57 protein-coding genes (2 of these 57 running past the window's edge) are annotated in these 55,489 nt (G+C 63.6%); 27 read left to right on the forward strand and 30 right to left on the reverse strand.

Going from position 1 to position 55,489, the window contains the following annotated elements; all coding sequences use genetic code 11:
- The 3 genes from dnaK to pmtA all read left to right on the forward strand — a co-directional run.
- Window positions 1-570, forward strand: partial view of a molecular chaperone DnaK gene (dnaK, locus tag NKI37_RS22060; RefSeq protein ID WP_023832243.1) — the end only. 1,347 nt of this gene lie to the left of the window's left edge; only the last 570 of its 1,917 coding nucleotides appear in the window; the start codon falls outside the window, past its left edge; its stop codon occupies window positions 568-570.
- Between the two features lie 219 nt (window positions 571-789).
- Window positions 790-1,920: a molecular chaperone DnaJ gene (dnaJ, locus tag NKI37_RS22065; RefSeq protein WP_023681322.1), complete on the forward strand. Its 1,131-nt coding sequence runs from the start codon at window positions 790-792 to the stop codon at window positions 1,918-1,920.
- A gap of 117 nt (window positions 1,921-2,037) precedes the next feature.
- The gene (pmtA, locus tag NKI37_RS22070) at window positions 2,038-2,643 is read left to right on the forward strand and encodes a phospholipid N-methyltransferase PmtA (protein ID WP_023687484.1); all 606 of its coding nucleotides are present in this window, start codon (window positions 2,038-2,040) and stop codon (window positions 2,641-2,643) included.
- A 95-nt stretch (window positions 2,644-2,738) separates the two neighbouring features.
- Here the strand turns inward: pmtA and NKI37_RS22075 are convergent, their stop codons facing one another.
- Entirely contained in the window at window positions 2,739-3,647 is a 909-nt protein-coding gene (locus NKI37_RS22075) for a LysR family transcriptional regulator (RefSeq protein ID WP_023681320.1), read from the reverse strand.
- 122 nt (window positions 3,648-3,769) lie between these two features.
- Between NKI37_RS22075 and NKI37_RS22080 the strand changes: the two genes are divergently transcribed.
- The 4 genes from NKI37_RS22080 (at window position 3,770) to NKI37_RS22095 (ending at window position 6,109) form a co-directional block, all read left to right on the forward strand.
- On the forward strand, window positions 3,770-4,381 hold the full coding sequence (locus NKI37_RS22080; protein WP_023744887.1) for a LysE family translocator: 612 nt from the start codon (window positions 3,770-3,772) through the stop codon (window positions 4,379-4,381).
- 120 nt (window positions 4,382-4,501) lie between these two features.
- Entirely contained in the window at window positions 4,502-5,098 is a 597-nt protein-coding gene (locus NKI37_RS22085; RefSeq protein ID WP_352789052.1) for an NADPH-dependent FMN reductase, read from the forward strand.
- The gene (gene pyrF, locus NKI37_RS22090) at window positions 5,095-5,808 is read left to right on the forward strand and encodes an orotidine-5'-phosphate decarboxylase (RefSeq protein ID WP_023755354.1); all 714 of its coding nucleotides are present in this window, start codon (window positions 5,095-5,097) and stop codon (window positions 5,806-5,808) included. Before NKI37_RS22085 ends, pyrF begins: the two co-directional genes overlap by 4 nt.
- A gap of 13 nt (window positions 5,809-5,821) precedes the next feature.
- Entirely contained in the window at window positions 5,822-6,109 is a 288-nt protein-coding gene (locus NKI37_RS22095) for a DUF1330 domain-containing protein (protein ID WP_023681317.1), read from the forward strand.
- Between the two features lie 18 nt (window positions 6,110-6,127).
- Here NKI37_RS22095 and NKI37_RS22100 read toward each other — a convergent pair whose 3' ends face one another.
- From NKI37_RS22100 to NKI37_RS22135, 8 genes are all read right to left on the reverse strand, one after another.
- Complete coding sequence (locus NKI37_RS22100; RefSeq protein ID WP_352789055.1) at window positions 6,128-7,381, reverse strand: low temperature requirement protein A; 1,254 nt, start codon at window positions 7,379-7,381, stop codon at window positions 6,128-6,130.
- 90 nt (window positions 7,382-7,471) lie between these two features.
- Window positions 7,472-8,533 (reverse strand): D-alanine--D-alanine ligase family protein, encoded by a 1,062-nt coding sequence (locus tag NKI37_RS22105; RefSeq protein ID WP_352789057.1) that lies wholly within the window; start codon window positions 8,531-8,533, stop codon window positions 7,472-7,474.
- A 95-nt stretch (window positions 8,534-8,628) separates the two neighbouring features.
- Window positions 8,629-9,504: an SMP-30/gluconolactonase/LRE family protein gene (locus NKI37_RS22110; protein WP_352789059.1), complete on the reverse strand. Its 876-nt coding sequence runs from the start codon at window positions 9,502-9,504 to the stop codon at window positions 8,629-8,631.
- Window positions 9,504-10,145, reverse strand: a complete 642-nt coding sequence (locus NKI37_RS22115) for a 2-dehydro-3-deoxy-6-phosphogalactonate aldolase (protein ID WP_352789061.1) — start codon at window positions 10,143-10,145, stop codon at window positions 9,504-9,506. Before NKI37_RS22115 ends, NKI37_RS22110 begins: the two co-directional genes overlap by 1 nt.
- A 22-nt stretch (window positions 10,146-10,167) precedes the next feature.
- Window positions 10,168-11,112: a 2-dehydro-3-deoxygalactonokinase gene (locus NKI37_RS22120; RefSeq protein WP_352789117.1), complete on the reverse strand. Its 945-nt coding sequence runs from the start codon at window positions 11,110-11,112 to the stop codon at window positions 10,168-10,170.
- Window positions 11,113-11,117: 5 nt separating this feature from the next.
- On the reverse strand, window positions 11,118-11,885 hold the full coding sequence (locus NKI37_RS22125; protein ID WP_352789064.1) for an SDR family NAD(P)-dependent oxidoreductase: 768 nt from the start codon (window positions 11,883-11,885) through the stop codon (window positions 11,118-11,120).
- 169 nt (window positions 11,886-12,054) lie between these two features.
- Window positions 12,055-13,404, reverse strand: a complete 1,350-nt coding sequence (locus NKI37_RS22130) for a putative bifunctional diguanylate cyclase/phosphodiesterase (protein WP_023681311.1) — start codon at window positions 13,402-13,404, stop codon at window positions 12,055-12,057.
- Between the two features lie 100 nt (window positions 13,405-13,504).
- A complete protein-coding gene (locus NKI37_RS22135; RefSeq protein ID WP_352794559.1) occupies window positions 13,505-15,304 on the reverse strand; it encodes a GtrA family protein in 1,800 nt (599 codons plus the stop codon).
- A 124-nt stretch (window positions 15,305-15,428) separates the two neighbouring features.
- On the opposite strand from NKI37_RS22135, the gene NKI37_RS22140 reads away from it, so the two are divergent.
- The 3 genes from NKI37_RS22140 (at window position 15,429) to gshB (ending at window position 17,900) form a co-directional block, all read left to right on the forward strand.
- The gene (locus NKI37_RS22140) at window positions 15,429-16,433 is read left to right on the forward strand and encodes a glycosyltransferase (RefSeq protein ID WP_352789070.1); all 1,005 of its coding nucleotides are present in this window, start codon (window positions 15,429-15,431) and stop codon (window positions 16,431-16,433) included.
- A gap of 4 nt (window positions 16,434-16,437) precedes the next feature.
- Window positions 16,438-16,812 (forward strand): GtrA family protein, encoded by a 375-nt coding sequence (locus NKI37_RS22145; protein WP_352789073.1) that lies wholly within the window; start codon window positions 16,438-16,440, stop codon window positions 16,810-16,812.
- A 134-nt stretch (window positions 16,813-16,946) separates the two neighbouring features.
- Window positions 16,947-17,900, forward strand: coding sequence for a glutathione synthase (gshB, locus tag NKI37_RS22150; RefSeq protein WP_023821715.1), 954 nt, complete (start codon window positions 16,947-16,949; stop codon window positions 17,898-17,900).
- Window positions 17,901-17,992: 92 nt separating this feature from the next.
- Here gshB and NKI37_RS22155 read toward each other — a convergent pair whose 3' ends face one another.
- Window positions 17,993-19,066 carry a glycosyltransferase family 2 protein gene (locus NKI37_RS22155; RefSeq protein WP_023714454.1) on the reverse strand — a complete coding sequence of 358 codons (1,074 nt, stop codon included), beginning with the start codon at window positions 19,064-19,066 and terminating at the stop codon, window positions 17,993-17,995.
- A 184-nt stretch (window positions 19,067-19,250) separates the two neighbouring features.
- On the opposite strand from NKI37_RS22155, the gene NKI37_RS22160 reads away from it, so the two are divergent.
- Together NKI37_RS22160 and NKI37_RS22165 are read left to right on the forward strand one after the other, a co-directional pair.
- Entirely contained in the window at window positions 19,251-20,315 is a 1,065-nt protein-coding gene (locus NKI37_RS22160) for a glycosyltransferase (protein WP_155921611.1), read from the forward strand.
- Between the two features lie 250 nt (window positions 20,316-20,565).
- A complete protein-coding gene (locus NKI37_RS22165) occupies window positions 20,566-22,098 on the forward strand; it encodes a YifB family Mg chelatase-like AAA ATPase (protein WP_352595211.1) in 1,533 nt (510 codons plus the stop codon).
- A 205-nt stretch (window positions 22,099-22,303) separates the two neighbouring features.
- Here the strand turns inward: NKI37_RS22165 and NKI37_RS22170 are convergent, their stop codons facing one another.
- Complete coding sequence (locus NKI37_RS22170) at window positions 22,304-24,475, reverse strand: malate synthase G (protein WP_352789076.1); 2,172 nt, start codon at window positions 24,473-24,475, stop codon at window positions 22,304-22,306.
- 133 nt (window positions 24,476-24,608) lie between these two features.
- Window positions 24,609-26,630: a hydantoinase/oxoprolinase N-terminal domain-containing protein gene (locus NKI37_RS22175; protein WP_352789078.1), complete on the reverse strand. Its 2,022-nt coding sequence runs from the start codon at window positions 26,628-26,630 to the stop codon at window positions 24,609-24,611.
- Window positions 26,631-26,827: 197 nt separating this feature from the next.
- Between NKI37_RS22175 and NKI37_RS22180 the strand changes: the two genes are divergently transcribed.
- Genes NKI37_RS22180 through NKI37_RS22190 form a run of 3 tightly spaced genes read left to right on the forward strand, consistent with a single transcriptional unit; the run spans window position 26,828 to window position 28,811 of the window.
- The gene (locus NKI37_RS22180) at window positions 26,828-27,805 is read left to right on the forward strand and encodes a threonine ammonia-lyase (protein ID WP_023673293.1); all 978 of its coding nucleotides are present in this window, start codon (window positions 26,828-26,830) and stop codon (window positions 27,803-27,805) included.
- Between the two features lie 8 nt (window positions 27,806-27,813).
- Window positions 27,814-28,194, forward strand: coding sequence for a nuclear transport factor 2 family protein (locus NKI37_RS22185; protein WP_023681284.1), 381 nt, complete (start codon window positions 27,814-27,816; stop codon window positions 28,192-28,194).
- A gap of 17 nt (window positions 28,195-28,211) precedes the next feature.
- Entirely contained in the window at window positions 28,212-28,811 is a 600-nt protein-coding gene (locus NKI37_RS22190) for a DNA-3-methyladenine glycosylase (RefSeq protein WP_023692979.1), read from the forward strand.
- 4 nt (window positions 28,812-28,815) lie between these two features.
- Here the strand turns inward: NKI37_RS22190 and NKI37_RS22195 are convergent, their stop codons facing one another.
- The 4 genes from NKI37_RS22195 to NKI37_RS22210 are packed head-to-tail and all read right to left on the reverse strand — an operon-like array spanning window position 28,816 to window position 32,520.
- A complete protein-coding gene (locus NKI37_RS22195; protein WP_023681282.1) occupies window positions 28,816-29,952 on the reverse strand; it encodes an ABC transporter permease in 1,137 nt (378 codons plus the stop codon).
- Window positions 29,949-30,869 (reverse strand): ABC transporter ATP-binding protein, encoded by a 921-nt coding sequence (locus tag NKI37_RS22200; protein ID WP_023701945.1) that lies wholly within the window; start codon window positions 30,867-30,869, stop codon window positions 29,949-29,951. The genes NKI37_RS22195 and NKI37_RS22200 overlap by 4 nt, the downstream gene beginning before the upstream one ends.
- On the reverse strand, window positions 30,866-31,819 hold the full coding sequence (locus NKI37_RS22205; protein ID WP_023681280.1) for an HlyD family secretion protein: 954 nt from the start codon (window positions 31,817-31,819) through the stop codon (window positions 30,866-30,868). The genes NKI37_RS22200 and NKI37_RS22205 overlap by 4 nt, the downstream gene beginning before the upstream one ends.
- On the reverse strand, window positions 31,816-32,520 hold the full coding sequence (locus tag NKI37_RS22210; RefSeq protein WP_352789082.1) for a CerR family C-terminal domain-containing protein: 705 nt from the start codon (window positions 32,518-32,520) through the stop codon (window positions 31,816-31,818). Before NKI37_RS22210 ends, NKI37_RS22205 begins: the two co-directional genes overlap by 4 nt.
- Before the next feature lie 92 nt (window positions 32,521-32,612).
- Between NKI37_RS22210 and NKI37_RS22215 the strand changes: the two genes are divergently transcribed.
- From NKI37_RS22215 to NKI37_RS22225, 3 genes are all read left to right on the forward strand, one after another.
- Entirely contained in the window at window positions 32,613-33,110 is a 498-nt protein-coding gene (locus tag NKI37_RS22215; protein WP_023681278.1) for a CYTH domain-containing protein, read from the forward strand.
- Between the two features lie 85 nt (window positions 33,111-33,195).
- Window positions 33,196-34,134 carry a CHAD domain-containing protein gene (locus NKI37_RS22220; RefSeq protein ID WP_023692978.1) on the forward strand — a complete coding sequence of 313 codons (939 nt, stop codon included), beginning with the start codon at window positions 33,196-33,198 and terminating at the stop codon, window positions 34,132-34,134.
- A 41-nt stretch (window positions 34,135-34,175) separates the two neighbouring features.
- Window positions 34,176-34,976: a C40 family peptidase gene (locus tag NKI37_RS22225; RefSeq protein WP_352789085.1), complete on the forward strand. Its 801-nt coding sequence runs from the start codon at window positions 34,176-34,178 to the stop codon at window positions 34,974-34,976.
- A gap of 7 nt (window positions 34,977-34,983) precedes the next feature.
- Here the strand turns inward: NKI37_RS22225 and NKI37_RS22230 are convergent, their stop codons facing one another.
- Entirely contained in the window at window positions 34,984-35,574 is a 591-nt protein-coding gene (locus NKI37_RS22230) for a TetR/AcrR family transcriptional regulator (RefSeq protein WP_023673283.1), read from the reverse strand.
- A 123-nt stretch (window positions 35,575-35,697) separates the two neighbouring features.
- Here NKI37_RS22230 and NKI37_RS22235 point away from each other — a divergent pair, with 123 nt between their 5' ends.
- Together NKI37_RS22235 and NKI37_RS22240 are read left to right on the forward strand one after the other, a co-directional pair.
- Window positions 35,698-36,525: an oxidoreductase gene (locus tag NKI37_RS22235; protein WP_352514316.1), complete on the forward strand. Its 828-nt coding sequence runs from the start codon at window positions 35,698-35,700 to the stop codon at window positions 36,523-36,525.
- A gap of 64 nt (window positions 36,526-36,589) precedes the next feature.
- On the forward strand, window positions 36,590-36,886 hold the full coding sequence (locus NKI37_RS22240; RefSeq protein ID WP_023834575.1) for a YciI family protein: 297 nt from the start codon (window positions 36,590-36,592) through the stop codon (window positions 36,884-36,886).
- A gap of 142 nt (window positions 36,887-37,028) precedes the next feature.
- On the opposite strand, the gene NKI37_RS22245 is transcribed toward NKI37_RS22240, so the two are convergent.
- A complete protein-coding gene (locus tag NKI37_RS22245; protein WP_023744871.1) occupies window positions 37,029-38,405 on the reverse strand; it encodes an adenylate/guanylate cyclase domain-containing protein in 1,377 nt (458 codons plus the stop codon).
- Between the two features lie 174 nt (window positions 38,406-38,579).
- Window positions 38,580-39,380, reverse strand: a complete 801-nt coding sequence (locus tag NKI37_RS22250) for a helix-turn-helix domain-containing protein (RefSeq protein WP_023710374.1) — start codon at window positions 39,378-39,380, stop codon at window positions 38,580-38,582.
- A gap of 116 nt (window positions 39,381-39,496) precedes the next feature.
- Between NKI37_RS22250 and NKI37_RS22255 the strand changes: the two genes are divergently transcribed.
- Window positions 39,497-40,354, forward strand: a complete 858-nt coding sequence (locus tag NKI37_RS22255) for an NHL repeat-containing protein (RefSeq protein ID WP_352789090.1) — start codon at window positions 39,497-39,499, stop codon at window positions 40,352-40,354.
- Between the two features lie 18 nt (window positions 40,355-40,372).
- Here NKI37_RS22255 and NKI37_RS22260 read toward each other — a convergent pair whose 3' ends face one another.
- The 4 genes from NKI37_RS22260 to NKI37_RS22275 form a co-directional block, all read right to left on the reverse strand.
- A complete protein-coding gene (locus NKI37_RS22260) occupies window positions 40,373-42,094 on the reverse strand; it encodes a SulP family inorganic anion transporter (protein ID WP_023710372.1) in 1,722 nt (573 codons plus the stop codon).
- A gap of 79 nt (window positions 42,095-42,173) precedes the next feature.
- Window positions 42,174-42,443, reverse strand: coding sequence for a helix-turn-helix domain-containing protein (locus NKI37_RS22265; protein WP_023673276.1), 270 nt, complete (start codon window positions 42,441-42,443; stop codon window positions 42,174-42,176).
- 288 nt (window positions 42,444-42,731) lie between these two features.
- Entirely contained in the window at window positions 42,732-43,442 is a 711-nt protein-coding gene (locus NKI37_RS22270; protein WP_352595222.1) for a phosphatase PAP2 family protein, read from the reverse strand.
- A 4-nt stretch (window positions 43,443-43,446) separates the two neighbouring features.
- Entirely contained in the window at window positions 43,447-43,788 is a 342-nt protein-coding gene (locus NKI37_RS22275) for a hypothetical protein (RefSeq protein ID WP_023673273.1), read from the reverse strand.
- Between the two features lie 230 nt (window positions 43,789-44,018).
- Here NKI37_RS22275 and NKI37_RS22280 point away from each other — a divergent pair, with 230 nt between their 5' ends.
- Window positions 44,019-44,243: a hypothetical protein gene (locus NKI37_RS22280; RefSeq protein ID WP_023673272.1), complete on the forward strand. Its 225-nt coding sequence runs from the start codon at window positions 44,019-44,021 to the stop codon at window positions 44,241-44,243.
- Between the two features lie 272 nt (window positions 44,244-44,515).
- Here NKI37_RS22280 and NKI37_RS22285 read toward each other — a convergent pair whose 3' ends face one another.
- Together NKI37_RS22285 and NKI37_RS22290 are read right to left on the reverse strand one after the other, a co-directional pair.
- Window positions 44,516-45,001, reverse strand: a complete 486-nt coding sequence (locus NKI37_RS22285) for a MarR family winged helix-turn-helix transcriptional regulator (RefSeq protein WP_023726767.1) — start codon at window positions 44,999-45,001, stop codon at window positions 44,516-44,518.
- A gap of 394 nt (window positions 45,002-45,395) precedes the next feature.
- Window positions 45,396-46,544: a flavin-containing monooxygenase gene (locus NKI37_RS22290; RefSeq protein ID WP_156933273.1), complete on the reverse strand. Its 1,149-nt coding sequence runs from the start codon at window positions 46,542-46,544 to the stop codon at window positions 45,396-45,398.
- A 187-nt stretch (window positions 46,545-46,731) separates the two neighbouring features.
- Between NKI37_RS22290 and NKI37_RS22295 the strand changes: the two genes are divergently transcribed.
- Window positions 46,732-47,763: a phosphatidylglycerol lysyltransferase domain-containing protein gene (locus NKI37_RS22295; RefSeq protein ID WP_023687523.1), complete on the forward strand. Its 1,032-nt coding sequence runs from the start codon at window positions 46,732-46,734 to the stop codon at window positions 47,761-47,763.
- Between the two features lie 33 nt (window positions 47,764-47,796).
- Here NKI37_RS22295 and NKI37_RS22300 read toward each other — a convergent pair whose 3' ends face one another.
- Both NKI37_RS22300 and NKI37_RS22305 read right to left on the reverse strand, forming a co-directional pair.
- Complete coding sequence (locus NKI37_RS22300) at window positions 47,797-48,558, reverse strand: ABC transporter permease (protein WP_023681263.1); 762 nt, start codon at window positions 48,556-48,558, stop codon at window positions 47,797-47,799.
- Complete coding sequence (locus tag NKI37_RS22305) at window positions 48,555-49,481, reverse strand: ABC transporter ATP-binding protein (protein WP_352789119.1); 927 nt, start codon at window positions 49,479-49,481, stop codon at window positions 48,555-48,557. The genes NKI37_RS22300 and NKI37_RS22305 overlap by 4 nt, the downstream gene beginning before the upstream one ends.
- Window positions 49,482-49,751: 270 nt before the next feature.
- On the opposite strand from NKI37_RS22305, the gene NKI37_RS22310 reads away from it, so the two are divergent.
- Together NKI37_RS22310 and NKI37_RS22315 are read left to right on the forward strand one after the other, a co-directional pair.
- Window positions 49,752-51,113 (forward strand): cytochrome ubiquinol oxidase subunit I, encoded by a 1,362-nt coding sequence (locus NKI37_RS22310; RefSeq protein WP_023687525.1) that lies wholly within the window; start codon window positions 49,752-49,754, stop codon window positions 51,111-51,113.
- A gap of 108 nt (window positions 51,114-51,221) precedes the next feature.
- Complete coding sequence (locus tag NKI37_RS22315) at window positions 51,222-52,226, forward strand: cytochrome d ubiquinol oxidase subunit II (RefSeq protein WP_023687526.1); 1,005 nt, start codon at window positions 51,222-51,224, stop codon at window positions 52,224-52,226.
- Window positions 52,227-52,392: 166 nt separating this feature from the next.
- Here the strand turns inward: NKI37_RS22315 and msrA are convergent, their stop codons facing one another.
- From msrA to NKI37_RS22330, 3 genes are all read right to left on the reverse strand, one after another.
- Window positions 52,393-53,118, reverse strand: coding sequence for a peptide-methionine (S)-S-oxide reductase MsrA (gene msrA, locus NKI37_RS22320; RefSeq protein WP_023703867.1), 726 nt, complete (start codon window positions 53,116-53,118; stop codon window positions 52,393-52,395).
- Between the two features lie 111 nt (window positions 53,119-53,229).
- Entirely contained in the window at window positions 53,230-53,514 is a 285-nt protein-coding gene (locus tag NKI37_RS22325; RefSeq protein WP_023703868.1) for a hypothetical protein, read from the reverse strand.
- A 79-nt stretch (window positions 53,515-53,593) separates the two neighbouring features.
- Window positions 53,594-54,295: a DUF1223 domain-containing protein gene (locus NKI37_RS22330; protein ID WP_352789093.1), complete on the reverse strand. Its 702-nt coding sequence runs from the start codon at window positions 54,293-54,295 to the stop codon at window positions 53,594-53,596.
- 79 nt (window positions 54,296-54,374) lie between these two features.
- Between NKI37_RS22330 and NKI37_RS22335 the strand changes: the two genes are divergently transcribed.
- Both NKI37_RS22335 and lepA read left to right on the forward strand, forming a co-directional pair.
- A complete protein-coding gene (locus tag NKI37_RS22335) occupies window positions 54,375-54,722 on the forward strand; it encodes an endonuclease domain-containing protein (protein WP_352789095.1) in 348 nt (115 codons plus the stop codon).
- Between the two features lie 139 nt (window positions 54,723-54,861).
- Window positions 54,862-55,489, forward strand: the 5' end (the start) of a protein-coding gene (gene lepA, locus NKI37_RS22340; protein WP_023687530.1) for a translation elongation factor 4. It continues 1,178 nt past the right edge of the window; only the first 628 of its 1,806 coding nucleotides appear in the window; the start codon lies at window positions 54,862-54,864; its stop codon lies off the right edge, out of view.

Consider the following 55,489-nt stretch of genomic DNA (forward strand, 5'->3'; position numbering starts at 1 on the left):
GGCCAGTTCGACCTGGTCGGCATTCCGCCGGCGCCGCGCGGCGTGCCGCAGATCGAGGTCACTTTCGACATCGACGCCAACGGCATCGTCAACGTTTCGGCCAAGGACAAGGGCACCGGCAAGGAGCACCAGATCCGCATCCAGGCCTCTGGTGGCCTTTCGGACGCCGACATCGAGAAGATGGTCAAGGACGCCGAAGCCAATGCCGAGACCGACAAGCAGCGGCGCGCCTTGGTCGAGGCCCGCAACCAGGCCGAGGCGCTGGTGCACTCCTCCGAGAAGTCGCTGAAAGAATATGGCGACAAGGTTTCGGAAACCGAGCGCACGGCGATATCGGAGGCTATCACGGCGCTGAAGGCTGCTGCCGAAGGCGACGATGCCGCCGACATCGAGGCCAAGTCGCAGACGCTTGCCGAAGCATCCATGAAGCTCGGCCAGGCCATGTACGAAGCTTCGCAGAAGGAAGCGGCGGAAGCCGACGCCAAGGCGGACGCGGCCAAGGATAGCGATGTGGTCGACGCCGATTTCGAGGAAATCGACGAAAACGACGAGAAGAAGAAGTCGGCCTGACCGGTTGACGGCAAATAAAGCGGAAAGCCCGGCGCAAAGCCGGGCTTTTTTGCAACCCTCGCTGAAAAAGTGCGGGCCTTGCCGAAAAAGTCACTGAAAAACACAGGCACAAGCGCGCCGGCCCTAGCATCCGGGCAGCACCGCTCCTAAATCGAGACAACGTGCCGGCAAACGACGCAACATGCATCAAGACGTTGAGCATCCGGACTGCGGGAAAAGATGAAAGCTGATTTCTACGAGACGCTGGGCGTGCAAAAGGGCGCCGACGAGAAGGAGCTCAAGAGCGCTTTCCGCAAGCTGGCCATGCAGTTCCATCCCGACCGCAATCCCGGCGATCACTCATGCGAGCATAAGTTCAAGGAAATCAACGAAGCCTACGAAACGCTGAAGGACCCGCAGAAGCGCGCGGCCTATGACCGTTTCGGTCACGCCGCCTTCGAGCAGGGCGGCATGAATGGCGGCGCGCAAGGTTTTGGCGCCGGCGGCTTCGCCGACATTTTCGAAGATATTTTCGGCGACATGATGGGCGGGCGCCAGCGCCGCTCGTCGGGCGGCCGCGAACGCGGCGCCGATTTGCGCTACAATATGGAAATCACGCTGGAAGAAGCGTTTGCCGGCAAGACCGCGCAAATCCGCGTGCCGGCCTCGATCTCATGCACGGAATGCTCCGGGACCGGCGCCAAGCCCGGCACCCAGCCGGTGACCTGCTCGATGTGCCATGGCCACGGCAAGGTACGGGCGACGCAAGGCTTCTTCTCGATCGAGCGTACCTGCCCGCAATGCCAAGGCCGCGGCCAGACGATCAAGGACCCGTGCCCGAAATGCGCCGGCCAGGGCCGTGTCACCGAGGAACGCTCGCTGTCGGTCAATATCCCGGCCGGCATCGAGGACGGCACCCGCATCCGGCTTGCCAATGAGGGCGAGGCGGGCCTGCGCGGCGGCCCATCGGGCGACCTCTATATTTTTCTGGCGGTGAAGCCGCATGAATTCTTCCAGCGCGACGGCGCCGATCTCTACTGCAAGGTGCCGATATCGATGACGACGGCCGCCCTTGGCGGCTCGTTCGAGGTGACGACGCTGGACGGCAGTCAGACCAAGGTGAAAGTGACCGAAGGCACGCAGAACGGCCGCCAGTTCCGCCTCAAGGGCAAGGGCATGCCGGTGCTGCGCCAGCCCAATGTCGGCGACCTCTATATCCAGACCGCGGTCGAAACGCCGCAAAACCTGTCGCGCCGCCAGCGCGAGCTGCTGGAAGAGTTCGAGCAGCTGTCGTCGAAGGACAATTCGCCCCAGTCGAGCGGCTTTTTCGCCCGCATGAAGGACTTTTTCGAATCCTTCGGCGAGCACTGAACCCAAACCAAGGCCGCCACGCTTCCCGAACGTCATCAACATCTTATGCCAGATCGCGCCTTGCCTTGGACCTGTTAGCTGCTAAGTAGCGTTCGGGGAGTGTTGAGGAGAACTTGCATGGCACGTGGTCCGGGATTGCGGAAGGCGCTGGCGGAAAAGTTCGACGACGAACTCAAATTCTTCAAAGGCTGGATCGACAAGCCGAAGTCGGTCGGTTCGATCGTGCCGACAAGCTCCATCACCGCCCGCAAGATGGCTTCCATCGTCAATCCGAAGTCCGGCCTGCCGGTGCTTGAAGTCGGACCCGGCACAGGCGTCATCACCCGTGCAATCCTCGCCCAGGGCGTTAAGCCCGAAAACCTGTACGCGGTCGAATATTCCACCGATTTCGTGCGCCATCTGCGCCAGCTCTATCCCGGCGTCAACGTCATCGAGGGCGATGCCTTCAATCTCAACGCCACGCTTGGCGAGAAGAGCGGGATGGTTTTCGATTCCGTCGTCTCCGGCGTGCCGCTGCTCAATTTTCCGGTCGCACAGCGGATCGCCTATATCGAAAGCCTGCTAGACCGCATCCCGGTTGGACGGCCGATCGTGCAGCTGACCTATGGGCCGTTGTCGCCGATCCCGCCCGGCCGCGGCAATTACACGGTCAAGCATTTCGACTTCATCTTCCGCAACATCCCGCCGACGCAGCTGTGGATCTACCGGCGCGAAGCGCATTAGCTGGTATTGGGGGCGGGAGAAGTCTCTGGCGCCTTGTAGAGGATCGACGTCTCCCGAAGGAAGCTCGATTGAGGGTCGATCCACATCCTTGACTGTTATCCGCCTCGCAAACTCGTGGCGACCTCTCTGATCGCCGCGCACATGGCCCGCACGGCCGTTGCTTCGGCGCTGCTGGAGAACAGAAGCAGCAGAGGCCGACGCGCACGCGGCTCTAGAGGACGCCTCGCGACGGTTCGCTGCCAATCGGCCGGAAACGCCAGGCCTGGCGCAATCGACAAACCGCGCCCGGCCCCAACCAGAGCAAGCAGCGCCGCCATATCGCTCGCCGACAGGATGACAACTGGCGCAACGCCAAAATCCTGGAACAATTCGGCAAGCATTGGTCCGCAGCCGCCGCTCGACATGATGAATGGCTGGCCGTCGAGAGCGCGGATCGGAAATGACCCGCCTTGGACTGAGTTCTTTTGCGATGACGCTACAAAGAGTTCGTCGTCGACAAGTTCCTCGGCTTGGCAATTGCCGGCGATGTAGGACAGTCCAATATCGGCGGCACCGCGATCGACCCACTCCGCCACCTCGGTATCCGTGCCCAAGAGCAGTTCGACAGCAAGCTCCGGGTGCCGGACGGAAGTAATGTTCAACGCATATGGAGCAATCTTTACCGAGGCGCTGCTGACCAGCGCGAGCCGTACTCTGCCTTTGATGGAGTGTTCCCGTAGGCCGACAAGACGGCCTAAAGCATGCAAAGCGGCGCGCGCCGCGTCCAAAGCCGCCTCGCCGGTTGCGGTGAAAGCGACACCGCGCCGATCACGTATGACGAGGGGCGCGCCAACGATCTCCTCCAGCGCCTTCATTGCATGGCTTATGGCCGATTGAGAAAGACAGAGCCGCTCGGCGGTTTTGGTGAAGCTGCGCGTCTCGCTGAGCGATGTCAGGACGCGCACCATCGTGATGTTGATATTAGCTTTGTTCATGGCTGCCGAAATATCTTTCATTTCGCTCATATTAAAGAGCGCTGTAGGTTTTGTGAAGGTGAGGGAAACGACCCTCGAAATCGGCGAGCGGCTTTCCTGGCCTCTCCGGCATGCAGGCGTGCGGTACGACGAGACTGAAACTGGAGTATCGCATGAGCTACCTTCCGCAATTCCTGACCCTTGCTTCGGTCTTCCTGCTCGGCGCCATGAGCCCAGGACCCGATTTTGTAGCCGTGACTTCCCATGCGCTGATCAGCCGTCGCGCGGGGTTCCATGTGGCGCTTGGCATTGCCGCAGCGATCATGGTGTGGGCGGCTCTCGCGATGTGTGGCCTGGGCCTCGTACTGACGCAGATTGCATGGGCTCACCTTGCCGTCCGGATCGCCGGTGCCGTGTATCTCGGTTACCTGGGAAGCAAGATCCTTTTGTCGGCTTGGCAGGCGCGGCCACCGCTGGCCGTCGGTGGCGCAGAGACTACGGCTCCTTGGCGAAGCGGATTCGTTGTCGGAATTACAAATCCGAAGACGGCCGCGTTCTTCGCGAGCCTGTTCATATCGGTATTGCCGATGCAGGCTCCGATCTGGGTCCAGGCAGTGTCGCTGGCCATAATCGGGATGGTCGCGATGGCGTGGTTTGGGCTTGTCGCGCTAATGTTCTCCACAAGAAGGGTTCGGTCGGTATATGGCAGCGTCCGCAGGCCGATAGATGCCTTGCTCGGAGTTGCACTCATCGCGCTGAGTGCAAGAATTGCGGTCACCCACTAGCAATAGCCCAGCTGCTCGGCACACCTTCGCGCGCTTGCCCCCCGATCGTTTCCGTTTTTTGAGCCAGTGCGTTGATTTGCGCAGCCTCTGGCTGTACCTGTCCGGGAACAAGAGTGGCCAATGGCTGTGATCGCGAAAATCCTCGTCTTCGCCGGCTCGGTGCGCAGCGGCGCCTTCAGCGGCAGGACCGCCGATGTGGCGCAGAAGGAGCTGGCCATGCAAGGCGCCGAGGTGACGCGCATTTCGCTGGCCGACTATCCGCTGCCGATCATCGACGAGGACCTCGAAAAGGAAAAAGGCGTTCCCGACAACGCCGTGAAGCTCGGCCGGCTGATCGCCGCCCATGACGGGCTGCTGATCGCGACGCCCGAATATAATGGCTCGATCCCGCCATTGCTCAAGAACACGATCGACTGGGTGAGCCGGGTGCGCCTGGATGGCGGCCGGCCGGTGAGGCCGCTTGTCGGCAAGGTCGCCGGCCTGTGCTCGTCTTCCAACGGACATTTCGCCGGGATCCGCTGCATCAACCATCTGCGCGCCGTGCTGGTGCGCTGCCAGCTGGAGATGGTGACGCCGGAATGCTCGGTATCCGATGGCGGCAGTGCCTTCGACGGCGACGGCAATTTCAGGGATGAGAGACTGACCAAATCGATGGAGCACCTATGCCGCACGCTGATCGAAACCTCGCGCATGCTGTCGACCCGGACCGGGGCATGATTTCCACAGCCATGCAGGCCCATACCATGAGAGAAAGGCTGATCGTCGGCCTCGACGTGCCGACGGTGAAAGAGGCCGAACAGGCGGTGCAGGAGCTCGACGGCGTCGTCTCCTTCTACAAGATCGGCTATCAGCTGGCCTTCGCCGGCGGGCTCGACTTCGCCAGGGAGTTGGCCAGCGGCGGCACGAAAATCTTCCTCGACATGAAGCTGCTCGACATCGACCACACGGTGGCGAAGGGTGTCGAGAACATCGTGCGCATGGGCATGACCATGCTGACCATCCACGCCTATCCCAAGGCGATGCGAGCCGCGGTGGAGGCCGCCAGGGGCAGCGACCTCTGCCTGCTGGCGGTCAGCGTGCTGACCTCGATGGACGAGCAGGACGTGATCGACGCCGGCTATGAATACGACCCTCACACGCTGGTGCTGAGACGCGCCGAACAGGCGCTGCATGCCGGCATGGGCGGCGTCGTCTGCTCGGCCGAGGAGGCGGAAGCGGTGCGCCGCATCGTCGGACCCGACCTGGCGGTGGTGACGCCGGGGATACGGCCCAAGGGCAGCGACCATGGCGACCAGAAACGCGTGGTGACGCCCGGCCAGGCGATCCGCAACGGCTCCAGCCATCTCGTGGTCGGCAGGCCGATCGTGGCGGCAAGCGACAGGCGCGCGGCGGCGGAAGCCATACTGGAAGAGATGCGCGCCGCGTAACGAGGAGAAGAAAATGCCCAAGGGATACTGGATAGCCCGCGTCGATGTGCGCGACGCCGAAGGCTACAAGGACTATGTCGCTGCCGCCAAGCTCGCTTTCGACCGTTTCGACGTGAAGTTCCTTGCCCGTGGCGGTGAGCATGAAAAGGCCGAGGGGCCTGGCCGCGCCCGCAATGTCATTATCGAGTTCGAATCGCTCAGCGCGGCGCACGATTGCTACCACTCGCCGGAGTACCAGCGCGCCGTCGCCATCCGTCAGAAAGTGGCCGATGGCGAGATCGTGCTGGTCGAGGGTATCTGACGCGCGAAGCTGCTCTGCTCAGTGCGGCGCTTCCTCCTGCGCCAGCACCTCCAGTTGATGGCGGTGCCCCGACAGCTCATAGCCGACAACGGTGACGGCCGGCGCTAGCGTGAGTAAGATGAGGCAGACCGCCATGTCGACGCCGGCAAGGGCGGCGATGATGCCAAGTGCGACGACCGCAGCCGTTCCCGCCAGCAGCCAGACGTGGAGGGGATCGAAGCGCTGGACGAGATAATAATACAGCGCGTAGATCGCCCCCAGGAACACGCCTAGCGGAATGGCGACCGAGAGCAGGGTCGCTACCGGGCCGATATGGGCCTTGTGCTCGATGAAATAGGCCGCGACATGCAGCCCGGCGCCGGTGGCGACGATGGCCGCCACGATCAGCATCTGGCCATAGCCCCAGACAAAAGAGCGATTGCGGTGCTGGTGCAGCACCGTCCCCGAGGGCAGCATGTAGTAGACCCACCACATGCCGAAGGTGAGACCCATTCCGGCAATGCCGATCAAGGCGGCATCGAGGTTCCAGCCCTGCTCCTCGACCGCGGCCGACAGCGTCGCCAGCGTGCCGACCACCCCTTCGCCCAGCGCGATGATGGCGAAGAGGCTGTAGCGCTCGGCGACGTGATGCGCGTGCCAGGGCGTGCCGCCATCCCGGCGTTCGGCGATGACCGGTCCGGCAAGCTCGATGAGAAGCAGGACCGCGCCGAAAGCCAGGCTCGTCGCCAGCGAGAAATCGACGAGGATCTGCACCACCCAGCCGATCTGGGCGATCGCGATGGCGATGGCATAGGTGAGACAGGCACGCCGCCGCCCAAGGTCCTGCCGCGCCGCGCGCAGCCATTGGAAGATCATGGCGACGCGCATGATGACGTAGCCCAGCACCATGACCGAATTGTTGAGGTGTTCGCCATGCTCGATCGAGGCGAACATGCGCGGCAGGCCGATGGCCAGCACCAGCACGCCGATCATCTGCACCATGGTGACGAGGCGGAAGATCCAATCGTCGGTGTCATAGGCGGAGGAAAACCAGGAGAAATTGATCCACGCCCAGCAGATGGCGAAGCTGGCAAAGCCGAAGCCGATCAGCGCCGCCGCGTAGTTGCCCTCGGCAAGGGCGTGCGCCAGTTGCGCGGCGGCAAGGCTGAAGGCGGTGACGAAGGTCAGATCGAACAGCAGCTCGAGCGGCGTGGCGACGCGATGCGCCTCGTGCGGATCGCGCCCGGCCATGCGCCTGATGTGATGGTGGAGGGAGCTTGCTGGTGTGCTCATCGCGCGGCCTTGCCTGAGGACTGTCCCGCGACACTAAAGGTGGAGCAAAAGCCGTCAAGGCGCGGTAGGTCGCGCTGGTCCCTCGACCGTTCAGATCGCCTGTCGGTTCAGTCGGTTCGCCGCCGTCTCGGCAACCGCATCGGCAAGCGTCATGCCCCATTGCATCAGGCAATAGGCGCGGAAATCGAAGCAGGGCAGGCCTGGACAGACCTCGAACTCGATGAGGTGGACATGGTCGTTAGCCTCGACCCTGAAATCGATGGAAAACACGTCGCGCAGGCCGAGCCCGCTGACCAGCCGCTCGGCGATGCGGCGGATGGTTGCCGCGGCTGCCGGCTGGGTGTCGGCAACCGCCTCCAGCACCGGCTCGCTGTATAGTCCAGCCGCCTTGGCGGCCTCGCCGGTGTCGCCGTAAAGCGCCATCGAGTCCGCCATGGTCTGGAAATCGCCGCCGGAGTCGACGAACGCAATGCCGAGCGCTTCCGCCCCGGCATCCGTTTGCAGCCCAAGGAAGCTGGCGCGGACATTGCGACCGCCGACATAGGGCTGGACGACGACATCGTCGCGATAAGCGGCATAGACCCGCCGGCTAAGCTCCAGCGCATGGGCCAGGTCGTTGCAGCGTGAATCCGGCCAGATGCCTACCTTGGAGCCGAGCCGGTTCGGCTTGACGAACCAGCCGGCTTCCGAAGCTGGCGGGTCGGCCAGCCAGCGGCCGTCGCGGGCCAGGCCTGCCTGCGGCGCCGGCAGGCCGAGCGCGCAAAGCACGGCGCCGGAACGGAACTTGTCCTGGCAAAGCGCGAACAGCGCATCGTCGGCTCCGATGGTTCTAAGCCCATTCAGCCTGGCAAGTGCGGGCGCTGCAGCACCGCGGAAATAGGCAATGCCGTCGGTCAGCGTCCAGACCAGCGTGGTTGCGGGATCGGCCTTCGCCAGCGCGCTTGCCGCATCGTCGAGTGCAACCGGCATGAAGGCGAGGCCGCGCCGCCCGCAAGCGGCGGTGATTTCATCGAATTCGGGCGCGAGATCGGTCGATTGCGCCAGATAGGACGAGATTTCCAAGGCACGCTCGGCAGGAAAACCATCGGCGACCAGCCTGTCGAAACAGGCCTTTTCAGGCTCGTAGACGAGGATCAAGGTCGGGCGCGGCATGGGTCAGGACCTTCGGTGGTGTTGTCCCACCATGGCATGGCCCCTGCTTCAGACTTGCGCGAAACCGACCGAGGCGGACGCCTGCGCGACAGCGCTCAGGCGATGACCACGCGCGGCTCGAAGCGGCCGTTGACGGGGATGTCGAGCAGGAAGGTCATGCCGGCCTGTGGGTCGAGCTTGCGCTGCTTGTCGTCCTTGCCTTTCCAGGCCGAGGTCACCGCCAGCCGATCGGCCTTGGCGCCGACAAAGGCCGGGCACGAGGACTGCCCCGCCGGCACGGCAATTTCGCGCAACAATGTGCCGTCCGGCGAATAGGCCTTGACCGCCTTGCCGCCCCAGACGGCATTCCACAGCACGCCGTCGCGATCAACGACCGAGCCGTCGACAAAGCCCTTGGACGAGCGATGGTCGACGAACACTTTAGACTCGCCGACCGGCAGGCCAGTCGCCGGATCGCAGGCGACCCGCATCAACAGGCCGGTCGAGGTGTCGGTGTAATAGGCAATCGAGCCGTCTTCGGAAAAACAGATCGAATTCGATACTGTGATGCCGGTGTAAAGCGTGCGCAATTCGCCCTTGAAGAACCAGTAGATGGCGCCGGCGCCCTTCTCCTCACCCTTGCCCATCGTGCCGACCCAGAAGGCGCCGCACGGATGGACGCGCGAATCGTTGGAGCGGGTCAGCGCATTGTCGGCCTCGATGGGCGTATGCAGCGTCAGCTTGCCGGTCGAGACGTCGCGGACATGCAGGCCGGTCTCAGTGGCGATGAGCTGGCGATTGTCATCGACAATGGCGATGGCGCTGGCCATCTGACCGAGCTCATGGACTTTCCGCGCGCCGGACGTGACACCCTGCTCCAGCAGCAGGCCGTTGACAATGTCGAACCAGAACAGCGTATCGGTGGCGGGATCGTAGCTCGGCCCCTCGCCGAGCTCGCAGACATGGTCCGAGAAAACCGAAACGTTTTCCATCATGCCGCTCCGCCGAACGCCGCATCCCAGGCCGTCACCGCCGCCTGCGCGCGCGAGGCCACCTCGTCGACGCTCATGCCGGGTTTGAACAGGCTGGAGCCAAGACCAAAAGCAGTCACCCCAGCGGCTTTGTAGCCGGCAAAGTCTTTGTCGGAAACGCCGCCGACGGCGCCGACCACGGTATCGGCCGGCAGCACGGCGCGCATCGCCGAAATGCCGCTAGGCCCGAGCACGCTTGCCGGGAAGAATTTGAGCGCCGAAGCCCCAAGCCTAATCGCCTGAAAAGCTTCGGTGGGGGTGAACACGCCTGGCATCGTCACCATGCCATGGTGCATGGCGCGGGCCATGACGTCGGCATCGATGTTGGGGCTGACCAGCAGCCGCCCGCCGGCCTTGGCCAAGGTGTCGACATCGGCTGAAGTCAGCACCGTGCCGGCGCCGACCAGCGTTGTCTTGGGCAAAGCGGTGACAATGCTGGCGATCGATGAAAACGGTTCCGGCGAATTGAGCGGCACCTCGATGGCTTCGATGCCAGCGTCAAACAGCGCCTGGCCGATGGCCACCGCCTCGGACGGCTTCAGCCCGCGCAGGATGGCAACGAGGCCGCGCTTCAGCTTCGGGAAAGGTGCGGTCTGGGTCACGCTGTCACTCCACTCTGGTGAGTCATTTGGCGATCATGCCATTTTCTCGCGCCGCTTCGATAAGCCCGGCACGCACCGCCTCGTCGGCGTCGACCGTCCTGACGGCAAGCCCGGCAAGGTCGAGCGCCTGCCGGTAGAGGGCTGCTAGCGAGCCGGACGCAACCAGCACGATTGCGGTGGTGCTTTCGCCATAGCGGCCGCCCGCCGAGGCGATCTCGCCGCCGATCAGCAGGCCGGACAGGCAAGCGGCGGCATCGTCGGCCTTGAGGTTCTGCAGCAGGCCGGCGGCGCGGATCGAGAACAGCCGCGAGGTGACATCGCCGCCCTCCGCCAAAGCCTTGCGGCACCATTCCTGGAAGAACGGATTGTCCGGAGTGACCGGCTTCGGGCTCTCGCCCAGCGAATGGCGCAGGATCGAGTGAGTGGCCAGCACCGAAAACAGCTCGCCGGTCGGCCAGGTGCAGAAGCCGTCGACCGCGCCGTCTTCGACCAGAACCCATTTCGAATGGGTGCCGGGCATGCAGACGAGATGGCGACCTTTTGCCGGCAAACCGGCGCCGGCAAGCTGGGTTTCCTCGCCGCGCATTACGTCCGGCGCATCTTCCAGGCGCTGCGCCAGGCCAGGCACGATGCGGATGTCGCGGCTCTGGCCGGGAATGCGGGCGGCCCCCGCGAGGATGGCACTGAGCGGCGCCGGCACGGTGACGTAAGGCGCTTCCAGCCAACCCTGGCGCGAGCCGGCCATGCCGCAGATGATGACCGGCAGTGTGTCAGGCGCGCCGAGCGCCGCGAGATGGCCTTCGAGGATGGTCGAAAAGCCTTTTTGCTGCGCGGTGATCAGCCCATCATCGCCGCGACGCTCGGCAAGCACCCCGCCCGCCTCGTCGACCAGCCAGACCCGCATGCGGGTCGTGCCCCAGTCGACGGCGGCGACTGCCGGCGTGCCTTTTGCCGGATTTTGATTCACCGGGCTCACAGGAAACCCCCGTCGACGATCAACATCTGCGCCGTCAGCATACGCGAGGCGTCGGAGGCCAGGAACAGCACCGTGCCGACGATGTCGTCGGGCTGCATGACCTGCTTGATGCATTGCTTGGCGACATGGGCGGCGAGCCTCTCCTCGGTGACCCAGAGTTCCCTTTGCCGGTCGGTGATCACCCAGCCCGGCGCAATCGCATTGACGCGGATGCCGTCGACCCCAAGCTTGCCGGCCAGCCCCTTGGTGAGGCCCAGAATGCCGGCCTTGGCGGCGGTGTAGGCCGGCATATCAGGATGGTTGATCAGATAGGAGGTCGAGGTGAAGTTGATGATCGACCCGCCGCCGGCCCGCTTCATGCCCGGCGCCACCGCCTGTGCGGTGAAGAAATGCGGGCGCAGATTGACGGCGAGATTGTTGTCCCAGAACTCGACGGTAACGTCGGCGACGTCGTGGCGTTCGTCCCATGCGGCATTGTTGACCAGCACGGTGACGTCGCCATGCGCCTCAGCCGCTTTGGCGGCCGAAGCGCGCAACGCCTCGACGTCACGCAAATCGGTCTTAAGGTAGAGCGGTCGCCGGCCAAGTTCTTTTTCGACGCGGTCGGCAAGCAGCGTGCTTGGGCCATCGGCGATGTCGATGAAGGCGACATGGGCGCCTTGGCGAACGAAGCCCTCGGTCAGTGCCGCACCGATTCCGGAACCGCCGCCGGTGATCAGCACCGAGGCTCCCCTGAGGTCGGCAAAATCGGCCGATGGCATCATATCTTCATCTCCCGGTCCGGTCGGCGCGCATCCTATCCAGCCAAGTCCGGGGAGCAAGGGCGAAAACGGCGATTTGATTGGCTTATGTCAGACAAAAGGCCGCAAGATGGCGGCCACAGTCGATCTTGGCTCGCGCCGCTGACTTGCTCGACGCAGGCCAGACCGCCGGTCAGACTGCCTTGGCGTAGAGGGCGCCGCGATAGGAATCGCGGAGGTAGCCGAGCGTGGCGTCGGCATCGACCGGTTTGCCGAAGAGATAGCCCTGGCCGCCGGCGCAGCCGAACTGGACGAGGCGGTCGGCCTGCGCCTCCTCCTCGATGCCTTCGGCGACGACATCCATGCCGAGCCCTTCACACATGGCCAGAATGGCGCGGATGATGTGTTCCGACGGGCGGTCGTCGAGGATCGAGGAGACGAAGGCGCGGTCGATCTTGAGCTTGTCGAAATGGAATTCGCGCAAGCGGCCGAGCGAGGACTGGCCGGTGCCGAAATCGTCGAGCGAGACTCGGATGCCGACGCGACGCAGGTCCTCGACGATCTTCTCGGCCGAGGCCGGATCGTTCATCAGGCCGGTTTCGGTGATCTCGATCTCCAGCCGTCGCGGATCGAAGCCGGTGCGGTCGAGGATCGACAATATGTGCAGGCCGGTGTTCTGGTCGACGAGCTGCGAGGGCGACAGGTTGAAGGACAGGAACAGGTCCTTCGGCCAGCTGCGCGCCGCTTCGGTCGCCTTGCGCAGCACCAGCTGCGATAGCGGGCCGATGATGCCGCGCTCTTCGGCGATCGGGATGAACACGGTCGGCGGCACCACGCCGAGGTCGCGATCGGTCCAGCGCGCCAGCGTCTCGAAGCCGATGGTGCGGCGGGTGGTCAAATCGACGATGGGCTGGAAATGCGGTTCGACCTCACCGGCCGAGACGGCACGGCGCAGCGCCTGTTCGATGCGGGTGACGCGCTTGGCCGCCTCTTCCATTTCGCGGGTGTAGACGACGACGCGGCCACGGCCCGAACGCTTGGCGTGGTAGAGCGCCGTTTCGGCCTTGTTGACGAGGATTTCCGTGGTTTCGTCGCCGGAATAAAACAGCGAGCAGCCGACCGAGGCCGAAAGCCTGGCGGTGCGTTCGCCGACATCGTAGGGCGCCGACAGGATCTCGATCATCATGCGCGACTTCTCGGCCGCCGCTTCCTCCGAGAACACCATCGGATACAGGAAGGCGAATTCGTCGGCGCCGATGCGGCAAACGGTGGAGTGGCTGTCCATCGAAGCACGCAGCCGCATCGCCACCTGGATCAATATGTCGTCGCCGGCCTTGTGGCCGAACAAATCGTTGATCGGCTTGAACCCATCGAGGTCGAGAATGCCGACCGTGAACGGCGCGGGATCGTCTGCACGGTCGCTGATCAGGCGATCGACCTTGTCGAAGAAGCGGCGATGGTTGCCAAGCCCGGTCAGCGCATCGGTGAACGCCAGATCCGAGTTTTCCCTGCTTGCCTGCCCGGTGCCAAACGTCGTTTGCATCGGTATCCCTGTTTGTGACGCCCGAAATTTAGGCTGAGACTGGCAGCAAAGCGTTTAGGAAGCGTATCGCGAAATCGATTTTTCGCTGGCGAATGATGCTTTAGCGGACGCGGTAGAGTTCGACCGGGGTTCCGCGCGTTTCGGCCACCGGTTCGAGCCAATCGGGGACGCTTCCCTGCATCAGCCTGGCCAGGAAGCCTTGCGGCGCCTTGGCGGCAAGCATCTTGCTTTCGGCGCTGCCGCGGCAGAGCGCCATCAGGCCGACGTGGTGAGCCGCCGCGATCATCCTCGCCTGGTCCGCCGATCCGAGGAAGGCATCGAGCGCAAGCAGGTCGCCGGCGATGTTGCGATGATAGGGGCCGGCAAAGACGCGGTGCCCGGAATAGGCAAGGATGGGCGAGCCGAGATTGGAAATGGCAAGCACCGTGGTGTCCGGCAGCCGGGCCAACGCCGCGAAGGAGGCCTTGCGCTCGCAGGACGGATCGCTGTCGGTGTCCTGTGCCTCGACCGAGACCTTGCTGGCCTCGAATACGCTCGACGTCGCGGCGGCAGCGCCGGCCCAGACGGCATTCGCCGACACCAGCCAGACCGCCGCCATGCGCAGCGATACGCTGCGCGCAGGGCTGATCCTCGCCCGTTCGCGCCAGCTTGCGATCCAGGCCGACAGCGGGATGACGGCAAAGGCGATCGAGAATGTCGAGCCGCGGACCTGCCAGGCGCTGACGATGAAGGCGCCGACCAGCAAGGCGCCGACGAGGCTGTCCTGGCGGCGCCATGGTCCGCGCAGGCGAAGCGCCATCAGCGCGATCGCCACCAGCGGCGTGACATAGCGCGCCGCCAGCGACGCCGGCTCGCTGGCGGCAATACTGAACAGCGACTGCGCCTCGTCAATGTGATCGAGCCACAATTCCTTGAGGCGCGGATCGAGGTTTGCGTAGGGAGCCGCAAGGCATTGCGGAAACAGCGCCACGATGACGGCGCCCAGCACAAGCGCGAGCAGGCTAAGCGAGATCAGGCGGCGGCTGGCCGTGCCATTGGACACCGTGAGCGACGTCACGGCGGCAAGCGCCAGTCCGGCGATTGCCGCCACCACGAACTGCACAGCCGAGAAGGCATCGCACTGCGGCTGGCCCATGGCCGATGGCGGGATGGTGGTGACGAAGACGAGGGCTGAAACCCCGGCAAAGCCGAGACCGAAATCCCTGGCGATCCGGCGTTCGCCGCCGGGATCGACGACGAACAGCAAGGCGATGCAGGCGCCGATGGTGGCGACATAGGGCGCGGTTTCCATGCCGACGGCCAGCGTCAGGGCCGCACACAGCCCGGAAATCAGCGCCGCCCAGCGACGCGCCGGCGCCTCGAGCAGCAGGCTGAGGCTGGCCATGGTCAGCGTCAGCTGGACATTGTGATGATCGAGCGCACCCGGCAAGAAAATGCCGATGAAATGCAGCGCTGCAGCGCCGATGACGATAGCGGGCAGCACGGCGCCGACGCCGGCGAAGCTTCGTGCCGCACGGGCTGTAAAAAACACCGCCAGGCAGAACAGCAGCGACGGCCACAGCACCTGTGCGATCGCTTCGGCCATGGCCATGCTGCCGGTCAGCGCTGAGGCGGCGAGGATGATGGCGGCGAGCGGTGCGTCGACCAGCCGCGACCAGTGCATGACGAAACCGCCTTCCGGCCCCATCCTGTACTGATGCAGGTCGAACCAGCCCTGGCCGGCCAGCATGTCGCGAACCTCGACCAGCCGCAGCAGGCTGTCATTGTCGCCGCCGGCATTGCTCAATTCGCGAAAGCCCGTGGCGGCATTGACGGCCAGCACCACCAGCATGGCAAGCAGCGCCAGCGTCATATCGGACTTCCAGGAGGAAGCACCCGCCTTGGCTGCGTTCATCATCATGACCTTCGTCGGAAAGACTGCGGCCTTAAACCTAGCCTTAACAGCTTCAATAAATAGTAAAGTCGCCTGAGCGAGGCCGCATATGAGCGCGGCCGGAGGCTCCGCCGGGCGTCGGGAGACGGAAATGCCGCACGAAGTCCGCCATGAGCCGGCCATTGCCGTGCTCCTGCCTTGCTACAATGAGGAACTGACCATCGCCGAGGTGGTGCGGCGCTTTCGCGAGACGCTGCCATCGGCCGACATCTATGTCTATGACAACAATTCCAGGGATTTGACCGCGCTCAAGGCGCGCGCAGCGGGCGCCATCGTCGTCCGCGAGCCGCGCCAGGGCAAGGGCAATGTCGTGCGGCGCATGTTCGCCGACATCGATGCGGACATCTATCTGATGGCCGATGGCGACGGCACCTATGCGCCGGAAGATGCCTCGCTGCTGATCAACATCCTGCAGACCGAGCGCTGCGACATGGTGGTTGGCACCAGGCGCGGCGTCACCGACGATGCCGGCCGTTCCGGCCATGCCTTCGGCAACCGCATCTTCAACAGCCTCTACAAGCGGCTGTTCGGCGCCGACTTCACCGACATCTTCTCCGGCTACCGCGTCTTCTCGAGGCGTTTCGTCAAGAGCTTTCCCGCGGTTTCCGGCGGCTTCGAGATCGAGACCGAAATGTCGGTGCATGCCTCGCAGCTCAAACTGCCGGTGAGCGAGATCGCGCTCGATTATGGCCGCCGGCCTGAGGGATCGTCGTCGAAGCTGTCGACCTGTCGCGACGGCGCCAGGATCCTGTGGATGTTCGCCATGCTGATGAAGGAAACGCAGCCGCTGCGCTTCTTCGGCGCCTTCGCGATTTTCTTCCTGGCGTCGAGCCTTGCCCTGATGACGCCGGTGCTGATCGAATTCGCCCAGACCGGCCTCGTGCCGCGCATGCCGACCTGGGTGCTGTCGGTCGGCCTGCTGCTGCTCTCGATGCTTGCGATGGTGACCGGATTGATCCTCGATTCGGTATCGCGCGGACGCGCCGAGCAGAAGCGCATTTTTTATCTCTCGGTGCCGTCAGGCCGGGTCGAACGGCGCGAACGCACTGGTGAAATCCCGAAGGCCGAACCGGGCAAGACGCCCCGGGCCGCCTGAGGCCGTGAGCCGGCTCGTCCGCTTCGTCCTGGCCGGCGGCGTTGGTTTCGTCGCCGATGCCGCGGCGCTCTGGCTGCTCTTGGCGGTGACGCCGCTCGGTCCCTTCGTCGCCCGTGTCCTGTCGATCGGCTTTGCGCTGTGCGTCACCTGGCAGATCAACCGGCACCTGACCTTTTCGCCGTCGAGCCGCGGCGTGGCGCAGGAGGGCGCGCGCTATGGCGGCGTCGGCATCGCCACCAGCATCGTCAACTATCTCGTCTACTGCGCCATCCTGTTTGCGCTGCCGGCGCTGCCGCCGCTGGCGGCACTTGCCGTCGCCTCGCTGGTCGCCATGGCGCTGTCCTTCCTCGGTTACTCCCGGCTGGTCTTCGACCGGTAAAGGTCTGGGCCAAGCAAGCGCGATTGGCAGAAGCCGCCAAGTTCCGTATATCGGCGACTTGCCTTGCCGCAATTCCGGACGGAAAACCGCTACGCACTTTTCCTGGACTTGCTCGACCCGCTGGAGACCAAAAGATGACCCTGAAGATCGCCGTCCAGATGGACCATGTCTCCACCGTCTCGATCGCCGGCGACACGTCGTTTGCGCTGTCGCTGGAGGCGCAGCGGCGCGGGCACCAGCTGTTCCACTACACGCCGGACCGGCTGTCGATGCTGGGCGGCAAGGTGTTTGCCCGCATCGAGGAGATGAAGCTCCGCGACGAGAAGGGCAATCATTTTTCGCTGGGCGACAAGGTGCGCACCGACCTGTCGGAGATGGATGTGATCCTGCTGCGCCAGGATCCGCCCTTCGACATGAATTACATCACCACCACGCATATTCTGGAGCGCATTCACCCGAAGACACTGGTCGTCAACGACCCGGCCTGGGTGCGCAACAGCCCGGAAAAGATCTTCGTCACCGAATTCCCCGATCTGATGCCCGAAACGCTGATCACCAAGGATCCCCAGGAGGTCGCGGCCTTCCGCAAGGAATTCGGCGACATCATCGTCAAGCCGCTCTATGGCAATGGCGGCGCCGGCATCTTCCATCTCAAGGGAGACGATCGCAACCTCGCCTCACTGCTCGAAATGTTCGCCCAGCTGTCACGCGAGCCGTATATCGTCCAGCGCTATCTGAAGGATGTGCGCAAGGGCGACAAGCGCATCATCCTGATCGACGGCGAGGCGGTCGGCGCCATCAACCGCGTGCCGGCCGACCACGATTCCCGCTCCAACATGCATGTCGGCGGCCGCGCCGAAAAGACCGAGCTGACGGAGCGCGAACGCGAGATTTGCGCCCGCATCGGCCCGTCGCTGAAAGAGCGCGGCTTCATCCTGGTCGGCATCGACGTGATCGGCGACTACATGACCGAGATCAACGTGACCTCGCCAACCGGCGTGCGCGAAGTGCAACGCTTTGGTGGCGCGGATATCGCCAGCCTGTTCTGGGACGCGGTAGAGGCGAAGCGGCGGAATTTGGCCGCGTAGTGTGCGTTGCTACGGAGGACTTTGGTGGGTCCAGAGAAGCATCGAAAGATGCTCTTTATCGGGTAAGACTGCCGAGCAAGCGGCTCATCAAATCAAACTATGTCCCGGAAGCGCCGAGGCCTCAGTTTCGGAGGAAGGAGACCGATAAGTCTGGTCTGCAATTTTCGCTGTGGTGTTGCCCAGTCTTTCAGCAGAAAACCCGCATCGGAGTTCTTTTCCAGCAATGCAAAAGCCGCAGACAGTCCGATCAGGTCGACCAAGGTCCTGCGCATTGAGTGGCGGGAGATTAAATGCGCCAGTCCCGGCGCCACTTCGCACCAACGATTGGCCAGTGCCCGCCGTATCGCTATTTCAGTATCAGGCGACATCCTGCCGAGGCCAACTCCGGTACCCAGGATGCGCCCGTCCGCCCAGCCATTGCCGCCGTGAAGCCGATAACTGCCAAGAGCCCGCCCAATCCTCACGGTTCCGCCGATCATATGGGCGGCACGAGCCATATAACCATCGGCACATATCCTTATTTCGTCCGGATCGGATGGACGCATGATTTCAAGCGGAGCTCGACGAAACATCATCCCCGATGTGGTTGACCAAAACCAACCCACGGTACCCCGATCAATAAATAATAATGTCGGGTCAGCTTCGGTGTCGACATGCAGGTAGCCGCTCATTTTCGGCATCGATCGCGGGTCGTTCAGGTGGAATACGGGATGACCGCCCGCAAGCAGGTTGCCGGCCGTATCTATCACCACCTCATCGGAGCTCGACATTGCCGCGATACGGGTTTGGCTGAGATGCGCTCTCACATGGCATTCTATGAAGTCAGGATGCCAAGCATCGTCACCGTCAAGAAAGGAGATCAGGGGCCCGGCTGTCGCGTCAAGCCCGGTCATCATTGCTGTCAACTGCCCGCCATTTTGCAGTCGGGGCAGAAAGCGGAAACGACTGTCGCCAAGCTGGGACAGACACTCTTCAATCCTTCGGCGGGAACCGTCGGTCGAAAAATCATCGACCACCACGCATTCGAACGCAGTGTATGTCTGCGCCGCTACGGATCGGATCGCAGTGTCGATGAATGCCTCTTGATTGAAACAGCCTACGCAAACGGATACGGTTGGTAGCGCGATGTGAGAACCAGCTCCGCTTGGGACGATGTTTTCTTTCAAGAGGCGCTTCTCCGTACACCAGATTTGATCGCCTGAGATATTCCGTCGATCAAATGGCGGTGTTTCTTTGCCAAATTTCTCTCTATCGAAGCGAGTTTTTCTCCGCACTCAAGATCGCAATTGCCGCATGTTGACCCTACAGCACGGGTATCGCCCTCCTACCAAATTCGAGATTGTCAGAGCCATGCTGCGTCATGGCCACAACCTCAGAAAAGGGCACCCTTCCGCGAAGTCGCAACCTGCTCTTCAGGCCAGTTTGCTGTCGGACGATCCGTTCATATCCTATTCGGGAATGTCCGGTACGCCGCTCGGATTAGCAAGTCATATGCCTTTCCTTCCACGCGGCCACCGCGCCTGGTTTCTCATCTCGCCAACCTGGTCCATCGAAAACAGTGCTAGCGTCAAAACCATCCGGACCTATGCCGTTCTGCATAGACTCAAGAACCCCCGTCACTCGCTAATCTTCCTATCCAACACTCAGGCCGAGGCTGATCTGTTGAATCAGTCCGGCGAGGCCGCCGTCCTGCACAACAAGACGTCAACAACCTCCGAACACATATTCAGGCCTCTCGATGACGTCCCTGTAGAATTTGATGCAATCTACAATGCGCAGCTGGCTCCGTGGAAGCGCCATGACTTGTCGCTTGGCATCCAGCGTTGCGCATTTGTCTTCTATCGAGATTCAAGCGGATCCTCCACGACGGAGTCGGAAAGAGCGCGAATAAATCGGCATAGGGAGCTCGCGCCGCATCACGTCTTTATCAACGAGTTTGACGGCACCGGCAAGCCTGTCCGATTGGCACCGGCTCAGGTGAACACGCATCTAAATCGTGCAGCCGTGGGAATCTGTCTCTCTCACCTGGAAGGACCAATGTTCGCCAGCACGGAATATCTTCTCGCGGGCCTTCCAGTGGTCACGACGCCGAACCATGGCGGCCGAGACCTTTATCTGGATGACGACTATTCGCTCACAGTTCCACCCGATCCTCGATCCATCGCGGAGGCTGTCTTAGCGCTGAAGGAGCGACGAATTCCCCGGGATTACATTCGTTCGCAAACTTTGAAACGAATCGAACGAGACCGCGGGCGGTTCATAGACCTTGTAAACGAGATTTTTCTGGAGAGCGGCTCTTCGCGCCGGATCGCCCTGCCTTGGCCTTTCAGATATCCTGTCATGGAGTGGCTTCCACCGCAGGTCGCGATCGATCGATCGCTTTCAGGTTCGGTCGATGCCTTCATCACCGCTTAGAAGCAACACCCTCAGATCGCCGAAGGGCCTAGTCGCCCTTGTTAAACGCGGTCGAGGAGGCGGAGCAGCCGTTCCATTTTGCTTGACCATCTTCCTTTTTTGCAACCGGCACAGCGCGCTGCAGCCACCACGAATGCATGTTCCTGTAATGTTCTTGCCTTGGCCTGAAATCTATGGTTGTCTTGTCCTGACGTCGCTCGCGGTCTGAACCACAAGGCCGAGGCGAGCCGATATCCGGGGGCAGAGCAAGATGGTGGCGCGGGTTCGCACGGTTGCTTTCCAGGGCATCGAGGCCGTACCGGTCGATGTCCAGGTGATGATCGCGCCGGGCAAGGTCGGCATGCAGATCGTCGGGCTGGCCGACAAGGCGGTGGCCGAAAGCCGCGAGCGCGTGCAGGCGGCACTGCATGCGTCGGGGCTGTCGATGCCGTCGAAGAAGGTGACGGTCAACCTGGCGCCTGCCGATCTTCCTAAGGAAGGGAGCCATTACGACCTGCCGATCGCGCTCGGCCTGATGGCTGCACTCGGCGCCATTCCGGGCGACATGCTGGCCTCCTATGTCGTGCTCGGAGAATTGTCGCTCGACGGCACCATTGCCACGGTCGCCGGCGCGCTGCCGGCGGCGATCGGCGCCAATGCCGAGGGAAAGGGCCTGATCTGCCCGTTCGGCTGCGGGCCGGAAGCGGCCTGGGCGGGCAAGGATTTCGACATATTGGCGCCGCGCAGCCTGATTGCCATCGCCAATCATTTTCGCGGCACGCAGGTGCTGTCGCGGCCCGAGCCCGGCATCCATGTCTCGGCCCGCGACCTGCCCGACCTTTCAGACATCAAGGGCCAGGAAAGCGCCAAGCGGGCGCTGGAAGTGGCGGCGGCCGGCGGCCACAATCTGTTGATGGTCGGGCCTCCCGGCTCGGGAAAATCGATGCTGGCGCAGAGGCTGCCTTCAATTCTGCCGCCACTGGCGCCCAAGGAACTTCTTGAAGTCTCGATGATCGCCTCGGTGGCCGGCGAGCTCGGCGAAGGCAAGCTCACCGACCGGCGGCCGTTCCGCGCCCCGCACCATTCGGCTTCGATGGCGGCAATGGTCGGCGGCGGCATCAGGGCGCGGCCGGGCGAAGTATCGCTTGCCCATAACGGCGTGCTGTTCCTCGACGAGTTTCCCGAATTCACGCCGCAGACCTTGGATGCGCTGCGCCAGCCACTGGAGACCGGCGACTGCATGATCGCGCGCGCCAACCACCGCGTCACCTATCCAGCGCGCATCCAGCTGGTGGCGGCGATGAACCCGTGCCGTTGCGGCATGGCCGGCGAGCCCGGCTATCGCTGCCTGCGCGGTGAGCGCTGCCGCACCGACTACCAGGCGCGCATTTCCGGCCCGCTGCTCGACCGCATCGATCTCAGGATCGAGGTGCCTGCGGTTTCGGCCGCCGATCTGATCCGGCCGGATCGGGCGGAGAAAAGTGCCGCCGTTGCGCAGCGCGTCGCGCGCGCCCGCACCATCCAGCGCGAACGGTTCGAGCGGCTCGGCGTGACCAGCGCGACCACCAACGCGCATTGCTCGCCTTCTGTTATCGAGGACATCGCGATGCCGGATGCCGCCGGCCTGTCTCTGTTGAAGGACGCCAGCGAAAAGCTCGGCTTTTCCGCGCGCGCCTATCATCGGGTGCTGAAAGTGGCGCGCACGCTGGCCGATCTCGAAGCGAGAGAAACCGTCGGCCGCATTCACCTGGCCGAGGCGATTTCCTACCGCATGATGTCGGAGCGGGTGGCGCAGGCGGCGTAACGCTCCTCCTTGAGGGGAAGGTGGCCCCGAAGCGGCAGGGTGGGGGTCGCCGAAGAATGGTCGATCTTTTTGGAGCCGAGCCGAGAAAGGGCCTCTGCAATGACATTGCTTGTAGTGTCGTCCGAAGGGAGTCGCCGCACTTCACGCAGGACCCCACCCGGCCCTTCGGGCCACCCTCCCCTCAAGGGGGAGGGAAATGCAGGCGCTAATTCGCCCGCTCTTTCGCCTTCAGCTCCAGCCGCCGTGCGTGCAGCACCGGTTCCGTATAGCCATTCGGCTGTTCGCGGCCTCTAAACACCAGGTCGCAGGCGGCGTGGAAGGCGATGGAATTGTCGAAATCGGTGGCCATCGGGCGGTAGAGCGGGTCGCCGACATTTTGGAGGTCGACGATCGCTGCCATGCGCCGCAGCGAATCCATCACCTGGATCTGCGAGCACACCTTGTGGTGCAGCCAGTTGGCGATGTGCTGCGAGGAGATGCGCAGCGTGGCGCGGTCTTCCATCAGGCCGACATCGTTGATGTCGGGCACTTTCGAGCAGCCGACGCCCTGGTCGATCCAGCGCACGACATAGCCAAGAATACCTTGCGCATTGTTGTCGAGTTCGCGCTGGATCTCGTCGGGGGTCCAGTTCGGCCGCACCGCCACCGGCACCGACAATATATCATCGAGCTTCGCCTTCGGCCGGCTCTTGAGCGCCGCCTGGACGGCATGGACATCGACCTTGTGATAGTGCGTGGCGTGCAACGTCGCCGCCGTCGGCGACGGCACCCAGGCGGTGCTGGCGCCGGCCTTGGGATGCGCGATCTTCTGTTCCAGCATCGCCGCCATCAGATCGGGCATCGCCCACATGCCCTTGCCGATCTGGGCATGACCGGCGAGCCCGCATTCGAGCCCGATATCGACATTCCACGCCTCATAGGCGGAGATCCAGGCGGCCTGCTTCATGTCGCCCTTGCGGATCATCGGGCCGGCTTCCATCGAGGTGTGGATCTCGTCGCCGGTGCGGTCGAGGAAGCCGGTGTTGATGAACACGACGCGTTCCCTGGCGGCGCGGATCGCCTCCTTGAGGTTGACGGTGGTGCGCCGCTCCTCGTCCATGATGCCCATCTTGATGGTGTTTGCCGCCATACCGAGCAGCGCTTCGACGCGGTCGAAAATCTCGACTGCGAAGGCGACTTCCTCCGGCCCATGCATCTTCGGCTTCACCACATACATCGAGCCCGCGCGGGAATTCATCCGACGCCCGTTGGCGCCGACATCGTGCAGCGCGATCAGCGCCGTCATCGCCGCATCCAAGATGCCTTCCGGCACCTCGTTGCCATCGCGGTCGAGGATGGCCGGATTGGTCATGAGGTGACCGACGTCTCGCACCAGCATCAGCGAGCGGCCAGGCAAGCTCAGCGCGCCACCACTGGGCGCGGTCCAGGCGCGGTCCGGATTGAGCTTGCGCGTGAAGGTTTTGCCGCCCTTGCTGATTTCCTCCGCCAGATCGCCCTTCATCAGGCCGAGCCAGTTGCGGTAGACGATGACCTTGTCCTCGGCATCCACCGCCGCGACCGAATCCTCGCAGTCCTGAATGGTGGTCAGCGCCGATTCCAGGATCACGTCGGCAATGCCGGCCGGGTCGGTGCGGCCGATCTGGTTGGTGCGGTCGATGAGGATCTCGATGTGCAGGCCGTTCTGGACCAGCAGGATGGCTTCCGGGTTGGCGCCGTCGCCGCGGTAGCCGGCAAATTGTTTCGGGTTGGCCAGTGTGGTGCCGCCGGCGCCGGCGCCGAGCCGCAAGGTGCCACCCGAAACCGTCAGCCCGTTCACGCCGGCCCATTTGCCCGAGGTGAGCGGCACGGACTCGTCCAGAAAACTCTTCGCCCAGGCAACCACCTTGGCGCCGCGCACGGGGTTGAAGCTTTTTCCCTTCTCGGCGCCACCGGTCTCGGCAATGGCGTCGGTGCCGTAGAGCGCATCGTAGAGCGAGCCCCAGCGGGCATTGGCGGCGTTGATCGCATAACGCGCATTCATCACCGGCACCACCAGCTGCGGCCCGGCAACGGTGGCGATCTCGGGGTCGACATTGTCGGTCGACACGGAAAAGGCCGGCCCTTCGGGCACGAGATAGCCGATCTCACGCAAGAAGCTTTTGTAGGTCTCCATATCGATGGGCGCGCCATTGGCGCGGTGCCAGGCGTCGATCTGTTCCTGCATGGCGTCGCGTTTGGCCAACAGCGCCCGGTTCTTCGGCGCGAGATCATGGACGATGGACGAAAAGCCGTTCCAGAAGGCGTCGGCGGCAATACCGGTACCCGGCAGCGCTTCGCCGACAAAGTCATGCAGTTCGCGGGCAATCCGCAATCCGGCGATCTCGACGCGATCGGTCATCAGGGCTTCTCCAGATGAAAGGCTTTGCGGCCTTTGGCATGTCAGGGGTGAAGGGTCAATTCAGCTTAGGGTGAAGGCGGGGATTTTGAAGCTGCTGATCTCCCCCCAAGGGGACCCCAAGGGGGGAGATTACCTAAACCGCAATCCTCGGCCGACCCGATGCAACCGCCACCACATGCGCTTCGATAAACATCCGTTGGGCCTCAACGGTAGACACCTTGAACTCGGTCGAAACGTCGATCTCGGCATTATCCGTGCCGGCATCCTTCGCCCGCTCGGCTACGATCGCCCGCACATCAGCCTCCGCTGCCGCGATCGCCTTGGCCTCGTCCGTGAAGTCGCGCACCGTTTGCCCCGACGCGACCCGGAACAAACCTTCCTTGGGCTGGCTGACGCGGGCTTCGGCCGAGACGCGGACCTGGCCGACGACGGCGCCGAGTGCGTTGGCGACGTCGGTATCCTCCGGCACCACGCACTCATTACCGACCAGCTCGGCCAAGCCGGCATAGTGCAGCGGCGCCGAGGCGCCGAGGCCGATGACCGGACGATCGAGCGCGACGCTGAGCCTTGCGATGCCGGGATGGGAATCGACGGCGCGCTGCACCAGCGCATGTGCGACGGTGGCGGCGCCATCCAGCCCGTCTTCGGCAAAGGCTGTCTCCAGAATGTATTCGGCCGACCAGCGCGTGAGCGTCAGCAGCACGCGTTCGGAAATCACCTCCGGAGACGGCGCGATGTACTGGCCTCGCCCATCACGCTTGCGGGCAAACAGTTCGGCGCCGAGCCGGGCCGCAAGCGGGTCCCAGTTGGCCTGCTTGCCGAGCACATGGGCGGCGTCCGAGGGGGTGAAGCCCGAGATATGCACAAGACCGCGCGAGACCAGCCGGTTCAGCGTGGCGTTCTGGGCGTTCGAGGTGAGCAGCCTGTCGATGGCGAGCGGCACGGCACCAATCATTTCATACAGTTTCGCCTCGGGCGCGGTCAGGCCGGCGGCGAGCCTGTCCGGCACGCCGGTGCGCAGCGCGAAGCGGCCATCCATGCGGCCGGGGTTTGGCGCCCGCAGCTGCCGCTCGAGTTCCGAGGTCACGGCCTCGCGATGCATAAGGCCGGCCAGCGCCAGCGGCACCAGGCGACGCGGCCCGAGCAGGATCTTCGGGTTGAGCGCGCCATCTTCCAGCGCCACTTCGGAATCGCCGCCGAGGCCGAAGGTGCGCATGGCGACCGCCTCGACCATGGTGCGGAAGCCGCCGACAGTGGCGCCTTCGGGATCGAGCCGAGGACGGCCGCCGTCGAGCACGGCGACATCGGTGGTGGTGCCGCCAATGTCGGACACCATGGCGTTGTCCAGGCCCGTCATGTGGCGGGCGCCGACCAGGCTGGCGGCCGGGCCGGAGAGGATGGTCTCGATTGGCCGCTGGCGGGCAAACGCCGCCGAAACCAGCGCGCCATCGCCGCGCACCACCATCAGGGGGGCTACGATGTTGCGGGCTTCCAAAAATCCTTCGGTTGCCGCCACCAGCCGGTCGATCATCGAGATCAGCCTGGCGTTGAGCAAGGTGGTGAGTGCGCGGCGCGGACCGCCGAGCTTGGCCGACAATTCATGGCTGGCGGTCACCGGCAGGCCGGTCTTTTCGCGGATGAGGTCGCGCGCGGCGAGTTCATGCGCCGGGTTGCGGGTGGCGAAATAGGCGCACACGGCAAAGCCCGACACCGAGGCGCCGAGTTCAGGGATCGCCGCTTCCAGACCCGACAGATCGAGCTTGGCCGCATTGCCGTGCACGTCGTGGCCGCCCGGACAAAACACCACCGGATCGGTGCCGAGCGCCGTCTTCAGCCCGTCGCGGGCAAGGTCGCCTTCGGAAAAGCCGATCATGATGAGCGCCACACGCCCACCCTGGCCCTCGACCAGCGCATTGGTGGCGAGCGTCGTCGACATCGACACGAGTTTGATGGCGGCCGGATCAGTGGCCGATTTTTCCAGCACCGCATCGACCGCGCCGGAAATGCCTACGGCAAGATCGTGCCGCGTCGTCAGCGCCTTGGCCTTGGCCAGCACCTTGCCTTTTGGCCCGCCTTGTTCCGACCACAGCACGGCATCGGTATAGGTGCCACCGGTGTCGATACCGAGAAACAGGGGTTTTGGCTTGGCGGTCATTTCTGGCGGTCCGGAATTCTGCTTCCCCCCGCCCTTAGCCGATACGGCCCGGCGGATAAAGGCGGGAGGGGTGGGCCAGTTTGACCCTCGTCGCCGCTCATGCCCCCCAAACTTTGTAACGGTCACATTTTTTCATTGGTGCGTGGCCTGCCTTTGCGTGCACCATGCGCCGATCTCATCCCTTTCAGGACTTCGCCATGACCACGCTTCCCGGCATCGCCGACATCCATGCCGCCGCCGCGCGGCTCTCCGGCCTGATCGCCGAAACGACCCTGATCGAATCGCTGGAACTCAACAAACGCTTCGGCGGCCGCATCCTGTTCAAGCCGGAGACGCTGCAGCGCACCGGCTCGTTCAAATTCCGCGGCGCCTACAACAAACTGTCTTCGCTGAGCGAAGAAGAGCGCAGCCGCGGCGTCGTCGCCTTCTCCTCAGGCAACCATGCTCAGGGCGTCGCCGCGGCGGCTGCCATGTTCGGCGTCAAGGCGGTCATTGCCATGCCGGCCGACGCGCCGGCGATGAAGATCGCCAATGTTCGCAAGATGGGCGCAGAAGTGGTGCCGTTCGACCGCTTTCGCGACGACCGCATGACGGTGGTGCGACCCTACATGGACAAGGGCATGGTGCTGGTGCCTCCTTTCGACGATCCGGCCATCATCGCCGGCCAGGGCACGATCGGTCTCGAACTGATGCGCCAGGCAAAAGCGCTCGGCGTCAGCCTCGATGCGGTCGTCATTCCCTGTGGAGGCGGCGGCCTGACGAGCGGCATTTCGATCGCCGTCAAGGATGCCTCGCCGGCCACAGCAGTCTGGGCCGTTGAGCCCGAGCATTTCGACGACACCCGCCGCTCGCTGATCGAAGGAAAAAGGGTTTCCAACGAGCCCGGCCACAGTTCGATCTGCGATGCCATCCTCACCGCAGAGCCCGGTGCCATCACCTTCGAGATCAACCGCAAGAACCTCGCCGGCGCCATCGCCGTCTCCGACAAGGCGGCCGCACAGGCGGTGCGCGACGCCATGGCCCATCTCAAGCTGGTGGTCGAACCCGGCGGCTGCGTGGCGCTGGCGGCGCTCTCGTCAGGCGAGATCGAACTGTCGGGCAAATGCGTCGCCGTCGTGCTGTCAGGCGGCAATGTCGATTTCACCACCTATGCCGAGATCATGGCCGCGGCCTGAGAACCGATATGGCAGACGCTGAGATAAGGGCGGCTCTCGATCGCCATTGGGCTGCCTCCGATGCCAATGATCTCGAGACGGAGCATCAGATCTATCGCGAGGACGCGGTGCTCGATTATCCGCAATCAGGCGAGCGCATCAGCGGACGGCACAACATCCAGTCGTCGCGCGCCACGCAGCCCAACCGGAAGCGCTTTGCCGTGCGGCGGATCACCGGGTCAGGCGACCTCTGGATCACCGAATATGTCCTGACCTATGACGGGATTCCGTCCTATACGGTGAGCATCATGGAGTTCGTCGATGGCAAAGTGGTTCGCGAGACCCAGTATTTCGGCGATCCGTTCGAGCCGGGGCAGTCGCGCGCGCAATGGGTCGAACGGATACCTTGAAACACGGCGGCGGTAGCATGACCGGCCACCATCCGCTCGATCGTGCCGAACTGCCTGATGATACGGCCGATCTCGCCCGCTATCTCATCGGCAAGCTCGTGGTGCGGGAGCTGCCGGAAGGCATCGTCGGCGGCCGTATCGTCGAGACCGAGGCCTATGTCACCGGCGACGCCGCCGGTCACGGCTATCGCGGGATGACGCCGCGCAACCGTTCGATGTTTCTTGAGGCCGGGCACGCCTATGTCTATCTCGCCTATGGCGTCTCCTGGATGCTCAATGTTTCGAGCGAGGGGCCAGGCACCGGCACCGGTGTGCTGATCCGGGCGCTGGAGCCGCTCGAAGGCATTGCCATCATGCGGCAGAACCGGGGCGTCGAACGCCTGCGCGACGTGGCGCGCGGGCCGGGACGGCTCGCCCAGGCATTGCGGATCGACCGTTCGCTGGACGGCCTCGATCTGTGCCGCCAAGGCCCGCTATGGCTGGCAGCCGACGAGCACGAGCCCGGCGACATCGGCCAAGGCATCCGCATCGGCATCACGAAGGATGCGGATCGCCCGCTGCGGTTCTATGTCAGGGGCAGTCCGTTCGTCAGCGGTCCGCGATCGCTCAATTCCTGAACGCTCAGTCGAGCGTGCGCCTGAACCGCACCAATGCGACGCCGGCAAACAAGGCCACGAACCCGACCAGCCAGGCGATCTCGCCCGCAACCGCCGGCAGTTCGGCGCCCTTCAGCATCACCGCGCGGGTGATGCGCAGAAAATGCGTCAGCGGAAAAATCTCGCCGAAGGTCTGCGCCCAGCCCGGCATGCCGCGATAGGGGAACATGAAGCCGGACAGCAGGATCGACGGCAGGAAAAAGAAGAAGGTCAGCTGCAGCGCCTGCATCTGCGTGCGGGCGATGGTCGAGATGGTGTAGCCAAGCAGCACCAGCGCCAGCACGAACACCAATACGGCTGTAAGCAGCAGCGACATGGAACCGGTGAAGGGGATGGCGAACAAGAGCTTCGACGCCGCCAGCACCACCACCACCTGGACGCCACCGACCACAAGATAGGGCAGCACCTTGCCCAGCATGATCTCGAACGGGCTGGACGGCATGGCGAGCAGGTTTTCCATCGTGCCGCGCTCGGTCTCGCGGGTCAGCGCGATCGAGGTCATCATCACCAGGGTCATCTGCAGGATGACGCCGAGCAGGCCGGGCACGATGTTGTATTGCGAGATGCCTTCCGGATTGTAGCGCTGGTGCACCACCACATCGAGCTGGCCCCTGGCGGCCTCACTCGCCGCCTCCTGCATGCCTTGCGCCCGAAGCAGCGCCTGGCTGGCCACTTTGCTTAGCGTCGAGATGGCGCCGCTGGCGGCGGCCGGGTCGGTGGCGTCGGCCTCGATGAGTATCTGCGGATTGTCGCCGCGCTCCACCCGGCGGCCGAAATCGGCCGGGATGGTGACGACGAAGGCGACATCGCCGCGCGCCATCAGGAATTCGGCAGCCTCGGCACTTTGCGCAACATGGTCGAAGCGGTAGTAGCCGGTCGTCTGCAGGGCCGCGACAATGGCGCGGGTGTAGGGGTCATTGCTGGTCGCCACCAGTGCGGCAGGCAGGCTTTTGGGATCGTTGTTGATGGCGTAGCCGAACAGCACCAGCTGCAAAAGCGGCACGCCCAGCATCATGGCGAAGGTGATGCGGTCGCGCCGCATCTGGATGAATTCCTTGATCAGCAGCGCACCGAGCCTGGCGAAGGAGAAGACGCTGTTCATGCCATATTGTCCTTCGAGCCGGACATGAACTGAATGAAGACGTCCTCGAGGCTGGTCTCGCCGGGTTTTACGCTGACGCCCTTGTGCTCCTTCTCGACATCGGCGAGCGCCTTTTCGAGCTTTGCCTTGTCGGAGCCGACGACATGCAGCGTCGCGCCGAACGGCGCCACCTGGTCGACGCCGGGCCGGTCCCTGAGTGCATCGGCGACCTGGTCGAGGCGCGGTCCCTGCAGCACGAAGGTGGTCAGACCGGCATTCGTCACCACCTCGTCCACCGTGCCGGTGGCCAGCATCTTGCCGTAGGAGATGTAGCTGATGCGGTGGCAGCGCTCGGCTTCGTCCATGTAGTGGGTGGACACCAGCACGGTCAGACCGCCGCTCGCCAGCCGGTGGATCTCGTCCCAGAATTCGCGCCGCGCCTTCGGATCGACGCCGGCGGTCGGCTCGTCGAGCAGCAGCAGCTTCGGCTTGTGCATGATGCAGGCGGCCAGTGCCAGCCGCTGCTTCCAGCCGCCCGACAGCGTGCCGGCGAGCTGGTTGCGGCGGCTCGTCAGGCCAAGCTCTTCCAGCGTTTTCGACACATGCTCCTCGACCGGTTTCAGCCGGTAGAGCCGCGCCACGAATTCGAGATTCTCGCCGATCGTCAAATCCTCGTAGAACGAGAATTTCTGCGTCATGTAGCCGACTTCGCGCTTGATGCGGAGCGACTCGGTGCGGATGTTGAAACCCAGCACCCTACCTTCGCCCTCGTCGGGCGTCAGCAGGCCGCACATGATGCGGATGGTCGTCGTCTTGCCGGACCCGTTGGGCCCGAGAAAGCCGACGATCTCGCCCTCGGCCACCGTCATCGTCACATGGTCGACGACAGTCTTGTCGCCGAAACGCTTGACCAGGCCATGAACGTCGATGGCGTTCATTTTGCGGAGGCCGCCAGCTCGACATCGACGATCTGTCCCGGCTGCAGCGCTTGCGCCTTGCCCTCAGGCCGCGCCTCGACGAGGTAGACCAGCTTCTGCCGGTTCTCGAGCGAGTAGATCACCGGCGGGGTGAATTCCGGGTCGGGCGAGACATAGCTGACGCGCGCCTTCACCTCCGGCCCGCAGCCGTCGCAATGGACGACAAGCAGCGTGCCGACCTTGATCGACGAGAACGCACTTTCCGGGACATAGACGCTGAGCTTCACCGCACCGTCCGGCAACATCGAAATGACAGGCGCGGTCGGACCGGCGGTGTCGCCGGAATTGCGGATGACGTCATTGATGCGGCCGGGCGAAGGTGCCGCCAGCACGCGCTTCGACAACCGCCACTCAGCCTGTTCCAACGCCGACTGCGCCTGTTTGACCTGATTGTCTGCCGCCTTGATCGTTTCGGGACGCGCAGGCAGACCGCCGACGGCGAGGTTGGCCTGCGCCTGGCCGACCTGCGCATTGGCGGTCTCCAGCGTCGCGGCGGCCGTGTCGTAGTCGGCCTGCGTGCCGGCACCGCGCTTGAACAGGTCGGCGGCGCGGTCGTATTTGCGCTTGGCATCCGTGGCCTGGGCCTTGGCCATGTCGACCTCGGCCTTCAGCACCGCGATCTCCTCCGGCCGCTTGCCGATCTGCAGGTCGGCAAGCTGCGCCTGCGCCTGGGCGAGCGCGGCCTCTGCCTGGGCGACGGCGATTTTTGCGTCGGCGCTTTCGAGAGTCACCACCGGCGTGCCTGATACAACACGGTCGCCGCGCTTGACCGCGACGGTCTCGACCTGCGCCACTTCGATCGGCGCCAGCAAGACATAGTCGCCCTCGACATAGCCGACGGCAAGCGGCGCTGCCGGCGCGCAGGCGCCGAACAGCTGGGCCGCGAGCGGCAGGGAACAGAGAAAACTCATCGCTTGCCCTCCTTGCGGGCGACCGGATTTCGGGCCGCCAGTATGGCGCCAAGATTGCTTGTGACCGCCGCCACCACCTTGGCGGCTTCGGCGTTACCGATCTCGCGCCAGCCCATACGACGCATCACTGCTTCGCGGCCGATGCGGAAATAGATGACCTGGCCGATCAGCGTGAAGACCACGAGCTTGGTGGCCTCGCTTTCGGCCGGCTCGCCCGTCGCCTGTTCCCAGATCTGGCAGAGGCGGCGATGCGTCGGTTCGAACACCCCGTCATAGATGCGGTCGAGGGCGGCCGTCGGATGCGACAACTCTCTAAGTACGAATTGTACGATATCGCCCGCCTCCGGCCGGGCGACGATAAATCCTACCATCCGCTCCAATGCGGTCGAGAGCTGCGCCCGCGCCGTCTCTGAACTGGCTTGACCTTGCAGCTGCATGCCGCCGAGCGCCTGGCCAGCAACCGCCTGGATGGTCTCGACGATGTGGTCGGCGGCGGCCGCGCGCAACCCTTCCTTGCCGCCGAAATGATAGGCGATGGAGCCGATGTTGGCCTTCGCCTCCGCCGCGATCTCGCGCGTCGAGGTGCCGTCGAAGCCCTGCCGCCCGAACAGTTTGAGCGCGGCCAGCACCAGTGCGGCGCGCGTCTGCTCGGCGGGCGATGTCTCCTGGCGGGGCATTTTGTCGGGCGCGGATTTGATCATGTCGGCCTCTTTAATCAATCGATTGATTAAAGTCAAATTGATTATCTACGGCCGCTTGCCATGTCGAGCCGCAGACGCTTTAGTGCGCGGCCATGGGCAAGGAAGTCGAACGCAAGTTCCTGGTCTCCAGCGCCGAATGGCTGGAAATGGCCGAGGCGAATATACGCATTCGCCAGTTCTACCTTGCCGCAGCACCTGGCCGCACCGTGCGCGTACGCATCAGCGACGGCAGTTCGGCGAAGCTGACGCTTAAATTCGGCAGCAAGATCCGCGAGCGCGACGAATACGAATATGAAATTCCTCTGACTGATGCCGAGGAGATGCTGGCCTTCGCCATCGGACATGTCATCGAGAAGACACGCCACCATGTTAGGCATCGCGGCTATCTCTACGAAGTCGATGTTTTCGGCGGGATCCTAGCCGGCCTTGTGGTGGCCGAACTGGAGACGCCGGAGGATGTACCTGACGAAATGCTGCCTGATTGGCTCGGCCGCGAAGTGACCGGCGAGCAGAGATTTTACAACGCGTCGCTCGCCCTAGAGCCGGATGATTTTAGGTCGGGTCGACCTAAAATCGGAATCCGGCTCTAAATCAAAAGAGATGGAGCATGATGTCGTCCGAAAACCGCTTCACCTTTTCGGCATCATGCTCTAGGGGGATTCCGGAGATCGCCGCATGAGCTTTCGCATCGATCCGCGCCTGCCGCTGACCGGCGAGGTCAGGCGTATCCTTGGCGAGGAGATCGGCAAGGCGCTTGCCCATCTGGCCGTCGCGCGCGACCAGCCGGAGCAGGCATTGCACAAATGCCGCAAGCGGCTGAAGAGCGCGCGCGCCTTGCTGCGGCTGGTCCGTTCCGGAAATGAAACATTCTGTCGGACTGAGAACCAATGCTACCGTCAGGTGGCGGCGCTGCTTGCCGGGCCGCGCGAGGCGACCGCGCTGGTCGAGACCGTCGACCGGCTGGCAGCCGCCTTTCCCGAGCAGGTTGCCGGCGGCGGCCTCGACAGCGTGCGCGACCGGCTTATCGCTCGCCAGCATGAAATGCATGCCGGGGCTGGTCTCGACGCCGCCATAGGCGCGGCCACGGCCGCCTGCGAGGAAGGCCTGATCCGGATCGAGCGGCTGCTGCTCCCCGATCTGCCTGAGCATGCAGCCGATGTGCTTGCGGAAGGCGCTCGCAAGACCTTGCGCCGGGCCAGGAAGGCGCTGGACCGGGCGGGATCGCGCGGCGAAGCAGAGGATTTCCACGATCTGCGCAAGGCTGCCAAGACCCACTCGATGCATTTGTCGCTGCTCGGCCGGCTGTGGCCGACGCCGATCAAGGTGCGGTGCAAGGCAGTTGATGAACTTGGCGAAAAACTCGGCGAACTGCACGACGTCTTCGTCATGCGCGTGTTGCTCGAGGCCGACGGTGAGCCGCTCGGCGATGCGCAGGACACAAGGCTTCTTGGCAAGCTTTTGAAGCGCTCGGAAAAAAGCCTGAAGAAGAGCTGCCTTGCCGGAGCGGCCGAGCTGTTCGGCGACAGCCCCAAGCGCTCGACGAAGAAACTCGCGCGCAATGCGCGCGACGACCTCGCCGGCCCGGCATCGTCGGAAGAGGTCCCGGTCGGTTGATCATGGCCGAGGACGTCACCTCGTGCTAGTCACACTTTGCCATGACCGCGCCGCGCGACACGCTTCTCGACCGCCTTGGCCGCTGGCTTGCCGGCCGGCTGCAGGACGAATCCTCCGGCTATGAGCCCTACACGCCGTCCGACGCCGAGACGTTGCGGCGCACGCTCGAGCCCGGCGACATCCTGCTCATCGAAGGCAACCAGAAGATCTCGGCGGCAATCAAATACCTGACACAGTCGACCTGGTCGCATGCGGCTTTCTATACCGGCGATGCCTTGTCCGAGCCGGAGGACGGATCGGAACGGCGTCGGCTGATCGAAGTCACGCTCGGCGAAGGCTGTGTCGCCGTGCCGCTGTCGCGCTACTGCACCTACAATACCCGTATCTGCCGGGCGAGCGGGCTGACCCCGGAAGACCGCGACCATGTCGTCGCCTTCATGATCGGCAAGCTCGGCCTGAAATACGATCTCAAGAACATTTTCGACATGCTGCGCTTTTTCCTGCCGACGCCACCGGTGCCGGTGCGCTGGCGCCGCCGCATGCTGGCTTTCGGTTCCGGCGATCCGACCCGCGCCATCTGCTCGACGCTGATCGCCGAAGCCTATGGCGAGATCCGCTACCCGATCCTGCCCGAGATCACCCGCGCGCCCGGCCGCGCCTCGGCGCAGTCGAACTATTCGCGCCGCGAAATCCTGCACATCCGCCACCACTCGCTCTACACGCCGCGCGACTTCGACCTGTCACCATTCTTCCGCATCGTCAAACCGACGCTGGAATATGGTTTCGACTACCGGGCGGTGACCTGGGAAGATAGGGCCGCTGAGGCGAAGGCCGCCGAATAGCAACCATTCAAACCGGCGCCGATGGCGAGTGGCGCCCTATGAGATCATTCGAGACAGTGTCGATGATCTCAGCGGAAAGCGTCGGATCGGGCACGACGCGGGAGAGGATCACCGATCCGACCATTTCCGCTAGGAATGCGATCGCGGCACTCCGCTTCGCGGCCGGGTCGCTTCCCGGCAGGAGTGAAATGATCAACGCGACATAATTGCTGACGATGCTTCCGAAGAACGATCGAAGCGCTGGATCGTCGTGCCGGGCGGCATCGGCCGCCAGTGCGGTGAGGCTGCATCCGTGCCCCGGATTGTCGCGATGATGGTCCGAGATGTAGTGGCGCACCAGCGTCTCAAACGGAGTATCGGTCGAAGCGAGCCGGGCGGATAGATCGGCGCTCATGTCACTGAAGGCCCGCTGCATGGCCTGAACGATGAGGTCGTCCTTCGACTTGAATTGTCGGTAGAAGCCTCCGTGGGTAAGCCCGGCCGCGCTCATCAGATCGGCAATGCCGATCCCGTCGATCCCTTGTTCGCGGAAGAGCTTTGCGGCGGTATCGATGACCCGCTCTCGATTTAACTCGACCATCTCCTTGCTCACCTTCACGACCGCATCCTCTTCTATTGATGATGATCGACATATAAGACGTGGCGGAGGCGCTTGACAATGATTATGGCGGTCATTATCACCCAATGATTACGATCATAATCATTAGGCAGGAAAGTTGAGATGACACAAGTTCAGTCGCGCGCCGAGAAGATCGCGCTGATCACCGGCGCTTCGGGTGGCATCGGGCATGCGGCCGGACTTGCGCTCATCCGGGCGGGGTATCGCGTGTTCGGCACCAGCCGCCGAGCTGCGCCCAACGAAGTGCGTCAGGGCATTCACATGGTCCCTTGCGACGTCACCGATGATGGGTCCGTCAGAGACGCCATCAAGCAAGTTGTCGCCCTCGCCGACCGGATCGACGTACTGGTAAACAATGCGGGCCGCAGCCTGATCGGCGGCGCCGAGGAATCATCGGTCGCTCAAGCCCAAAGCCTGTTCGACATAAATGTCTTCGGCATCGTTCGCATGACCAATGAAGTGCTGCCCATCATGCGCAGACAGGGCGAGGGCCGGATCATCAACATCAGTTCGGTGTCCGGTTTCCTGCCGGGGCCATTCACCGCCCTCTACACCGCCACCAAACACGCAGTCGAAGGATATTCCGAGTCGCTCGATCACGAACTTCGAACGTTCGGCATCAGGGTTTCCCTTGTCGAGCCCGCCTTCACCCGCACCGGACTGGAAGAGAACGCCGAACAGCCTGACCGGATTTCCGGCGTCTACGAACAGGGGCGCTCAGCCATGAATTCGACCTGGCGCAACAGAATCGCGAGCGGCGATCCGGTGGAAGCGGTGGCCGACAAAGTGGTACAGGCAGCCACCGAAAAGACGCCGAGCATGCGCTATACGCCTGGCAAAACGGCAGGCCGTCTTCGCTTCATGCGGCGCTTCGTGCCCGAAAACATGTTCGACAAGAGCTTCCGCAAGCAGATGGGCGTGGCCGATTGATCTAAAATCAAGGCATGGCCAGGCCAGTCCGGCAGGCGAGCCTCCTTTCGCCGAGGAGCGACGAATGAAGTCCTATTTGTGCAAATATATTCCGCCGCGTTCCGACTTTCTGGCAACGATGACCACCGATGAGGAAGAGTGGATGAAGCAGCACCGAGCATTCCTGGATGACCTGCTTGAAAAGAGGCTTATCGTCGCGCACGGCCCCGTGATGGACCCGGCTGGCGGTTATGGGGTGTCGCTCTATCGGATTGCCGATGATCTGGACATAGAGGCGATCACCTCGGAGGACCCGATCGTGAAGAATGGCGCCGGGCACTACGAACACCATCCGATGCTGCATTTGAAAACGCACGGCTAACCATTTCGACCAAACCGCATCGATGCGGCAGCGAAAGTCGCTCTCGAAGGGGCCAGCTTTGCGCACGCTGGCGGGCGCGATCCAGTCGAGGTTTCTGGCGTCCATCCTGCCGAGGTGCAGGCGTCTCACATGGCGGCCGGCATCACGCCGAAACCGCAATGGCGCCCTGGTTTTCGGCTCTGTGTTCGACCCAGATATGGACCGGTTCGTCCCGGCCGCGGATGCTCACCGGCCCATGATCGCGCGCATTCAACCGTGTCGTTGGCGATTCCGCCTTCGCGGCCTCGATCAGTCGTGACCCAAAGCAAATATTCGCCTGAAGCTCACGGCAGAGCGCCTGCAAACGGCTGGCGACGTTGACGGTGTCGCCCACCACCGCGAAGGACAGGTTGCGCTCGCTGCCGACCGCGCCGAGGACGACGGCGCCATATTGTGCACCGATCCGAACGTCCAGCGGCGGATATCCTCTGGACACACGCTGGACATTCCAGTCTTCGATAGCGGCGATCATCGCTTCAGCGCACCGGATGGCCCGGGTTGCGTCGTCATGGCTGGCTTGCGGAACCCCGAAGGTCGCCATGATGCAATCGCCGATATAGTTGTCGACGGTGCCATGGTGGTCGAAAACGACCTGCTCCATGCGACGGTGGAACTGACGCAGTAGTTCGAACACTGCTTCGGCCGGATGATCCTCGGAATAGTGTGTGAAGCCGACGATGTCGGCGAACAGCACCGCGATATCCTGCCGGCGGACCGGGCCGAAGGGCTCGTCATCCGTGGCGAGCTGGTCGACGACATTGGGCGAAAAATGCCGGGCGAGATTGGCGCGGGCGCGCTCCGCCTTGACATAGTCTTCCGACAGATGTCGGGAACGAGAGACGACCAGCGCCATGATCGCGCCGATAATCAGCACAACCAACACATTGGTCGCCTGCGCGAACGTATCGACGAAATTGGGGTTGAGATAGAGATTCAGTCGCTCTGTCAGCGGCAGCGAATAGAGGTTCGTTGCCGGAATGACGGTTCCCGCATGAAAAACCACCCATCCCACCCCGATCGTCCACGTCAAGGCCGCGAGCGCGCCGAGATAGAGCGCCAATCGTGTCGAAAGGGTCAGCGCGCCAAGGCATACGAAAATCAGCAGGAATTTGAAGCTGCCCTCGCGCAGTTGCATCGCGGCCGGCGCGACCTCGAGGGAAAACGGGTTGGGCGTTACCAGCAGAACGGTCAACAGAATGATGTCCAGCGTACCGACGAGGTAACCGATCCACCATGGCGCGTTGCGACGGCGCGCAAAGCGAAACTGGATCAGGCCGACGAGTTGGAACAGCGCGAGGCCCGCCAGCACGAAGAGCAGCGAGGCATCCCAGCGGCTGATCAAGGAAAAGAAGCAGGAGATCACGGCGAGCGATGCCGTGCGCGCCCAGAACTGCAATGCAGCACCCTGGCGTTCTGCCCGCTCCCGCAAATTTTTCAGGCGCGAATAGCGGCGAAGTTCAAGTGTTGGCGCGGTCGGCATAGGATCACTTCGATTTTGCGGGGACGGTCACGCATTCGGCAAACCCGCCCCGTACAGTCTGGCAAATCAGCGCGCGAACTCTATCATGAATGTGGCTTCATTTTTGAAGCACCTCCGGACTGGAGCGCGACAAGCTCAGCCGCCAGATGCAATCCTGCTCGGATGATGGCCCAGTCAGGCCGGCAACGGGCGGCGTCCCTTTGCCGGAGCGGTGGGCCGGTCGGACGCACCGGCATCCCTGGGGTGCGGGCCGATCGGCATGATCGCCGGAAACGGGGTTGCGCCAAAAGCAAACGTCCATTTGTAGCCGGTCAGCCCGTCTTCCGGCGTCGTGTGCTGGTCGTGATGGGCGAGCAGTTTGGCGCGCTCGGCCAGTTCCTCCGCCTCGCGCTTCACCATCTCCGCCGTCTCCGGCCGCATCCGCCTGGAGAAAGAGACGAAGGTCGCTTCCCGCTCCAGATGGGTGATCGCCCAGCCGATGAAATTCTTGTTTGTCATCTCGAACAGCGGCCTGAGCGGCCCTTCGAAATTCCACTGGATCGGTGTGTCGACCAGCAGCCGTGCCGACAGCCCGCCGCCCAATGCGATCAGGCCGAGCGCTTCGAGATCGCGCAGATAAAGGAACATCGAGGCTTCGCTCAAGCCTTGCGAGCGCATGACGCCTTCGGGCGTGAACTTCTCCGACAGCATGACGAAGATGAACAGCAGCGCCGGCCGTCCCGCGAGCTTGCGCTCGATCTCCGGCGCGATGCGATTGACCGGTCCCGGCCCCCGGTTCATCGACCCCAGCACGTTTTCCAGCTCGACGCCGGCGGCAGCGCAGATCCCGATGAGACGGTCGAGCTTGCAGTTGCGCTCGTGGAAGATGCGCTTCACCGTCGGCTCGGAAACGCCCATCCGCCCGGCAAGCTCACGATAGGTGACGCCTTTGGCCTTCAGCGTCCGCTTCAGCGCCTCGAAGATCAGGCCGTTCATGGAATGCACCTCTTTTCTCGCGATTTGGTATCGCGTTTCGATACTAGCGGCAATCGCCCTTCCGGAAAAGTATCGGAACTCCTAGCTCTCCGCCATCCACCACAGGAGACCTGGCCATGAAAACCCTCATCCCCTTTATTTGTCTCGCCGCCTTCGGTATCGCGCTCGTGCCTGCGGCCGAGGCCGCCGAACTCTGGCGCGCCTCGGGCTTCGAGCAACCCGAATCGGCGCTGTTCGATGCCGCCAACAATCGCATTATCGTCTCCAACATCGTCGGCAATCCCGGGGAGGCCGACGGCAACGGCTATCTCTCGGTGCTGTCGCTGGACGGCAAGGTCGTTAGCCGGCACTGGACCGCCGGCATGGATGCACCGAAGGGCTCGGCGATCTCTGGCGGCAAGCTCTACGTCGCCGACATCACCAAGGTGCGCATCGTCGATGTCGCCAGCGGCAAGCTCATCTCGACGATCGATGTGCCCGGCGCCGTTTTCCTCAACGACGTGACATCGGACAGTTCGGGCAAGGTTTATGTCACCGACATGCTGGCCGATGCGATCTACCGCATTGACGGCGACAAGCCGGAACTGTTCGTGAAGGATGCGAAGCTCGCCGCACCCAACGGCATCTTTGCCGATCGCGATCGGCTGATCGTGGCGTCCTGGGGCAAGGGCATCAAGCCGGACTTCAGCACTGCCGCGCCCGGGGGCCTGCTGTCGGTCGATCTCGCGACGAAAGCCGTGACGCCGCTGCCTGGCGCACAAAACTTTGCCGACCTCGACGGCGTCGTCGCCATCGGCGACAGCATCTACGCCACCGCCTTCATGACCGGCACGCTCTATCGGTACAAAGTCGGCGAGGCGCCGGAGGCTGTAGAGCAGTTCAAGCCGGGCAGCGCCGATATCGGCACAGACGGCACGCGGATTTTCGTGCCGCTGATGAACGAGGGCGAGATCGCGGTGCTGAGCCTGGACTGACGGCGCACATTTGCCGGCTCAGCCAACGGGCACGGCTTTGAGTTGCGCCCGCGCATCCTTGATCGAAGCGGCAAAGGTCACCAGCGGCCGCTTGACGCCGTGGTTGATCAGCATGCGCCGTGTCTGCGGCGAGGCGCCGGCGATGATGAAACGCACGCCGGCGCGTTTCGCCTTGTGCGCCGCGCCCTCGATGACATTGGCCGCGGTGGAATCGAAGAAGGGCACCGCCGAACAATCGAGGATGAAGTTCTTGCGCTGGTCGGCGATGCGGTCGAGCACCGTGCCGACAGTAGAGGCGGCGCCGAAGAAGAAGGCGCCGGAGATGCGATAGACGACGGTGTCGGCGTCGCTTGCCTCGCTTGCATCGTAGGCGCGGCCGCTGCTGTCGGCGACATCGTCCTGCACCAGCGGCAAATCCGCCTCCACGGCGATCGACTTGGCCATGCGGTCGATGAACAGGATCGAGCCTAGCGCGAAGCCGACGACGATGCCTTCGGTGAGGTCGCGGAAGACGACGATCAGGAAGGTTGCCATCAGCACCAGGGCATCGCCGCGCGAAGCGCGCAGCAACGTGGCGAAGGCCTGCTTCTCGAACATGTTCCAGCAGACAACCGCCAGCACCCCGGCAAGGGCGGCAAGCGGGATGTAGCTGGCCAGCGGTGCGGCCACCAGCATGAAGACCAGCAGAAAAAGCGAATGCAGCATGCCGGAAACCGGCCCATGCGCGCCGGCCCGCACATTGGTGGCGGTGCGGGCGATGGTGCCGGTGGTGCAGATGCCGCCGAACAGGGCAGACGCGATGTTGGCAAAGCCTTGCGCCACCAGTTCGCAATTGGAACGGTGACGCCGCCCGGTCATGCCATCGGCGACCACGGCCGAGAGCAGCGATTCGATGGCGCCGAGCAGCGCAAAAGCCACCGCATCCGGCAGCACCGCAATCGCCTTGTCGAGGTTGAGTCCCGGCAGTGCCGGCAACGGCAGGCTGCGCGGAATGCCGCCATAGCGGGTGCCGATCGTTTCCGCCGGCAGCGAAAGCAGCGCCACGACAAGGGAGGCCAGTCCGACGGCGATCAGCATGCCCGGCCAGCCGGGCCGCCAGCGCTTCACCCCGACGATGGTGGCGATGGTCAGCGCCGCCACCAGCGTTGCCGAGATATTGAGCGTGCCGGCCGCGTGGCCGATCGCCATCAGCTTCGGCAGCAGCGGCCCGGGCTCCGGCCCGGCAAGCCTCAGCCCGAACAGTTCCACGATCTGGCCGGAGAAGATGATGATCGAGATGCCGGCGGTGAAGCCGACCGTCACCGGGTAAGGGATGAATTTGATATAGGTTCCGAGCCGGAGATAGCCGATGGCGAGCAGGAAGATGCCGGCCATCATCGTCGCCAGCAGCAGTCCGTCGACGCCTTCGCGCTGCACCGTCGCCGCCACCAGCACGATGAAGGCGCCGGCCGGGCCGCCGATCTGGAAGCGGCTGCCGCCGAGCGCCGAGACGATGAAGCCGCCGACAATGGCGGTGAACAGGCCGCGCTCCGGCGTCACGCCCGAAGCAATCGCAATCGCCATCGACAGCGGCAACGCGACAATAGCGACGGTCAGCCCGGCCATGAAGTCGGCCTTGAACTGCGGCAGGCGGTAACCTTCGCGCCAGACCGTCACCAGCTTGGGCGTGAACAGCTCTGAAAATGTCGGCTTTGCCGACTTCTGGGCCGGTTGATGCACTGCCCGCCGGATCTGATCCATGGACTGCCTTCCGCTTGCGTGAAGGCGGCGGGATCGTCGGCAGGACTGTCGGCGGTCGCCGTCGCGACTATATGCCGGCTCAGCCTTGCGGGTTCGGCGGCGCGACCGGCTTGAGGCGCACGCCCCGGCCGCCGCGCTCGCTGGTCTGGTTCTCGCCGATGAGCTCCACCCCGGCCTCGTCGAGAGCCTGGATAACCTTCATCAGCGTATCGACCACACCCCTGACCACGCCGTCACTCGCTTCCATGCGCTGGATTGTCGGAAGCGAAACGCCGGCACGCTCGGCGAGTGTCTTCTGATCGATGCCGGCCAGCGCCCTCGCGGCGCGCATCTGGGCGGCAGTGATCATCGGTCGGAACCCCCGTCTGAGTCTGCGGAGACGACGTGTAATACAATCATAGTGATGTTTCAACCATCATAAAGCATACATGAAACATGATCTCCTCACAAAGCCGGATGCCGGGATACGGGATGAGCATGCTACGTTAACCGCCTTGGCTCTTATTGGCGGGGAAATATCAGTTGAAGATTTTCAGGACCTTGACGACGTCGGCAGCCTTGCTGTCGGCGGTTTTTCTGCTGGCAGGCTGCGGACACGGGCTGATCAACCGGCTGATTTGAATGTCGCTCCGGATCGTCAGTCTTCGGGCTCGTTGCCACCGGCCACCGCCTTGTTCCGCTGCAGCATTCGCGCCGCCAGCCAGCACAGCGTCGCCCAGGTGAAGCCGGCGCACCATCCCGCCAGCACGTCGGAAGGCCAGTGGACGCCGAGATAGACGCGGCTGACGCCGACCAGCAGCGTTACCAGCACCGCCAGGCTGAGGACATAGATTTTCGTCGTTCGTCCCGGCAGGAAGCGCGCTGCCAGCGAGCCCAGCGTGAGATAGGTCACCGCCGACAGCATGGCGTGGCCGCTGGGAAACGACAGCGACGTCTCGTTGGCCAGGTGCGAGACAAGATCGGGGCGCGGCCGGTCGATGCCGGCCTTGAGCAAGGTCGACAGCAGCTGCCCGCCAGCCACCGCGACAAAGATCAGCAGCGCCGTCCTCGGCCTACGGATCAGCAGGAGGTAGACGATCACCGCCGTTACGATCAGCACCAGCACGCTGGAGCTGCCGAGGCTGGTGATGTCGCGCATCGCGCCTTCCAGCCATGCCGGGCCGACGGGAACATCCGGCTGACCCACTTTTCGGAAAGCAAGCAGGATCTCAGTATCGAAAGCGTGCGGCGTGGTGGCCCGCGCCACCTCCATCAGTTCCTCGAAGCCCCACAGCCCGGCGGCTATCACCAGCCCGGCCAGCAGCACCGGAAATTCAAGCCAGTTGGTGAACGCACGCGGGTTGTTCATCGGATTACAGTCGCCCCTGCAGGTAAGGCCCGAGCGAGATCAGCACCACCGCCGCGATGGCCAGCACGATGCCGGTCGCCTGCAAGGCATTGACGCGTTCGCCGAAGAACACCAGCGCCACCACATTGACCGCCACCAGCTGGATCACCGCCGACAGGCTGAACGACACCGACATGCCGAACTCACGAACCAGCCGCAGCATCATCAGATTGCCCGCCGTATAGAGCGCCAGTGTCAGCACGATCTTGCCAAGGCTTGGCGCCAGCCCCCATTGCTTGGCCGCGATGGCCGCCAGCAGGAAGATCACCGTCGAAACGACGAGCTGCGCCAGTCCCCAGAAACTCACTTTTGTGCCTCGCTGTCCTTTGTGGCAGCTCTTGTTTCGCAAGCGTGGCGGCACGTCAAGCAGACTGCGGCGGAACAGGCCACGGCCGAGGTGCTGAATGAATGGCAGCGCGATCGCGGTCTGACTGCCACGCTCGGTCGGATTCGTGCAAACCCAGGCAGCTGCGCTCAAGCATTGGAAAAGAATGGACTTTTAAACATGGCGTCCTACGTCTTCTGGAGGAGAGTGCCATGCCAAAGTCCGTCTATGACCGTGGCCTGCTGAAACCCGACGACATCGCCAGGCTGCAACGCGTGTTCGACGAAGCCTGCCGCAGGCGCGACGTGCATCCCGATTCGGCGGAGGCGCGGGAGATCGCGCTGAACCTGCTTGCGCTGCACAATGCCGGCATGGTCGAGGAAGATATGCTTATGGAAACCGTGGGTTTCCGCCGGTTGGAGCCGAAATCAGCCTGAGGACCGCAAGGCGGCCTGGAGCAATTCCAGGAAAAGTGTGAAGCGGTTTTCCGTCCGGAATTGCGTAAAAATAAAGGCCTAGGAGCGGTTCGCCGTTTCCGTGAAACGGTGAAACGCTTTAGCCGGCGCGCTGCACGACGGCCACATTCATCTCTGCCCTCAGCCTGAAGCCGATGGACTCGTACAACCGGACCGCGCCGACCTGTCGCCATACGCAAAGATCCGATGCCGCGTGTCGAGCGCGCTCCAGACCGGACGATCGAGGACATGGCTCATGGCGCGACATCCTGTTTCACACGACGGTCGAGTGGGGCCGCCGCCAGGCCGTCCTCTATTGCCGAGAGTTGTTCGAGAAGCGGCCCTGCAAGGTCTTTGCACAAGTCGGCAACGGCGTTCTCGATGCGCGGCCAAACGTCCCGCTTCGCCACATCGACCAGGCGCTGGCCGTTCGCGGTCAGCGAGATCATCCTGCGGCGCTGGTCGTCGTTCGATGGCGCGGCCTCGACCAGCCCCAACTCGGCCAGCAGCGCCACGCTGCGCGTCACCCCCGGCTGGGTGATCCCCATTGACTGCGCCAGTTCGCCGACAGGCAGCGGCCCAAGCCGGTCGAGCGCGGCCAGCAGAGGATACTGGCTGGACTGCACCGGCACCTCCAGCCCATTGAGCATGCGCTGCGTATCGGCCTGCAACTGCTCGCCGATGCGCTTCAGCCTGCTGCCGAGGGTGAGATAGCCAAGGGATCGAATGATGTCTTCCATGGGTGGTCCGTCTCCTGGATAAGTATAACATGTTATATAATGATGCAATGAACGAGTTCAAGCGCCTGCTTTGGAGGTTGGCCGCAAGCATCTCAACTTCGTCGTCCTTGGGCGAAGCAGGAGCGAAGCTCCGTCGCGGAGACCCAGGGATCATGCCTTGGCCGTGGAAGCAGCGGAGCAGAACCTGCAACGCAGCGTAGTTCAGAAGTCACGGCATGGATCCTCGGGTCTGCGCCGTCGCTACGCTCCTTGCTTCGCCCGTGGATGACGACGGGATCGGCGTTTCAGCCAATCGCCAGGATATTCGATCCGTCTTGCAGATGCGTTGAACCACTAGTCCGCGCCATAGCAGCAGCCCGAAGTGCGCGGTGTTTCTCCGTCCAGAAGCGCTCGTCTACAACCCCTTGGCGATCTGACGGGCAATCGCTTCGGCCTGCAGGCCGGCGCTGTGAAAATAGCTGGTCAGACTTGGCCGCATGCCGATGAACCACAGGCCGGGCTGGCCGCTCGGGGTGCCGCCATTGGCCTTCGGCACGCCCTTGGCGTCGAGCACGCCGAGATCGCCCAGCATGGCCTCCAGGCCGGTGCGATAGCCGGTTGCCGCGATCACTACATCCGGCTCGAGCACCGTGCCGTCGTTCAGCCGCACGCCGGCGCCTTCGAAAGCCGCCACCGGCGCCACCACCGAAATCCGTCCGGCCTTCAGCGCTGCGACGGCGCCGTCGTCAATGGCAATAGCGATCTGCTCGACGCCGAGCCGGCTGGCGCCGCCCTTCGGCGCCGGCGGCAGGCCGAAGCGGGTGAGGTCGCCGAACACCAGCCGCTGCGTCGCGGCAATCGCGGCATCGGCAATCCACGTCGGCAGCATCGCCATGAAACCGCCGAAGCGCGCCACGGCGACCTTGCCGATCCGTTTCGGCATCAGCGACGGACCCTGCCTGGCTGACAAGCAGATGGCCTTTGTGTCGGCACGGGCGAGGTGGTTGAGCACGTCGAAGCCGGAATTTCCGGCCCCGACCACCAGCACGCTTTTGCCCACATAGTCCTGCGCTGTGCCGAAATCGGCGGCGTGGACAAGTTTGCCGGTGAAAGTCGCCTTGCCTTGCCAGTCCGGCGTCCATGGCAAGCGGTCGCGGCCGGTGGCGACGATGACATTGCGGGCGCTCAGCGTTTCCCGGCCCGTATGGACGAGCCAGCCATTGCCTCTGCGTCCGATCCGCTCGGCGGCGGTGCCGAATTCGACCCTTACGCCGCGCGCGCGGGCAAAATCCTCGAGATAACCGACGATGGCATCCTTGTTCGGAAAGGCGGCGGTGCGTGGCGGATAGGCAAGGCCGGGCAGGGCCGACAGCGCGCGATGCGTGTTGAGGGTCAGCTTCTCGTGCCGCCCTCGCCACGGTTCGGCGATCCGCGGCTCCTTTTCAAGCACGACGACCCGCACGCCGCGCCGGCCAAGCGCGTCGGCGGCCGCCAGCCCCGCCGCTCCGGCGCCGATGACGATAACCGTATAGTCGAGTCCTTTCGGCCCCGGGACGATAGGCATCGTTTCGCTTGTCGTAGCCGCCATTCGGTCGAGATTTCCTTTCAGGTGCGCCATGGGGACCCGTCCAATATGGCACGTCCCATATGGCACAGGGGCGATATGATCGATAATGAGGTCGCGTCAATGCGACTGATTCGAGGCCTTGGGGGCAAGCCTCTGTTTATCATCGGCACGCGGAAGCTCGACCATGCCCTCCTTGCGCATCTTTCTCGACAGACTGCTGGAGGGCGCCGCAGCCAAGGTGCCGCGCCAGGATTTTTCGCATGTCGAGCGGCTGGCGCTTGTCCGCCAGCACGGCGACTTCTCGCTGGCCTATTCGACCGCCGTGCAGCAAAAACTGTCCTATTTCGGCGACGCCGACGGCTACATCGCCTTCGGCACCAAGATGAAGCACCATTTCGCGCTAGGTGACCCGGTGGCCCATCCGGCCGATCGGTCCGACTATATCAGGCGCTTTGTCGAAGCCGCCGACAGCCCGTGGTTCGTGCAGATCGGCGAACCGACGGCGCGCGTGCTGTCCGGGCTCGGCTACCAGGTCAACCGTCTCGGCGTCGACACGCGGCTGGAACTGCCGGCTCACGATTTTTCCGGCAAGCGCAACGAAACCGTGCGCTATTCCGAACGCTGGCTCTTGAAGAAGGGGTTTTCCTTTGGCGAAGGAGCGGTCTATCTCGACGAGGTCCAGCGCCTGTCGCAGAACTGGCGGGCAGACCGCATCGTCAAGCGCTGGGAGATGGCGTTCCTCAACAGGCCCTTTGCCGATCATCTCGGCATCGATATGCGCCGTTTCGTGCTCTACAGCCCGGAAGGCGAGCTCGTCGCCCTGCTCGATTTCGATCCGATGTTCAGTGGCGGCAAGGTGATCGGCTACACCACCTCGTTCAAGCGCAAGCACATCGATGCCTCGCCGCATGCCGAAATCGGGCTGACCAAATTCGCCGTCGACCGGTTTCGCAATGAGGGCATTTCTGTCGTCACGCTCGGCCTGTCGCCGATGCTCGACGTCGGAGCCAACGGCTTTGCCGAATCGAGCTTCTGGCGCAACGCCTTCGAGCGGGCCTATGAGTCGCCCTGGGTCAACCGCAGCAAGTTCAACCTCAAGGGCCAGGCGGCGTTCAAGCGCCGCTTCCACGGCGTCGAGGAACCCACCTACATCGCCTTCCGCCAAGGCAGGCTGATCGAGATGCTGGGGTTGCTGCGCCTCATCAAGGCGATCTAGCAAGAAAACGCGACGCGCTTTAGAGCGGCAGGGTCAGTTGCGCAGCCGGTAGCCGGTGCGGAAGATCCAGGCGACGATGGCGATGCAGATGGCGAGGAACACCATCGTCATGCCCAGGCTGACGGCGACCGAGACATCGGACTTGCCGTAAAAGCTCCAGCGGAAACCGCTGATCAGGTAGACGACCGGGTTGAACAGCGTCACCGTGCGCCAGGTCTCGGGCAGCATGTTGATCGAATAGAAGCTGCCGCCGAGGAAGGTCAGCGGCGTGATGATCAACAGCGGCACCAGCTGCAATTGCTCGAAGCTTTTCGCCCATATGCCGATGATGAAGCCGAACAGGCTGAAGGTCACCGCCGTCAAGACAAGGAAGGCCAGCATCCAGAACGGATGCTGGATGGTGAGCGGCACGAACAGCGAGGCCGTCGCCAGGATGATCAAGCCGAGGATGATCGACTTGGTCGCGGCGCCGCCGACATAGGCGATGACGATCTCCAGATACGACACCGGCGCCGACAAGAGCTCGTAGATGGAGCCGACGAATTTCGGGAAATAGATGGCAAAGGAAGCGTTGGAGATCGACTGCGTCAACAGCGACAGCATGATCAGGCCGGGCACGATGAAGGCGCCGTAGCTGATGCCGTCGATCTCGGTGATGCGCGAGCCGATGGCCGAGCCGAAGACGACGAAATAAAGCGATGTCGAGATCACCGGCGAGACGATGCTCTGCAGCACGGTGCGGAACGCACGCGCCATCTCGACCCGGTAGATCGCCCATACTGCTCGCCAATTCATGGCTCTTGCCTCAACAGATTGACGAAGATCTCCTCGAGCGAGCTGTTTTGCGTATCCATGTCGCGGAACTGGATGCCGGCCGTCTCGAGTTCGCGCAGCAGCGATGCGACGCCGGGGCGTTCGCTCTGATTGTCATAGGTGTAGGTCAGCTGTGTGCCATGGCCCGACAGCTCCAACGCGTAGTGCGAGAATGCATCGGGAATGGCGGGGAGCGGGTTGCGCAATTCCACGATCAGGCGCTTGCGGCCGAGCTTGCGCATCAGTTCGGCCTTGCCCTCGACCAGGATGATCTCGCCGCGGTTGATGACGCCGACACGGTCGGCCATCGCCTCGGCCTCTTCGATATAGTGCGTGGTGAGGATGATGGTGACGCCATCGTCGCGCAACCGTCGCACCATCGCCCACATGTCCTGGCGCAGTTCGACGTCGACGCCGGCCGTCGGTTCGTCGAGGAACAGGATGCGCGGCTCATGCGACAGCGCCTTTGCAATCATCAGCCGCCGCTTCATGCCGCCCGACAGCGTGATCGCCTTGGCGTCCTTCTTGTCCCACAACGACAGGTCGCGCAGCACCTTTTCGACGAAGCCCGGATTGGGCGCCTTGCCAAACAGGCCGCGGCTGTAGGTGACGGTTGCCCAGACGCTCTCGAACGCATCGATGGTCAGCTCCTGCGGCACCAGCCCGATCAGGCTGCGCGCCGCGCGGTAGTCTCGGTTGATATCATGGCCGTCGACGGTCACCGTTCCCGACGAACGGTTGACGATGCCGCAGACGATCGAGATGAGCGTCGTCTTGCCGGCGCCGTTCGGCCCCAGCAGCGCGAAAATCTCGCCGCGTTCGATGTCGAGGTTGATTTCCTTCAGCGCCTTGAAGCCGGTGGCGTAGGTCTTGGTGACCCCGGAAATCGAAATGATGGAAGGCAAATTAGTGGAAGACATGAGGCCGAAAACGACTGTTTGAAAGAGGCGGGGATTATTATTGCGCTGAATGTCGGTGCGCACGGCGGGAAGTCAATGCCGCTGCTGACAATTGTGGACAAACGTTCCCCTCTTGCCGTTTCGTCATGGGGGTATCGGGGCACTGACGGATTGATCCCATCTGCTGCGACAACGCGCCCCGCGTGACGCCAAGCCGCTTTGACCGGACCGCATCCGCCGCCTATTCTGCGCCAACAAACAGCAGCCGGAGCCCGCATGGACCCGCTCATCCTGTCGCGAATGCAGTTCGGGGCGAATATCTCGTTCCACATCCTGTTTCCGACCATCACGATTGCGCTTGGCTGGGTGCTGCTGTTCTTCAAGCTCCGCTACAACACCACCAATGATTCCGCCTGGATGCGCGCCTATTTCACCTGGGTGAAAGTGTTCGCACTGTCCTTCGCTATGGGCGTGGTCTCCGGCGTCACCATGAGCTTCCAGTTCGGCACCAACTGGCCGGGCTATATGGAAAAGGTCGGCAACATCGCCGGGCCGCTGCTTGCCTACGAGATCCTCACCGCCTTCTTCCTCGAAGCGGCCTTCCTGGGCATCATGCTGTTCGGGTTCCGCCGCGTCTCCAACCGCGTCCACACGCTGGCGACGGTATTGGTCGCCGGCGGCACCACGCTGTCGGCCTTCTGGATCATTGCGCTGAACTCCTGGATGCAGACGCCGGCCGGCTTCGAGATGATCGATGGCAAGGCGCATCCCGTCGACTGGTGGGCGATCGTCTTCAACCCGTCCATGCCCTACCGTCTGACGCATATGCTGCTTGCCTCCGGCCTGACGGTGTCGTTCCTGATCGCCGGCCTGTCGGCGCTGCGCTACCTCACCGGCGACCGGTCGGAATCGATGTGGAAGGCGCTGCGCACCGGCGTCTTCACCGCCGCCATCCTGATCCCGATCCAGATCTTCGCCGGCGACCAGCACGGGCTGAATACGCTGGAGCACCAGCCGCAGAAGATCGCGGCCATGGAGGCCAACTGGAACACCGGCCCCAACGTGCCGCTGGTGCTGTTTGCGCTGCCCGACGAGGCGGCGAAGGAAAACAAATTCGAGATCGCCATTCCCGACGGCGCCAGCCTGGTGCTGCGTCACTCCACCAGCGGCATCGTGCCGGGGCTCAACGACTATCCCGGCCTGCATCCGCCGGTCTTCCCGGTGTTCTGGGGCTTCCGCATCATGGTCGGCACCGGCATTTTGATGCTCATCGTCTCGTGGTCGGCGACCTTCTTCCTCAAGCGCCGCCACAGCCTGCCGAGGCCGCTGGCCATGCTGATGGTGCCGATGGCGCTGTCGGGCTGGCTGGCGACGCTGGCCGGCTGGTACACCACCGAAATCGGCCGCCAGCCCTGGCTGGTCACCGGCGTGCTGAAAACCGCCGACGCTATCGGCCCGGTCGCCGGCAGCCATGTCGCGCTGACGCTCGCCATCTATCTCATCCTCTATGTGCTGCTGCTGATCGCCTATCTTGGCGTGCTGGTGCACCTGGCGCTGAAGGCCGCCAAGGACGGCGATACCTCGCCGCTGCCGGGCGTCATGAAGACGGCGATGTCGCAACCGGCCGCAGCGGAGTGAGGAATGGTCCGCGTAGCGGACGAAAAGCCAACGATTTGGCTTTCCGAATGACGAACGCCCGGAGCCATAGCGAAGGGCAGAACCGTTGATGAGAGGGATGACAGACCGATGAGCTTCGACTGGCCAACCGCGCTGCCCCTGATCTTCGCCGGCCTGATGGGCCTCGCCATCCTGATCTACGTCATTCTCGACGGTTTCGATCTCGGCATCGGCATCCTGTTCTCGGTCGCCGAAGATGCCGAGCAGGACACCATGATCGCGGCAATAGGCCCGTTCTGGGATGCCAACGAGACCTGGCTGGTGCTGGCCGTCGGCCTGCTCCTGGTCGCCTTCCCGCTGGCGCATGGCGTCATCCTCACCGCGCTCTACATTCCGGTCTTCGTGCTTTTGGTCGGCCTCATCCTGCGCGGCGTCGCCTTCGATTTCCGCGCCAAGGTGCCCGCCGGCAAGAAGCATCGCTGGAACCGCATTTTCTTCCTCGGTTCCGTCATCGCCTCGCTGGCGCAAGGCTATATGCTCGGCGTCTATGTGCTTGGCCTCGATGTCGGCTTTGGCGGCATCGCTTTCGGGGCGCTGGTGGCGCTCTGCCTGTCGGCGGCCTATGCAGCGATGGGCGCTGCCTGGGTCATCTACAAGACCGAGGGCGAATTGCAGAGGAAGGCGGTGGCCTGGCTGCGGACAGCCCTGGTGCTGACCGCGCTCGGCATGGCGGCGGTGTCGCTGGCGACCCCATTCGCCAGCCCGCGCATCTTCGCCAAATGGTTCGTCTGGCCCGAAATGCTCTTTCTGTCGCCGCTGCCGATCCTGTCGGCGCTGCTGTTCCTGTGGCTGTGGCGGCAGACCTTCCACCTGCCCAAGCCCGACGACCGCCATGCGCTGCGGCCGTTCCTGACGCTCGCCGCCATCTTCGCGCTCGGCTTTGCCGGGCTTGCCTGGTCGTTCTACCCCTTCGTGGTGCCCGAGAGGCTGACCATCTGGCAGGCGGCGTCGGCGACGGAAAGCCTGGCCATCATCCTCGCCGGCACGGTGGTCGTGCTGCCGGTGATCATCTTCTATTCGTTCTATGCGTATCGGGTGTTTGGGGGCAAGGCGACGGATCTGACGTATGATTGAAGGGGAGCTGATCTCCCCCCTTGAGGGGGAGATGGCCGGCAGGCCAGAGGGGGTCGCCGCGCGTGGAGCGCTAACCTTCTTCTGCCGCAGGAGGTCGCGTCCGGTCGGACCGACCCCCTCTGTCGCCTCCGGCGACATCTCCCCCTCGAGGGGGGAGATTAGGTGCTCAGCTCTTCCCCGCCAGCACGAGCACCGGCTTCTCGCTATACAACCCCGGGAACAGCGCCTTCAAATTCGCCACCTTGGGCAGGTCGTTGTAGACGATGTAGGGGTAGGTCGGGTTCAGCGTCAGAAAGTCCTGGTGATATTCCTCGGCCGGATAGAAGGTTTTGCCCGTCTCCAGCGTGGTGACGATGGGTTTTGAAAACACCTTGGCCTGGTCGAGCTGGGCGATGTAGCTCTGGGCGATCTTCTGCTGCTCGCCATTCTCGGCAAAGATGGTCGAGCGGTACTGGGTGCCCGAGTCCGGCCCTTGATAGTTCAGCTGCGTCGGGTTGTGGGCGACCGAGAAATAGACCTGCAGCAGCTGGCCGTAGGTCACCTTGGACGGATCGTAGGTGATCTCGACCGATTCGGCGTGGCCGGTGCGGCCGCTGCCGACCGTTTCGTAGACGGCGTCATCCTTGGCGCCGCCGGTGTAGCCGGAGACGGCCTTGGTCACGCCCTTGACGTGCTGGAACACGCCCTGCACGCCCCAGAAGCAGCCGCCGGCGAAGATAGCCTTCTCGCTGCCGCTGGCGGCCTTCTCGTCCACTGCCGGCGGCGGGATCACCACCGCGTCCTCGGCCGAACGCGCCGGGCTCTGCCAGAAGGCAGCCGCCGCGGCGGCGACGATGAGCGCGGCAAGCGCGCTCTTGAAGATCGGCGTTCTCGTCCTTGCAATCCCGGTCATGTCTGATCTCCTTGATGGTGGCGAAGACTATACGACAGAACGTCCCGCCTGGTTTCTCAAATTGCCGTGCGCCGGCCCGGCCATTGTGCGGCCGGGCCATGGGACCAAGCCTTATTGCGCGGGCGCCATGGCGTCCGCCGGCTTCATCGCATCCGTTGCGGGTTTCATGGCATCGGCCGGCTTCATGGCGTCGGTGGCGGGTTTCATCGCATTCGTCGCCATTGGGTCGGCGGGCTTCATGGCACCGGTCGCCGGCGCCATGGCATCGGTCGCGGGCTTCATCGCCTCGGTGGCCATCGCCGGCTTCATGGCGTTGGCCGCTTCGTCGGCACGGGCGCCGGCGGCGAAGGTGGTCATCGAAAGCGCAAAGGCGAGCGCGGTCAGGGTCTTGTTCATGATGGTATTTCCTCCTTGAAGAGGGCGCGCGGATGCGAGCCCGGTTATGCCGCGCTAGCGGCGTTGGGTAGAAAAAGAATCAGTCGGCTGCTGCAGCCAGGATCGGCCCACCGCCCTGCGCCTGCACCAACACCGCGGTGCTCAGCCCGCCGTTCGCCGCTGGCAGCGGCAGCGTGGTGGCGTCGCCGCTCCAGCTGCCGAGTTTCTCCAGCGAGTGCACGACATTGGCATGCGGCAGCGTGCGGCCGGTGTTCTCGCCGCGCGCCACCGGCACTTCGAGGACGCCCTTGTTGTAGCGGACCAGCCAGACATCGGCGCTGCCGGCCGGCGCGGAACCGGCGCCGATGCTGATCTTGCCGCCGTCGAGCGACAGCGTCGGCCCGTTCGTGCGGCCACTTGCGGAAATCAGCTGCTCGATCTCGCCTGATGCCGCGCCCACCGCATCGGCACCGCCATTGACCACGACCTGCGGCGTGAACGGGCCGGAGCGGCCGAGCGACGGCTCATAGCGCACCTGGCGCTGGGTAAATTCCTCGCGGCCGAAAATGTCCTTCCAGCCGAGATAGTCCCAGTAGGTGACGTTGAACGACAGCGCCAGAACGCCCGGCTCGTCCTTGACCTTGATCAGATTGGCATTGGCCGGCGGGCAAGACGAACAGCCCTGGCTGGTGAACAATTCGACCACGGTGAGCGGCTGGGCGAAGGCGGTGCCGCCAAGCATCATCAGCGCGGCGCCTACGGCAGCCAGCATGCCGGCGCGTTTTGGGTTAAGTCCAGTCATCGGGGGTCTCCGTTGCGGCGGGTTCATCCCACACTTCGCCGCTGCCCGAGGCTTCGTTACATGGTTCACCGCTTCGTGATTGGGGGCGGACGCGTCCCATTCGCTCCGACGTGAAATGACGGAGGCGGAAGACAAACTGTGGCACGAACTACGTGACCGCAGGCTCGATCGGATCAAATTTCGGCGCCAAGTTCCTGTTGGAAAATACGTCGCCGATTTCGCTTGTCTTGAATCACTCCTCATCATCGAGATCGATGGGAGTCAGCATGCGGACTCAGAGTCAGACCAGGCCCGTAGAACGGAACTGGAGGCGAGAGGCTTTCGTGTGTTGCGCTTTTGGAACGACGATGTCCTGAAAGACATGGACAGCGTCTGCACCACGAAAATCGCTTATGTAAGGGATGTCAGTTTGCAGCCATGGCGGTGAAAGAACGCCGGCGTCAAGCTGGAACACCCCTCATCCGTCTCGGCGCTGCGCGCCGATCCACCTTCTCCCACAAGGGGAGAAGGCAAGGGCACCGCCACCCCGCTTGCCCCTGCAACCCGCCCCTGCTAAAGCGCGCGCCATGAGCACGCCTCTCGACCACATCCGCAATTTCTCCATCGTCGCCCATATCGACCATGGCAAATCCACGCTTGCCGACCGGCTGATCCAGTCCACCGGCGGGCTGGAGCTGCGCGACATGAAGGAGCAGGTGCTGGACTCGATGGACATCGAGCGCGAGCGCGGCATCACCATCAAGGCGCAGACGGTGCGGCTGAAATACCGCGCCAACAATGGCGAGGACTATATCCTCAACCTCATCGACACGCCCGGCCATGTCGACTTCGCCTATGAAGTGTCGCGGTCGCTCGCCGCCTGCGAAGGTTCGCTGCTGGTCGTCGACGCCTCGCAAGGCGTCGAGGCGCAGACGCTGGCCAATGTCTACCAGGCCATCGACAACAATCACGAGATCGTCGTGGTGCTGAACAAGGTCGACCTGCCGGCCGCCGAGCCCGAGCGCATCCGCGAGCAGGTCGAGGAGGTCATCGGCATCGACGCCTCCAACGCCGTGCTGATCTCGGCCAAGACCGGCCTCGGCATTCCCGATGTGCTCGAAGCCATCGTCCACCAGTTGCCCCCCCCGCGCGAAGGCGATGCGTCAGCACCCCTGAAGGCCATGCTGGTCGACAGCTGGTACGACGCCTATCTCG

This window comes from Mesorhizobium sp. M0626, from assembly GCF_040320665.1.
GTDB lineage: Bacteria > Pseudomonadota > Alphaproteobacteria > Rhizobiales > Rhizobiaceae > Mesorhizobium.

Bases quoted from the DNA above. Each gene is read 5' to 3' on its own strand.
- dnaJ (WP_023681322.1), top strand. From the start codon at position 790: ATGAAAGCTGATTTCTACGAGACGCTGGGCGTGCAAAAGGGCGCCGAC.
- pmtA (WP_023687484.1), top strand. From the start codon at position 2,038: ATGGCACGTGGTCCGGGATTGCGGAAGGCGCTGGCGGAAAAGTTCGAC.
- NKI37_RS22075 (WP_023681320.1), bottom strand. From the start codon at position 3,647: ATGAGCGAAATGAAAGATATTTCGGCAGCCATGAACAAAGCTAATATC.
- NKI37_RS22080 (WP_023744887.1), top strand. From the start codon at position 3,770: ATGAGCTACCTTCCGCAATTCCTGACCCTTGCTTCGGTCTTCCTGCTC.
- NKI37_RS22085 (WP_352789052.1), top strand. From the start codon at position 4,502: ATGGCTGTGATCGCGAAAATCCTCGTCTTCGCCGGCTCGGTGCGCAGC.
- pyrF (WP_023755354.1), top strand. From the start codon at position 5,095: ATGATTTCCACAGCCATGCAGGCCCATACCATGAGAGAAAGGCTGATC.
- NKI37_RS22095 (WP_023681317.1), top strand. From the start codon at position 5,822: ATGCCCAAGGGATACTGGATAGCCCGCGTCGATGTGCGCGACGCCGAA.
- NKI37_RS22100 (WP_352789055.1), bottom strand. From the start codon at position 7,381: ATGAGCACACCAGCAAGCTCCCTCCACCATCACATCAGGCGCATGGCC.
- NKI37_RS22105 (WP_352789057.1), bottom strand. From the start codon at position 8,533: ATGCCGCGCCCGACCTTGATCCTCGTCTACGAGCCTGAAAAGGCCTGT.
- NKI37_RS22110 (WP_352789059.1), bottom strand. From the start codon at position 9,504: ATGGAAAACGTTTCGGTTTTCTCGGACCATGTCTGCGAGCTCGGCGAG.
- NKI37_RS22125 (WP_352789064.1), bottom strand. From the start codon at position 11,885: ATGATGCCATCGGCCGATTTTGCCGACCTCAGGGGAGCCTCGGTGCTG.
- NKI37_RS22130 (WP_023681311.1), bottom strand. From the start codon at position 13,404: ATGCAAACGACGTTTGGCACCGGGCAGGCAAGCAGGGAAAACTCGGAT.
- NKI37_RS22135 (WP_352794559.1), bottom strand. From the start codon at position 15,304: ATGATGATGAACGCAGCCAAGGCGGGTGCTTCCTCCTGGAAGTCCGAT.
- NKI37_RS22140 (WP_352789070.1), top strand. From the start codon at position 15,429: ATGCCGCACGAAGTCCGCCATGAGCCGGCCATTGCCGTGCTCCTGCCT.
- gshB (WP_023821715.1), top strand. From the start codon at position 16,947: ATGACCCTGAAGATCGCCGTCCAGATGGACCATGTCTCCACCGTCTCG.
- NKI37_RS22160 (WP_155921611.1), top strand. From the start codon at position 19,251: ATGCTGCGTCATGGCCACAACCTCAGAAAAGGGCACCCTTCCGCGAAG.
- NKI37_RS22165 (WP_352595211.1), top strand. From the start codon at position 20,566: ATGGTGGCGCGGGTTCGCACGGTTGCTTTCCAGGGCATCGAGGCCGTA.
- NKI37_RS22170 (WP_352789076.1), bottom strand. From the start codon at position 24,475: ATGACCGATCGCGTCGAGATCGCCGGATTGCGGATTGCCCGCGAACTG.
- NKI37_RS22175 (WP_352789078.1), bottom strand. From the start codon at position 26,630: ATGACCGCCAAGCCAAAACCCCTGTTTCTCGGTATCGACACCGGTGGC.
- NKI37_RS22180 (WP_023673293.1), top strand. From the start codon at position 26,828: ATGACCACGCTTCCCGGCATCGCCGACATCCATGCCGCCGCCGCGCGG.
- NKI37_RS22185 (WP_023681284.1), top strand. From the start codon at position 27,814: ATGGCAGACGCTGAGATAAGGGCGGCTCTCGATCGCCATTGGGCTGCC.
- NKI37_RS22190 (WP_023692979.1), top strand. From the start codon at position 28,212: ATGACCGGCCACCATCCGCTCGATCGTGCCGAACTGCCTGATGATACG.
- NKI37_RS22195 (WP_023681282.1), bottom strand. From the start codon at position 29,952: ATGAACAGCGTCTTCTCCTTCGCCAGGCTCGGTGCGCTGCTGATCAAG.
- NKI37_RS22200 (WP_023701945.1), bottom strand. From the start codon at position 30,869: ATGAACGCCATCGACGTTCATGGCCTGGTCAAGCGTTTCGGCGACAAG.
- NKI37_RS22205 (WP_023681280.1), bottom strand. From the start codon at position 31,819: ATGAGTTTTCTCTGTTCCCTGCCGCTCGCGGCCCAGCTGTTCGGCGCC.
- NKI37_RS22210 (WP_352789082.1), bottom strand. From the start codon at position 32,520: ATGATCAAATCCGCGCCCGACAAAATGCCCCGCCAGGAGACATCGCCC.
- NKI37_RS22215 (WP_023681278.1), top strand. From the start codon at position 32,613: ATGGGCAAGGAAGTCGAACGCAAGTTCCTGGTCTCCAGCGCCGAATGG.
- NKI37_RS22220 (WP_023692978.1), top strand. From the start codon at position 33,196: ATGAGCTTTCGCATCGATCCGCGCCTGCCGCTGACCGGCGAGGTCAGG.
- NKI37_RS22225 (WP_352789085.1), top strand. From the start codon at position 34,176: ATGACCGCGCCGCGCGACACGCTTCTCGACCGCCTTGGCCGCTGGCTT.
- NKI37_RS22235 (WP_352514316.1), top strand. From the start codon at position 35,698: ATGACACAAGTTCAGTCGCGCGCCGAGAAGATCGCGCTGATCACCGGC.
- NKI37_RS22240 (WP_023834575.1), top strand. From the start codon at position 36,590: ATGAAGTCCTATTTGTGCAAATATATTCCGCCGCGTTCCGACTTTCTG.
- NKI37_RS22245 (WP_023744871.1), bottom strand. From the start codon at position 38,405: ATGCCGACCGCGCCAACACTTGAACTTCGCCGCTATTCGCGCCTGAAA.
- NKI37_RS22250 (WP_023710374.1), bottom strand. From the start codon at position 39,380: ATGAACGGCCTGATCTTCGAGGCGCTGAAGCGGACGCTGAAGGCCAAA.
- NKI37_RS22255 (WP_352789090.1), top strand. From the start codon at position 39,497: ATGAAAACCCTCATCCCCTTTATTTGTCTCGCCGCCTTCGGTATCGCG.
- NKI37_RS22260 (WP_023710372.1), bottom strand. From the start codon at position 42,094: ATGGATCAGATCCGGCGGGCAGTGCATCAACCGGCCCAGAAGTCGGCA.
- NKI37_RS22265 (WP_023673276.1), bottom strand. From the start codon at position 42,443: ATGATCACTGCCGCCCAGATGCGCGCCGCGAGGGCGCTGGCCGGCATC.
- NKI37_RS22270 (WP_352595222.1), bottom strand. From the start codon at position 43,442: ATGAACAACCCGCGTGCGTTCACCAACTGGCTTGAATTTCCGGTGCTG.
- NKI37_RS22280 (WP_023673272.1), top strand. From the start codon at position 44,019: ATGCCAAAGTCCGTCTATGACCGTGGCCTGCTGAAACCCGACGACATC.
- NKI37_RS22285 (WP_023726767.1), bottom strand. From the start codon at position 45,001: ATGGAAGACATCATTCGATCCCTTGGCTATCTCACCCTCGGCAGCAGG.
- NKI37_RS22290 (WP_156933273.1), bottom strand. From the start codon at position 46,544: ATGCCTATCGTCCCGGGGCCGAAAGGACTCGACTATACGGTTATCGTC.
- NKI37_RS22295 (WP_023687523.1), top strand. From the start codon at position 46,732: ATGCCCTCCTTGCGCATCTTTCTCGACAGACTGCTGGAGGGCGCCGCA.
- NKI37_RS22300 (WP_023681263.1), bottom strand. From the start codon at position 48,558: ATGAATTGGCGAGCAGTATGGGCGATCTACCGGGTCGAGATGGCGCGT.
- NKI37_RS22310 (WP_023687525.1), top strand. From the start codon at position 49,752: ATGGACCCGCTCATCCTGTCGCGAATGCAGTTCGGGGCGAATATCTCG.
- NKI37_RS22315 (WP_023687526.1), top strand. From the start codon at position 51,222: ATGAGCTTCGACTGGCCAACCGCGCTGCCCCTGATCTTCGCCGGCCTG.
- msrA (WP_023703867.1), bottom strand. From the start codon at position 53,118: ATGACCGGGATTGCAAGGACGAGAACGCCGATCTTCAAGAGCGCGCTT.
- NKI37_RS22325 (WP_023703868.1), bottom strand. From the start codon at position 53,514: ATGAACAAGACCCTGACCGCGCTCGCCTTTGCGCTTTCGATGACCACC.
- NKI37_RS22330 (WP_352789093.1), bottom strand. From the start codon at position 54,295: ATGACTGGACTTAACCCAAAACGCGCCGGCATGCTGGCTGCCGTAGGC.